The organism is Micromonospora sp. NPDC049139 (assembly GCF_055586845.1).
In genome coordinates this window covers 56448-113214 of the sequence record NZ_JBVJHK010000019.1, presented here as the reverse complement: position 1 = coordinate 113214, position 56767 = coordinate 56448, and the positions used below count along the sequence as shown (strand labels likewise).

At 73.9% G+C, this 56767-nt stretch carries 49 protein-coding genes, 1 tRNA gene and 1 pseudogene (2 of these 51 only partly in view); 26 read left to right on the top strand and 25 right to left on the bottom strand.

Annotated features, from left to right (window positions below):
- From ACZ6Q9_RS27075 to ACZ6Q9_RS27055, 5 genes are all read left to right on the top strand, one after another.
- Window positions 1–1522: the 3' portion of an ABC transporter substrate-binding protein gene (locus ACZ6Q9_RS27075; RefSeq protein WP_393268514.1), read on the top strand. It extends 143 nt beyond the left edge of the window; 1522 of the gene's 1665 nt are visible here — the last part of the coding sequence; its start codon lies beyond the left edge, outside the window; the stop codon is at window positions 1520–1522.
- A 77-nt stretch (window positions 1523–1599) separates the two neighbouring features.
- Window positions 1600–2604, top strand: a complete 1005-nt coding sequence (locus ACZ6Q9_RS27070) for an ABC transporter permease (RefSeq protein WP_396830088.1) — start codon at window positions 1600–1602, stop codon at window positions 2602–2604.
- Entirely contained in the window at window positions 2601–3569 is a 969-nt protein-coding gene (locus ACZ6Q9_RS27065; protein ID WP_396830089.1) for an ABC transporter permease, read from the top strand. Before ACZ6Q9_RS27070 ends, ACZ6Q9_RS27065 begins: the two co-directional genes overlap by 4 nt.
- 167 nt (window positions 3570–3736) lie before the next feature.
- Window positions 3737–4831, top strand: a complete 1095-nt coding sequence (locus ACZ6Q9_RS27060) for an ABC transporter ATP-binding protein (protein ID WP_396830090.1) — start codon at window positions 3737–3739, stop codon at window positions 4829–4831.
- Entirely contained in the window at window positions 4828–5931 is a 1104-nt protein-coding gene (locus ACZ6Q9_RS27055) for an ABC transporter ATP-binding protein (RefSeq protein WP_393457878.1), read from the top strand. Before ACZ6Q9_RS27060 ends, ACZ6Q9_RS27055 begins: the two co-directional genes overlap by 4 nt.
- A gap of 46 nt (window positions 5932–5977) precedes the next feature.
- On the opposite strand, the gene ACZ6Q9_RS27050 is transcribed toward ACZ6Q9_RS27055, so the two are convergent.
- Complete coding sequence (locus tag ACZ6Q9_RS27050; protein WP_396830091.1) at window positions 5978–6433, bottom strand: hypothetical protein; 456 nt, start codon at window positions 6431–6433, stop codon at window positions 5978–5980.
- Window positions 6415–7077: an HNH endonuclease family protein gene (locus ACZ6Q9_RS27045; protein ID WP_396830092.1), complete on the bottom strand. Its 663-nt coding sequence runs from the start codon at window positions 7075–7077 to the stop codon at window positions 6415–6417. Before ACZ6Q9_RS27045 ends, ACZ6Q9_RS27050 begins: the two co-directional genes overlap by 19 nt.
- Window positions 7078–7185: 108 nt before the next feature.
- On the opposite strand from ACZ6Q9_RS27045, the gene ACZ6Q9_RS27040 reads away from it, so the two are divergent.
- On the top strand, window positions 7186–8616 hold the full coding sequence (locus ACZ6Q9_RS27040) for an MFS transporter (RefSeq protein WP_393268498.1): 1431 nt from the start codon (window positions 7186–7188) through the stop codon (window positions 8614–8616).
- A 52-nt stretch (window positions 8617–8668) separates the two neighbouring features.
- On the opposite strand, the gene leuA is transcribed toward ACZ6Q9_RS27040, so the two are convergent.
- From leuA to ACZ6Q9_RS27025, 3 genes are all read right to left on the bottom strand, one after another.
- Entirely contained in the window at window positions 8669–10420 is a 1752-nt protein-coding gene (gene leuA, locus ACZ6Q9_RS27035) for a 2-isopropylmalate synthase (RefSeq protein WP_393268496.1), read from the bottom strand.
- 238 nt (window positions 10421–10658) lie between these two features.
- On the bottom strand, window positions 10659–11210 hold the full coding sequence (locus ACZ6Q9_RS27030) for a nitroreductase family protein (RefSeq protein ID WP_393268493.1): 552 nt from the start codon (window positions 11208–11210) through the stop codon (window positions 10659–10661).
- 85 nt (window positions 11211–11295) lie between these two features.
- Window positions 11296–12180 (bottom strand): hypothetical protein, encoded by an 885-nt coding sequence (locus ACZ6Q9_RS27025; protein ID WP_396830093.1) that lies wholly within the window; start codon window positions 12178–12180, stop codon window positions 11296–11298.
- A 222-nt stretch (window positions 12181–12402) separates the two neighbouring features.
- On the opposite strand from ACZ6Q9_RS27025, the gene ACZ6Q9_RS27020 reads away from it, so the two are divergent.
- Entirely contained in the window at window positions 12403–13668 is a 1266-nt protein-coding gene (locus ACZ6Q9_RS27020; RefSeq protein ID WP_357696047.1) for an aspartate kinase, read from the top strand.
- A gap of 5 nt (window positions 13669–13673) precedes the next feature.
- The gene (locus ACZ6Q9_RS27015; protein ID WP_393268490.1) at window positions 13674–14735 is read left to right on the top strand and encodes an aspartate-semialdehyde dehydrogenase; all 1062 of its coding nucleotides are present in this window, start codon (window positions 13674–13676) and stop codon (window positions 14733–14735) included.
- A 160-nt stretch (window positions 14736–14895) separates the two neighbouring features.
- Here the strand turns inward: ACZ6Q9_RS27015 and ACZ6Q9_RS27010 are convergent, their stop codons facing one another.
- Window positions 14896–16317, bottom strand: a complete 1422-nt coding sequence (locus ACZ6Q9_RS27010; protein ID WP_393457896.1) for a GGDEF domain-containing protein — start codon at window positions 16315–16317, stop codon at window positions 14896–14898.
- A 217-nt stretch (window positions 16318–16534) separates the two neighbouring features.
- Here ACZ6Q9_RS27010 and ACZ6Q9_RS27005 point away from each other — a divergent pair, with 217 nt between their 5' ends.
- Entirely contained in the window at window positions 16535–17317 is a 783-nt protein-coding gene (locus ACZ6Q9_RS27005) for a phosphodiesterase (RefSeq protein ID WP_393457899.1), read from the top strand.
- A gap of 102 nt (window positions 17318–17419) precedes the next feature.
- On the opposite strand, the gene ACZ6Q9_RS27000 is transcribed toward ACZ6Q9_RS27005, so the two are convergent.
- Both ACZ6Q9_RS27000 and ACZ6Q9_RS26995 read right to left on the bottom strand, forming a co-directional pair.
- On the bottom strand, window positions 17420–18049 hold the full coding sequence (locus ACZ6Q9_RS27000; protein WP_393457902.1) for a hypothetical protein: 630 nt from the start codon (window positions 18047–18049) through the stop codon (window positions 17420–17422).
- A 90-nt stretch (window positions 18050–18139) separates the two neighbouring features.
- Complete coding sequence (locus ACZ6Q9_RS26995; protein ID WP_396830094.1) at window positions 18140–18934, bottom strand: alpha/beta fold hydrolase; 795 nt, start codon at window positions 18932–18934, stop codon at window positions 18140–18142.
- Window positions 18935–19244: 310 nt separating this feature from the next.
- On the opposite strand from ACZ6Q9_RS26995, the gene ACZ6Q9_RS26990 reads away from it, so the two are divergent.
- A complete protein-coding gene (locus ACZ6Q9_RS26990) occupies window positions 19245–20957 on the top strand; it encodes a bifunctional metallophosphatase/5'-nucleotidase (protein WP_396830095.1) in 1713 nt (570 codons plus the stop codon).
- 70 nt (window positions 20958–21027) lie between these two features.
- Here ACZ6Q9_RS26990 and ACZ6Q9_RS26985 read toward each other — a convergent pair whose 3' ends face one another.
- Window positions 21028–22299 carry an MFS transporter gene (locus tag ACZ6Q9_RS26985; RefSeq protein WP_396830096.1) on the bottom strand — a complete coding sequence of 424 codons (1272 nt, stop codon included), beginning with the start codon at window positions 22297–22299 and terminating at the stop codon, window positions 21028–21030.
- 162 nt (window positions 22300–22461) lie between these two features.
- Between ACZ6Q9_RS26985 and ACZ6Q9_RS26980 the strand changes: the two genes are divergently transcribed.
- Window positions 22462–22938, top strand: a complete 477-nt coding sequence (locus ACZ6Q9_RS26980; RefSeq protein WP_396830097.1) for a hypothetical protein — start codon at window positions 22462–22464, stop codon at window positions 22936–22938.
- A 106-nt stretch (window positions 22939–23044) separates the two neighbouring features.
- Here the strand turns inward: ACZ6Q9_RS26980 and ACZ6Q9_RS26975 are convergent.
- A tRNA-Pro gene (locus ACZ6Q9_RS26975) sits at window positions 23045–23121 on the bottom strand.
- A 164-nt stretch (window positions 23122–23285) separates the two neighbouring features.
- Window positions 23286–24179 (bottom strand): metallophosphoesterase, encoded by an 894-nt coding sequence (locus tag ACZ6Q9_RS26970; RefSeq protein ID WP_396830098.1) that lies wholly within the window; start codon window positions 24177–24179, stop codon window positions 23286–23288.
- A gap of 25 nt (window positions 24180–24204) precedes the next feature.
- Between ACZ6Q9_RS26970 and ACZ6Q9_RS26965 the strand changes: the two genes are divergently transcribed.
- Window positions 24205–24660, top strand: a complete 456-nt coding sequence (locus ACZ6Q9_RS26965) for a GatB/YqeY domain-containing protein (RefSeq protein WP_393457938.1) — start codon at window positions 24205–24207, stop codon at window positions 24658–24660.
- 85 nt (window positions 24661–24745) lie between these two features.
- Here the strand turns inward: ACZ6Q9_RS26965 and ACZ6Q9_RS26960 are convergent, their stop codons facing one another.
- Entirely contained in the window at window positions 24746–27172 is a 2427-nt protein-coding gene (locus ACZ6Q9_RS26960; RefSeq protein ID WP_396830099.1) for a penicillin-binding protein, read from the bottom strand.
- 404 nt (window positions 27173–27576) lie between these two features.
- Between ACZ6Q9_RS26960 and ACZ6Q9_RS26955 the strand changes: the two genes are divergently transcribed.
- Window positions 27577–27897 carry a WhiB family transcriptional regulator gene (locus tag ACZ6Q9_RS26955; protein ID WP_319460489.1) on the top strand — a complete coding sequence of 107 codons (321 nt, stop codon included), beginning with the start codon at window positions 27577–27579 and terminating at the stop codon, window positions 27895–27897.
- Window positions 27898–27903: 6 nt separating this feature from the next.
- Here the strand turns inward: ACZ6Q9_RS26955 and ACZ6Q9_RS26950 are convergent, their stop codons facing one another.
- The 3 genes from ACZ6Q9_RS26950 to ACZ6Q9_RS26940 are packed head-to-tail and all read right to left on the bottom strand — an operon-like array spanning window position 27904 to window position 30823.
- A complete protein-coding gene (locus tag ACZ6Q9_RS26950) occupies window positions 27904–29055 on the bottom strand; it encodes an ArsA family ATPase (protein ID WP_396830100.1) in 1152 nt (383 codons plus the stop codon).
- Between the two features lie 53 nt (window positions 29056–29108).
- Window positions 29109–30086, bottom strand: coding sequence for an ATPase BagA (gene bagA, locus ACZ6Q9_RS26945; protein ID WP_396830101.1), 978 nt, complete (start codon window positions 30084–30086; stop codon window positions 29109–29111).
- A gap of 26 nt (window positions 30087–30112) precedes the next feature.
- The gene (locus ACZ6Q9_RS26940; protein WP_396830102.1) at window positions 30113–30823 is read right to left on the bottom strand and encodes an Rv0361 family membrane protein; all 711 of its coding nucleotides are present in this window, start codon (window positions 30821–30823) and stop codon (window positions 30113–30115) included.
- 311 nt (window positions 30824–31134) lie between these two features.
- Between ACZ6Q9_RS26940 and ACZ6Q9_RS26935 the strand changes: the two genes are divergently transcribed.
- The 7 genes from ACZ6Q9_RS26935 to ACZ6Q9_RS26905 all read left to right on the top strand — a co-directional run bounded on the left by ACZ6Q9_RS26935 (window position 31135) and on the right by ACZ6Q9_RS26905 (window position 39045).
- Window positions 31135–31623, top strand: a complete 489-nt coding sequence (locus ACZ6Q9_RS26935) for a hypothetical protein (RefSeq protein WP_393268584.1) — start codon at window positions 31135–31137, stop codon at window positions 31621–31623.
- A gap of 46 nt (window positions 31624–31669) precedes the next feature.
- Entirely contained in the window at window positions 31670–31825 is a 156-nt protein-coding gene (locus tag ACZ6Q9_RS26930; RefSeq protein WP_013736319.1) for a DUF4177 domain-containing protein, read from the top strand.
- Between the two features lie 76 nt (window positions 31826–31901).
- Complete coding sequence (locus ACZ6Q9_RS26925) at window positions 31902–32363, top strand: RidA family protein (protein ID WP_393268440.1); 462 nt, start codon at window positions 31902–31904, stop codon at window positions 32361–32363.
- 120 nt (window positions 32364–32483) lie between these two features.
- Window positions 32484–33311, top strand: coding sequence for an MBL fold metallo-hydrolase (locus tag ACZ6Q9_RS26920; RefSeq protein WP_396830103.1), 828 nt, complete (start codon window positions 32484–32486; stop codon window positions 33309–33311).
- Window positions 33308–36898, top strand: a complete 3591-nt coding sequence (locus ACZ6Q9_RS26915; RefSeq protein WP_393268436.1) for an adenylate/guanylate cyclase domain-containing protein — start codon at window positions 33308–33310, stop codon at window positions 36896–36898. The genes ACZ6Q9_RS26920 and ACZ6Q9_RS26915 overlap by 4 nt, the downstream gene beginning before the upstream one ends.
- A 138-nt stretch (window positions 36899–37036) precedes the next feature.
- Window positions 37037–37507 carry a hypothetical protein gene (locus ACZ6Q9_RS26910; protein WP_357456439.1) on the top strand — a complete coding sequence of 157 codons (471 nt, stop codon included), beginning with the start codon at window positions 37037–37039 and terminating at the stop codon, window positions 37505–37507.
- Window positions 37508–37539: 32 nt separating this feature from the next.
- Window positions 37540–39045 (top strand): protein kinase domain-containing protein, encoded by a 1506-nt coding sequence (locus ACZ6Q9_RS26905; protein WP_393268433.1) that lies wholly within the window; start codon window positions 37540–37542, stop codon window positions 39043–39045.
- Here the strand turns inward: ACZ6Q9_RS26905 and ACZ6Q9_RS26900 are convergent.
- The gene (locus ACZ6Q9_RS26900) at window positions 39022–39366 is read right to left on the bottom strand and encodes a hypothetical protein (RefSeq protein ID WP_393268431.1); all 345 of its coding nucleotides are present in this window, start codon (window positions 39364–39366) and stop codon (window positions 39022–39024) included. The genes ACZ6Q9_RS26905 and ACZ6Q9_RS26900 overlap by 24 nt on opposite strands.
- Before the next feature lie 99 nt (window positions 39367–39465).
- Between ACZ6Q9_RS26900 and ACZ6Q9_RS26895 the strand changes: the two genes are divergently transcribed.
- On the top strand, window positions 39466–39900 hold the full coding sequence (locus ACZ6Q9_RS26895; RefSeq protein WP_393268430.1) for a hypothetical protein: 435 nt from the start codon (window positions 39466–39468) through the stop codon (window positions 39898–39900).
- A gap of 268 nt (window positions 39901–40168) precedes the next feature.
- Window positions 40169–41974: an alpha/beta hydrolase gene (locus tag ACZ6Q9_RS26890; RefSeq protein ID WP_396830104.1), complete on the top strand. Its 1806-nt coding sequence runs from the start codon at window positions 40169–40171 to the stop codon at window positions 41972–41974.
- Between the two features lie 52 nt (window positions 41975–42026).
- Here ACZ6Q9_RS26890 and ACZ6Q9_RS26885 read toward each other — a convergent pair whose 3' ends face one another.
- The 9 genes and pseudogenes from ACZ6Q9_RS26885 to ACZ6Q9_RS26845 form a co-directional block, all read right to left on the bottom strand.
- Window positions 42027–43217, bottom strand: a complete 1191-nt coding sequence (locus ACZ6Q9_RS26885) for an acyl-CoA dehydrogenase family protein (protein WP_393268427.1) — start codon at window positions 43215–43217, stop codon at window positions 42027–42029.
- A 17-nt stretch (window positions 43218–43234) separates the two neighbouring features.
- Complete coding sequence (locus tag ACZ6Q9_RS26880; RefSeq protein WP_396830105.1) at window positions 43235–45292, bottom strand: ATP-binding protein; 2058 nt, start codon at window positions 45290–45292, stop codon at window positions 43235–43237.
- An 11-nt stretch (window positions 45293–45303) separates the two neighbouring features.
- Window positions 45304–46905 (bottom strand): acyl-CoA carboxylase subunit beta, encoded by a 1602-nt coding sequence (locus ACZ6Q9_RS26875; RefSeq protein ID WP_396830106.1) that lies wholly within the window; start codon window positions 46903–46905, stop codon window positions 45304–45306.
- Window positions 46906–46915: 10 nt separating this feature from the next.
- Window positions 46916–48055, bottom strand: coding sequence for an acyl-CoA dehydrogenase family protein (locus ACZ6Q9_RS26870; RefSeq protein WP_393457977.1), 1140 nt, complete (start codon window positions 48053–48055; stop codon window positions 46916–46918).
- Window positions 48052–49881, bottom strand: coding sequence for an acyclic terpene utilization AtuA family protein (locus ACZ6Q9_RS26865; protein WP_396830107.1), 1830 nt, complete (start codon window positions 49879–49881; stop codon window positions 48052–48054). The genes ACZ6Q9_RS26870 and ACZ6Q9_RS26865 overlap by 4 nt, the downstream gene beginning before the upstream one ends.
- Window positions 49882–49994: 113 nt before the next feature.
- Window positions 49995–50774 (bottom strand): annotated as a pseudogene (locus tag ACZ6Q9_RS26860) (TIGR03084 family metal-binding protein); the annotation flags it as partial.
- A 26-nt stretch (window positions 50775–50800) separates the two neighbouring features.
- A complete protein-coding gene (locus ACZ6Q9_RS26855) occupies window positions 50801–51406 on the bottom strand; it encodes a TetR/AcrR family transcriptional regulator (protein WP_393268417.1) in 606 nt (201 codons plus the stop codon).
- Between the two features lie 590 nt (window positions 51407–51996).
- Window positions 51997–52740, bottom strand: a complete 744-nt coding sequence (locus ACZ6Q9_RS26850) for a metallophosphoesterase family protein (RefSeq protein ID WP_393457988.1) — start codon at window positions 52738–52740, stop codon at window positions 51997–51999.
- Window positions 52741–52926: 186 nt separating this feature from the next.
- Window positions 52927–53604 carry a Crp/Fnr family transcriptional regulator gene (locus ACZ6Q9_RS26845; protein WP_089003062.1) on the bottom strand — a complete coding sequence of 226 codons (678 nt, stop codon included), beginning with the start codon at window positions 53602–53604 and terminating at the stop codon, window positions 52927–52929.
- 215 nt (window positions 53605–53819) lie between these two features.
- Between ACZ6Q9_RS26845 and ACZ6Q9_RS26840 the strand changes: the two genes are divergently transcribed.
- From ACZ6Q9_RS26840 to ACZ6Q9_RS26825, 4 genes are all read left to right on the top strand, one after another.
- A complete protein-coding gene (locus tag ACZ6Q9_RS26840) occupies window positions 53820–54482 on the top strand; it encodes an adenosylcobinamide amidohydrolase (protein ID WP_393268415.1) in 663 nt (220 codons plus the stop codon).
- A 56-nt stretch (window positions 54483–54538) separates the two neighbouring features.
- The gene (locus tag ACZ6Q9_RS26835; protein WP_396830108.1) at window positions 54539–55693 is read left to right on the top strand and encodes a CapA family protein; all 1155 of its coding nucleotides are present in this window, start codon (window positions 54539–54541) and stop codon (window positions 55691–55693) included.
- A gap of 60 nt (window positions 55694–55753) precedes the next feature.
- The gene (gene nth, locus ACZ6Q9_RS26830) at window positions 55754–56542 is read left to right on the top strand and encodes an endonuclease III (protein WP_393268410.1); all 789 of its coding nucleotides are present in this window, start codon (window positions 55754–55756) and stop codon (window positions 56540–56542) included.
- A 114-nt stretch (window positions 56543–56656) separates the two neighbouring features.
- Window positions 56657–56767, top strand: the 5' end (the start) of a protein-coding gene (locus tag ACZ6Q9_RS26825) for a TlpA family protein disulfide reductase (RefSeq protein WP_393457997.1). 516 nt of this gene lie beyond the right edge of the window; only the first 111 of its 627 coding nucleotides appear in the window; its start codon is at window positions 56657–56659; the stop codon falls past the right edge of the window.

Here is a 56767-nt window from a genome sequence, read left to right as displayed (position 1 = left end):
GAAGGTGCTCGACCCGAGCTTCGCCAGCGACGGTGAGTCGCTGCGCGTCGCACGCAGCATCTTCGAGACGCTGGTCACGCCGGAGGAGGGGGGCACGAAGATCACCCCCGGTCTGGCCGAGTCCTGGACTCCGGACGCCGCCGGCACGACGTGGACCTTCAAGCTGCGTTCCGGCGTGAAGTTCCACGACGGCACCGACTTCAACGCCGAGGCGGTCTGCAAGAACTTCGACCGCTGGTACAACGCCAAGGGCCTCATGCAGAGCCCGGACGTGACGGCGTACTGGCAGGACGTCATGGGCGGCTTCGCCAAGAACGAGGACGCGGAGCTGCCGCCGAGCCTCTTCAAGTCCTGCACCGTCAAGGACGCCACCACTGTGGACCTGGCCTTCACCCGGGTCTCCAGCAAGATCCCGGCCGCGCTGATGCTGCCGTCGTTCTCCATCCACAGCCCGACGGCGCTGGAGAAGTACGACGCGAGCAACGTGGGCGGCACCGCCGATGACATCAAGTACCCGTCCTACGCGATGGAGCACCCGACCGGCACCGGCCCGTTCAAGTTCAAGTCCTGGGACGTCGCCAACAAGACGCTGACCATCGAGCGCAACGACGACTACGCCGGCGCCAAGGCCAAGCTGAAGACCATCATCTTCAAGACCATCTCGGACGAGAACGCGCGCAAGCAGGCGCTGCGCTCCGGCGACATCCAGGGCTACGACCTGGTCGGCCCGGCCGACGTCGAGCCGCTCAAGGGCGAGGGCTTCAACGTCCTGACCCGCCCGGCGTTCAACATCCTCTACCTGGCCATCAACCAGAAGGGGAACCCGAAGCTCGCCGACATCAAGGTCCGGCAGGCCATCGCGCACGCCCTGAACCGGCAGGCGCTGGTCGACTCGAAGCTGCCCCCGGGCGCCAAGGTCGCCGAGAACTTCATGCCGGACACCGTCGAGGGCTGGAACGGCGACGTCGCCAAGTACGACTACAACCCGGAGAAGGCCAAGCAGTTGCTGGCCGAGGCGGGCGCGACGAACCTGACCCTGCGGTTCCATTACCCGACCGAGGTCACCCGCCCGTACATGCCGAACCCGAAGGACATCTTCGAGCTGCTCTCGGCGGACCTCAAGGCGGTCGGCATCAACGTCCAGGGCATCCCGCTCAAGTGGAGCCCGGACTACCTCAACGCCACCACCTCCGGCAGCAAGCACGACATCCACTTCCTCGGCTGGACCGGTGACTACGGCGACGGCTACAACTTCATCGGCACCATGTTCGACCGGCCGAAGGACGAGTGGGGCTTCACCAACAAGGCCCTGTTCGACCAGTTCCAGGACGCCGACACCACCGCCGACCAGGCGGCTCGGGTGGAGAAGTACAAGGCCCTCAACAAGGCCATCATGGAGTTCCTGCCCGGCGTCCCGGTGTCGCACTCGCCGCCGGCGATCGTCTTCGGCAAGGACGTGACCGGGGTCAAGGCCAGCCCGCTCACCGACGAGCGGCTTGAAACGGCCGAGTTCAAGTCCTGACCTGACGCTCCGACCGCGGGCGGGCGCTGCTTCGACAGCGTCCGCCCGCGGCCCTCCGTACCCCCTTCGAGGCCGCCGTGTTCCGGTTCATCGTCAGACGCCTGCTACAGCTGATACCCACGCTGTTCGGGCTCTCCCTCCTGCTCTTCATCTGGCTCCGTCGACTGCCCGGCGGCCCCGAGACCGCCATCCTCGGCGAGCGCGGAACGCCCGAGATGCGTGCCGCGATCCGGCGCAACATGGGCCTCGACGAGCCGATCCTGGTGCAGTACGGCCGTTTCGTGCGGCGGCTGCTCCGCCTCGACCTCGGCACCTCGACCTCCACCAAGCGCGCGGTCACCACGGAGTTCCTGGAGCGTTTCCCGGGCACCGTCGAGCTGACCGTCATGGCGCTGGTGATCGCGATCGGGCTCGGCATTCCGCTCGGCTACCTGGCTGCCCGCCGTCGCGGCCGGATGCTCGACCACCTCTCGGTCGGCGGCTCGCTGATCGGCATCTGCATCCCCGTCTTCTTCCTGGCCTACGTGCTGAAGGCGATCTTCTCGGAGAACCTCGGCTGGTTCCCGTCCAGCGGCCGGCAGGACCCGACGCTCGGCGCCACCCGGATCACCAACTTCTTCGTCCTCGACGGCCTGATGACGCGGGAGTGGGACGCCGCCGCCGACGCGATCTGGCACCTCGTGCTGCCGGGCGTCGCGCTGGCCAGCATCCCGCTCGCGATCATCGTCCGGATCACCCGGGCCAGCGTGCTGGAGGTGCTCAACGAGGACTTCGTCCGCACCGCCGAGGCGAAGGGCCTCACCGAGTCGACCGTCCGCCGCCGGCACGTGCTGCGCAACGCGATGCTGCCGGTGGTCACCTCGATCGGCCTGCTCACCGGCGGCCTGCTCTCCGGCGCGGTGCTGACCGAGACCGTCTTCGCCTTCAGCGGCATCGGGGCGTTCATCTACGAGGCCATCGGCCAGCGGGACTACCCGGTGCTGATGGGCTTCATCATGATCATCGCGGTGGTGTACGTGCTGGTGAACCTCCTGGTCGACCTCTCCTACAGCCTGATCGACCCGAGGGTGAGGGTCCGATGACGATCACCACCGGCAAGAAGAAGGAAAAGATCGACCGGCTCTCCGAGCTGGCCGCCCGGGACGACGAGCGCGGCGTCAGCCTCTGGCAGGAGGCGTTCCGTCGGCTGCGGCGCAACCCCGCGGCGATCATCGGCGCGGTCATCCTGGTGCTCTTCGTCCTGGTTGCGGTCGTCGGGCCGTTCTTCGTCCCGTACGGGCCGACCGACGCGATCGGCATCCGCGAGGGCGTGGTCAAGTCGGGCCAGGGCCTCATCCCCGGCTCCTCCGGCGACCACTGGCTCGGCTACGACCACCAGGGCCGCGACGTGTTCAGCCGGATGATCGTCGGCGCCCGGCAGACCCTGCTCGTCGGCGTGGTCTCCACGCTGATCGGTCTGGCGGTCGGTGCCCTGATCGGTGGGGTCGCCGGCGCGGCGGCCGGGCTGGGCGGCCGGTGGGGCCGGGCCGTCGACACCGCGCTCATGCGGGTCATCGACATGATGCTGGCGCTGCCCAGCCTCCTGCTGGCGGTGAGCATCGCCGCCCTGCTCGGGGCGAGCCTGATCACCGTGATGATCGCGGTCGGCGTGGTCTCCGTGCCGGTCTTCGCCCGGCTGCTGCGCGGCTCGATGATCTCCCAGGCCAACAGCGACTACGTGCTGGCGGCCACCTCGCTGGGCGTGAAGAAGTCGAAGATCGCGATCACCCACGTGGTGCCGAACTCGCTCGCCCCGGTGATCGTGCAGGCCACGCTGACCCTGGCCACCGCGATCATCGAGGCCGCCGCGCTCTCCTTCCTCGGCCTCGGCAACCCCGACACGGCCGTGCCGGAGTGGGGCGTGATGCTCGCCGACGCGCAGCCGTACCTGGGCATCCGGCCGGGGCTGGCGATCTACCCGGCGGTCGCGATCATCATCACCGCGCTCGGCTTCACCCTGCTCGGTGAGGCGATGCGCGAGGCCCTCGACCCGAAGCTGCGGAAGTAGGTGCTCATGTGTGAAGCGCGAGGAGTGAGCTTGCGAGCCCCGCAGTCGCGAACGGAAGGTCGGCTGTGTGAAGCGCGAGGAGTGAGCTTGCGAGCCCCGCAGTCGCGAACGGTACGTCGGCTGTGTGAAGAGTTGCGAGCCCCGCAGTCGCGGACGGAGGGTCGGTAATGTCCCTGCTCGAAGTGGACGACCTCGCCGTCACCTTCGCCCGGCGCGGTCAGCGCACCGTGCACGCCGTGGACGGTGTCTCGTTCTCCGTCGACGCCGGCGAGGTGGTCGGCCTGGTCGGTGAGTCCGGCTGTGGCAAGAGCGTGACCTCGCTGGCGATCATGGGCCTGCTGCCCAAGCAGCCGGGCCTGCGCGTCGGCGGCAAGGCGGTCTTCGACGGCACCGACCTGCTCCAGCTCGACGACCGGTCCCGGCGGGACATCCGCGGCCGGGACGTCGCGATGATCTTCCAGGACCCGCTGTCCTCCCTGAACCCGGTCATCCCGATCGGGTTGCAGGTGACCGAGGTGCTCGCGCGGCACCGGGGAATGAAGGGCGCGGCGGCCGAGAAGGAGGCGGCGACGCTGCTGGACCGGGTCGGCATCCCCGACCCGAAGCGGCGGTTGAAGGAATACCCGCACCAGCTCTCCGGCGGCATGCGGCAGCGCGCCCTCATCGCGATGGCGGTGGCCTGCAAGCCCCGGCTGCTGATCGCCGACGAGCCGACCACGGCGCTGGACGTCACCATCCAGGCGCAGATCCTGGAGCTGCTCAAGGAGTTGGTCCGCGACTCCGGCACCGCGCTCGTCATGATCACGCACGACCTGGGCGTGGTGGCCGGCATGTGCGACACCATCAACGTGCTCTACGCCGGCAGGGTGGTGGAGACGGCCCGCCGTCGTCCGCTGTTCCGCGAGCCCCGGCACCCGTACACCGTGGGGTTGCTCGGCTCGGTGCCCCGCCTGGACGCCGGGCGCGGGGAGCGACTGAACCCGATCCCCGGCTCGGTCCGCGACGTGCTGCCCTGGCCGGACGGCTGCGCCTTCGCGCCGCGTTGCGCCCGGCGGGTCGACGAGTGCGTGGGGGAGCCGCCCGCGCTGGTGCACGCCCACGACGGGCGCAGCTACCGTTGCGTCAACCCGGCGCCGCTGCCCGGCACCGTGCCCCCGCGGGCCGCCACCACCCGGGCGGCGGAAGCACCGGCGGTGGACGCTCCGGCGGCGGAGGCGACCGCGGGCCCGGTGCCCGCCCCGCGCGAGGAGGAGAAGCCGTGACCGAGAGCGACATCCTCGTCGAGGTCCGCGACCTGAAGGTGCACTTCCCGATCCGGCGGGGAGTGATCCTCGACCGGACGGTCGGGCACGTGAAGGCGGTCGACGGGGTCGACCTGCGCATCGCGCGCGGCCGGACGTACGGCCTGGTGGGCGAGTCCGGGTGCGGCAAGTCGACGCTCGGCCGGGCGCTGCTCCAGCTCACCCCGCCCACCGGCGGCGAGGTCGCCTTCGACGGCGTCGAACTGACGAAGCTGCCGGCGGGCAAGCTGCGGGCGATGCGCCGCCGGATGCAGATGATCTTCCAGGATCCGATGTCGAGCCTGGACCCCCGGCAGAACGTCGAGTCGATCCTCACCGAGGGGTTGCAGACCCACGGCATCGGCGGCAACCGCGACGAGCGGCGGCGGATCATCAGCGAGACGCTGGACAAGGTCGGCCTGCCCCGCTGGGCGCTCTCCCGCTACCCGCACGAGTTCTCGGGCGGCCAGCGGCAGCGCATCGGCATCGCCCGGGCGCTGGTGCTCGGGCCCGACCTGATCGTCGCCGACGAGCCGGTCTCCGCGCTCGACGTGTCGATCCAGGCCCAGGTGGTGAACCTGCTCGACGAGCTCCAGGACAGCCTCGGCCTGACCTACCTGGTGATCGCGCACGACCTCGCCGTGGTGCGGCACATCTCCGACACGGTCGGCGTGATGTACCTCGGCGCGCTGGTCGAGGAGGCGCCGAGCGACCGGCTCTACACGGAGCCGCTGCACCCCTACACGCGGGCGCTGATGTCGGCGGTGCCGGTGCCGGACCCGGACGTGGAGGACCGGCGGGAGCGCATCCTGCTCGCCGGCGACCTGCCCTCGCCGGCCAACCCGCCGGCGGGCTGCCGGTTCCACACCCGCTGCCCGTGGGCGCAGCCGACCCGCTGCGCCGACGAGCGGCCGGTGCTGCGGGAGATCGGCGGGAGCCGGGTCGCCTGCCACTTCGCGGAGCGGATCGCCAGCGGCGAGCTGCGCCCGCACAAGGTCAGCGTGCAGATCACCCGCCCGATGGGCGAGGGCGAGGAGCCGCACGCCGTCTCCGCCCCCAGCGAGCCCGGCTCGTACGTCTGACCTGCGGCGGACGCGGTCCCGCCGAGGGGCCGCGTCCGGCCGGTGGTCAGCCCTCGGGGCGGTGCAGCAGGGCGACGGCGATGCCGTGCACCGCGTCCAACCCGGCCGGATCAGCCAGCGCGACCCTGCCACCGGTGACCGTGTACCACTCGTCGGCGTCCTTGTACTGCACCGACAGCGTGACCTGGCCGTCGGCGTAGCCGGTGCGCAGGGTCAGCTCGCCGGTGACCACGCCGACCTCGTCGGTCATCACCCCGCCCGGGCCGGGCACGAGGTCGGCGGTGCGTTCCTGGGCGGCGGCCGACGCGCCGCCGGCGTCGGCGGCCATGCCCGCCCCCGGCACCGCGGTCTGCGTGGCGGCCGTCCCGTCCGCCGTCATGCCGGCCGTGGTCGGCCCCGCGGGCGCGCTGCCGGCGGCCGCGGCCGCGTCCTCCCCGCCGGAGTCCGGCATCCGCTCGGGAGCGGGGGTCGCCCCGGCCCCGGTCACGGCTTGTTCGCCCATGTGCAGCCCTCCAGCATGTCGGTCAGGGCGGCCTTCTCGGCGGTGGTCACCGTGAGCCGCCAGTGGTGCTTGACCGTCACCCAGTTCTCGGCGTACTGGCACCAGAACGACCGGTTCGCCGGTTTCCACTGGGACGGGTCCTGATCACCCTTTGCCCGGTTGGAGTTCTTGGAAACCGCGATGAGCTGCGGTCGGTCCATGTCGTTGGCGAAGTCGCCGCGCTTGGCGTCGTCCCACTCGTCGGCGCCGGAGCGCCACGCGTTCGCCAGCGGCACCATGTGGTCGATGTCCACGTCGGACGGATTGGTCAGGGCGCGGTCGTCGTACACGCTCTCCCACCGGCCGCCGACCACGTTGCAGCCGGAGAGCTCGATGTCCTCCCCGTCGCGCTTCAGCACGCTGTCCCGCACGTCGCAGTTCTTGCCGGTGTCCCGCCAGTGCGGGAAACGCTCCCGGCTGTAGCCCTTCATCGACCCCGCGCCGGCGACGCTGAGCTGGGCCAGCTTCTGCGCGGCGTTGCCGCCGCTGCTGCTGCTCGGCGGGGTGTCCGGCTCGTCGACGGGGACGCAGCCGGCCGCGCCGAGCGCCAGCGCCGCGGCCAGCGCGGCCGTCACCGCGACGCGCGGTCCTGATCTGGTACGCACAGACGACACCTCTCCAGCTTGCGGGCTCCCGGCGATCCCGCACAGTACCCGGGCATGGTTTCGGCGTTTCGTGGCGTCTCTCATATGGTGCGGGGAAGATTGGAGGCGATGACCGACTCTCCGCCCGCGCTCCGGCTGGGCACCGCCCACGGTCGGGGCACCCTGCTCGCCGCCGTCCTCGCCTCCGGCATGGTCTTTCTGGACGCCACGGTGGTCAATGTGGCGCTGCCCCGGCTCGGCGCGGAACTCGAGGCCACCGTCGCCGGTCTCCAGTGGACGGTCAATGGATACCTGTTGATGCTCGCCGCCTTCGTCCTGCTCGGCGGCGCGCTCGGCGACCGCTTCGGCCGGCGGCGGGTATTCCTGCTCGGGGTGGTCTGGTTCACCGCCGCCTCGCTGCTCTGCGGCCTGGCCCAGGGCACGGAGTGGCTGATCGCGGCCCGCTTCCTCCAGGGCGCCGGCGGCGCGCTGCTGACCCCGGGTTCGCTGTCGGTGCTCCAGGCCAGCTTCCACCCCGACGACCGGGGGCGGGCGATCGGCGCCTGGTCGGGGCTGTCCGGCGTCTCCACCGCGCTCGGCCCGTTCATCGGCGGCTGGCTGATCGACGCGCTCTCCTGGCGGTGGATCTTCTTCCTCAACCTGCCGTTGGCCGTGCTGGTGGTGCTCGCCGCGCTGCGCTGGGTGCCGGAGAGCCGGGACGAGGCCACCTCCCGTACCCGGGCGGCCGGCCGGCGCCGCCGCTTCGACGTGGCCGGCGCGCTGCTCGGCGCGCTCGCCCTGGCCGGCATCACGTACGCGCTGATCGACGCCCCGGCGCGCGGCTTCGACTCGGCGCCGGTGCTGGTCGCGGCGCTGCTCGGGGTGGCCGGCGCGGTGGCCTTCGTGCTCGTCGAGCGGCGCCGGGGCGACACCGCGATGCTGCCCACCGGGCTGTTCAGCAGCCAACTCTTCTCCGTGCTGAACGTCTTCACCGTGCTGGTCTACGCGGCGCTCGGCGGCTTCACCTTCTTCCTCGCCGTCTACCTGCAGAACGTGGTCGGCTGGTCGGCGCTGCTCACCGGGGTCGCGTTGCTGCCGATGACGGTGCTGCTGCTGGTCGGCTCGGCGCGGGCAGGCGCGCTGTCGGCGCGGATCGGTCCCCGGCTGCCGCTGACCGTCGGGCCGGTGGTCGCCGCCGCCGGGCTGGTGCTGCTGCGGGGCGTCGGCCCGGACGCGTCGTACTGGCGGGACGTGCTGCCCGGGGTGGGGCTCTTCGGGGTCGGGCTGACGCTGGTGGTGGCGCCGCTGACCGCGTCGGTGCTGGCGGCGGTCGACGACCGGTTCGCCGGCGTGGCGAGCGGCTTCAACAACGCCGCGTCCCGGGCCGGCGGCCTGCTGGCGGTGGCCGCGCTCCCGCTGCTGGTCGGGCTCTCCGGCACCGGCTACGAGCAGGCGGGCGAGCTGACCGGCGCCTACCGGGACGCGATGCTCTGGTGCGCCGGCCTGCTGCTGGCCGGCGCGGCGTTGGCCGCCCTGCTCATCCACCGCCCGCGGCGTTAGGAAGGGCCCCCTGCTATGCACCAGGCGTTAACAGGGTGCCCTTCCTTACACCTCAGGCGCGGGCGCGGTTGACGGCGCTCGTCACGGCCTTGATCGAGGCGGTGACGATGTTGGCGTCGGTGCCTACGCCCCAGACCGTACGACCGTCGACCTCGCACTCCACGTACGCGGCGGCCTGCGCGTCCCCGCCGGAGGAGAGCGCGTGCTCGTGGTAGTCGAGCACTCGCACCGCCACGCCCACCGACTGGAGCGCGTTGACGTACGCGTCGATCGGGCCGTTGCCGACCGCGGTCAGCGAGTGGGCCTCGCCGCCCAGGCCGACGCGGGCCTCGATCTCGACCTTGCCCTCGGGGGTGCCGATGGCGTAGCCGTCCAGGGTGAGCGCCGGGTCGGCCTGGTGGTCGAGCAGGTAGTGCCCCGCGAAGATCTCCCACATCGTGCCCGGGTCGACCTCGCCGCCGTCGTGGTCGGTGACCTGCTGGACCACGCCGGAGAACTCGATCTGGAGCCGGCGCGGCAGGTCGAGCTGGTGCTCGCTCTTCATGATGTACGCGACGCCGCCCTTGCCGGACTGCGAGTTGACCCGGATGACCGCCTCGTAGGTGCGGCCCAGGTCCTTCGGGTCGACCGGCAGGTAGGGCACCGCCCAGGTGAAGTTGTCGACGGGCACCCCGGCCGCCGCCGCGTCCGCGGTCAGGGCGTCGAAGCCCTTCTTGATCGCGTCCTGGTGGGAGCCGGAGAAGGCGGTGTAGACCAGGTCGCCCGCGTACGGGTGGCGCTCGTGCACCGGGAGCTGGTTGCAGTACTCGACGGCCCGCTTCACCTCGTCGATGTGCGAGAAGTCGATCATCGGGTCGATGCCCTGGGAGAACAGGTTCAGGCCCAGCGTCACCAGGTCGACGTTGCCGGTGCGCTCGCCGTTGCCGAACAGGCAGCCCTCGACCCGGTCCGCGCCGGCCAGCAGGCCCAGCTCGGCGGCGGCCACGCCGGTGCCCCGGTCGTTGTGCGGGTGCAGGCTCAGCACCAGGCTGTCCCGCCGGGGCAGGTGCCGGTGCATCCACTCGATCGAGTCGGCGTAGACGTTCGGCATCGCCATCTCGACGGTGGCGGGCAGGTTGACGATCAGCTTCCGGTCCGGCGTCGGGTCGACCACCTCGATGACCTTGGCGCAGACCTCCAGCGCGTACTCCAGCTCCGTGCCGGTGTACGACTCCGGCGAGTACTCGTAGTGGATGTCGGTGTCCGGGGTGTGGATCTCCGCGTACTTCTGGCAGAGCCGCGCGCCCTGGGTGGCGATGTCCGCGATGCCGTCGCGGTCCAGCCCGAAGACCACCCGGCGCTGGAGCGTGGAGGTCGAGTTGTAGAAGTGCACGATCGCGCGCCGCGCGCCGCGCAGCGACTCGAAGGTGCGGTCGATCAGGTGCTCCCGGCACTGGGTGAGCACCTGGATGGTGACGTCGGACGGGATCAGGTCCTGCTCGATCAACTGCCGGACGAAGTCGTAGTCGGTCTGGCTGGCCGAGGGGAAGCCGACCTCGATCTCCTTGTAGCCCATCTGCACCAGGAGCTGGAACATCCGCCGCTTGCGCTCCGGCGACATCGGGTCGATGAGCGCCTGGTTGCCGTCGCGCAGGTCCACCGCGCACCAGCGCGGCGCGGTCTCGACGTGTCGGGTCGGCCAGGTGCGGTCCGGCAGGTCGATGCGGAACTGCTGCTGGTAGGGCTGGTAGCGGTGGTACGGCATCCCGCTGGGGCGCTGCCGGGCGAACGGATCGGTCTCCGCGTCGGTGACGGGTTGAGCCATGACGAAGTGCTCCCCTTGAACATGTGGCGTCAGCAATCGGAAGGTGTCGGCCAGGTGCCGGGGCGACGGTGCCCGGGCGGTGCCGATGGGAAGTTCGGATGTGCTGGACGGCGCGGTTCGACTCCGCGACGAGGTGCCGGCCTTCAGGCCTCGTCGCGGCGACCAAGGAGGAGGTACGCCCGCCACATGACCAGGTAACCCTACGTGGTGGGACGAGTCGCGGGAAGGACGGTCCGGACTATGAGACGTACTTCGCATTCCCGCTGGTCAGCACGATCTCGGCCAGGGGGAGGCGGCGACGCAGGCCGGTCTCCGATCCGAGCAGGTCGGCGGGCAGGCTGAGCGGGTCGCCGAGCTGCCCGACGGCCACCACCACGTGCGGCCGTACGCCGTCCGGCAGGTCGAGGTCGGCGGCCAGGCCGGCGCGGTCCAGGCCGCGCAGCTGGCGCACGTGCAGGCCGAGCGCCGTGGCCTGCACGGTGAGGTGGGCGATGGCCTGACCCAGGTCGTAGAGGTGCCCGGCGGCCCCGGTCAGGTGGGTGCCCAGCAGCAGGGCGGAGGCGCGCTGGGCCCACCGCTGGTCCGGCTCCGGCAGGTTCACCAGGATCCGCTTGAACGTCTCGTCGTCGCGGTGCCCGAGGACGAACCGCCACGGCTGGACGTTGCCGGCCGAGGGCGCCCAGCGGGCCGCCTCGATCAGCGCCGACGCGTGGTCGGCGGCCAGCTCCGCCGTCGGGTCGAAGGACCGGGGGCTCCAGCGGAACGCGAGCAGCGGGGTGAGGTCGACCATGCGACGAGTGTCCCGTACGGGCGGTTCGGAAGCTAAGGGTGGTATGTCCGAATGTGGCGAAAAGCACCCGTAACGTGCGGCTGGGTCAGAGCGTTCCCGCGCTCGGGCTGTTGGTCGGCTCCGGCGCCGCCGTGCCGAGCGGCTCGCCGTCCACCACGGGACCGGCGAGCTGCACGGTCGCCGGGGCCGGCCCGGGCGGCCCGGCCAGGGTGAGCGTGCCGAACGCCGTGCGCACCGCGGTGGGCGTGCCGTCGGGGCCGTAGCAGTAGATGCCCACGTCCAGCGGGGCGTTGATCGAGGCCGAGGTGGTCTCCACCGAGTAGCACGTACCCGACGCCCCGGGCAGGGGCTGGGCGGGTGACACGGCGAGCGGGGCCCGCCGGTCGGTCAGCACGTCCAGCCAGTCGGTGAACGGGTGCTGCACCCGGGGGTCCAGCCGGCGGGGCACCGCGTCGTCCCGGTCGCCGAGGCGTACGCAGTTCGCCGGCTCGGGCCGCGCGGCGGACGGCAGGGCGCACTGGAACAGCCCGTCGGCGGTGGCGGCGAGCGAGACGTCCGCGGTGCCGCCGAGCGCCCCGCCCGGGACGTCGACCCGCCAGGTGCCGTCGTTCGCGCTGGTCACCATGATCGTGCGGTCCGGGGCGTCCGGGCTGCGCAGCGTGTAGCCGGCGACCAGGTGCCGGTCCTGCGCCGCCGCGGCCAGCGCGGCCAGCGCGTCGCGCGCCGCGTCCATTCCCGCCGGGACGGGCGCCGATGTGGCGGGCGGTGGCGTGACCGGCTCGTCGGCGGTGCAGGCGACGAGGAGCGCCGGCAGGGCGAGCGCGAGCGGGCCGGCGAGGCGTCGGGCCGGCCGCGCCGGCGTGCGGAGGCCGGCGACGGGGGCCCGGGCCTCCTCGGCGGCGGCCTTCCCGGCCCGGGCGGACTGGCGATCGCGCCCGTGGGGGCCGGCCGGACTCAGGTGGGCGTGCACCGGGTCATTCTGCGGCCCGGGAACGCCGCGCGGGGACCCCTGCCGCCCCGTCCGCCCGGCGTGTCGCGCGCCACGCCCCCGCGTCGGCCGGGCCGGATCGTGGGATCACCTGACCCGACCGAGCCGGTCGACCGATACCCTGAAGGCGTCTGACACGCGCCGCCGGCCCCGACCGGCGGCGTCGGCACGCTCAGGGTCGTCGCTGGGAGGGAGTGCACCGTCGTGGCACTCGTGGTGCAGAAGTACGGCGGGTCCTCCGTCGCCAACGCCGAGCGGATCAAGCGCGTGGCCGAGCGCATCGTCGCCGCGCGCAAGGCCGGCGACGACGTGGTGGTGGTGGTCTCCGCCATGGGGGACACCACCGACGAGCTGCTCGACCTGGCCAACCAGGTCAGCCCGCTGCCGCCGGGCCGCGAGCTGGACATGCTGCTCACGGCCGGGGAGCGGATCTCCATGGCGCTGCTCGCCATGGCCATCCACAACCTGGGGTACGAGGCCCGCTCGTTCACCGGTTCGCAGGCCGGCGTGATCACCACGTCGGTGCACGGGCGGGCGCGGATCATCGACGTCACGCCGGGCCGGCTCAAGGGCGCGCTCGACGAGGGCGCGGTGGTGATCGTGGCCGGCTTCCAGGGCGTCTCCCAGGACACCAAGGACGTCACGACGCTGGGCCGGGGCGGTTCCGACACCACCGCCGTGGCGCTGGCCGCCGCCCTGCACGCGGACGTCTGCGAGATCTACACCGACGTCGACGGCATCTTCAGCGCCGACCCGCGGATCGTCCCCGACGCGCGGCACATCAAGCAGATCACCTACGAGGAGATGCTGGAGCTGGCCGCCTGCGGCGCCAAGGTCCTGCACCTGCGCAGCGTGGAGTACGCCCGCCGGGCGGGCTTGCCGATCCACGTCCGTTCGTCATACTCGACCAACACCGGCACGATGGTCACCGGATCGATGGAGGACCTTCCTGTGGAGCAAGCACTGATCACCGGGGTCGCCCACGACCGCAGCGAAGCCAAGATCACGATCGTGGGGGTGCCCGACGAGCCGGGCGCCGCCGCGCGGATCTTCGACACCGTGGCCGGTGCCGAGATCAACATCGACATGATCGTGCAGAACGTCTCCACCGAGGGCACCGGGCGCACGGACATCTCCTTCACCCTGCCCAAGACCGACGGCCCGACGGCCATGGCCGCGCTCAGCAAGATCCAGGAGTCGGTCAAGTTCAAGGGCCTGCTCTACGACGACCACGTCGGCAAGGTGTCGCTGATCGGGGCGGGCATGCGCTCGCACCCCGGCGTCGCGGCCGGCTTCTTCGCCGCCCTCGGCGCGGCCGGCGTGAACATCGAGATGATCTCCACCTCGGAGATCCGGGTCTCCGTGGTCTGCCGCGACACCGACCTGGACGCCGCCGTACGCGCCATCCACGAGGCGTTCGACCTCGGCGGCGACACCGAGGCCGTCGTCTACGCGGGGACGGGACGGTAGCCCCCGTGCCGTCGCTGCCCACCCTGGCCGTGGTCGGAGCGACCGGTGCCGTCGGCACCGTGATGTGCGAGCTGCTCACCGGGCGGAAGAACGTCTGGGGAGAGATCCGGCTGCTCGCCTCCGAGCGCTCGGCCGGGCGGCGGGTGCGCTGCCGGGGCGAGGAGCTGACCGTCCGGGCACTGACCCCGGAGGCGTTCGACGGCGTCGACGTGGCGATGTTCGACGTGCCGGACGACGTCTCCGCGCGGTGGGCCCCGGTCGCGGTGAGCCGGGGCGCCGTCGCGGTGGACAACTCCGGCGCCTTCCGGATGGACCGCGACGTCCCGCTGGTGGTGCCGGAGATCAACCCCGAGCAGGTACGCAACCGGCCGAAGGGGATCATCGCCAACGCCAACTGCACCACCCTCGCGATGATCGTCGCGGTCGCCCCGCTGCACCGCGAGTACGGGCTGCGCGAGCTGGTGCTCGCCTCCTACCAGGCGGTCTCCGGCGCCGGTCAGGCCGGCGTGGACACCCTGCACACCCAGCTCACCAAGATCGCCGGTGACCGGGCCCTCGGCTCGCGCCCCGGCGACGTACGCCAGGCGGTCGGCGACGAGTTGGGCCCGTTCCCGGCGCCGCTGGCGCTCAACGTGGTGCCCTGGGCGGGCTCGCTGGCCGAGGCGGGCTGGTCGTCCGAGGAGATGAAGCTGCGCAACGAGTCGCGCAAGATCCTCGGGCTGCCCGACCTCAAGGTCTCGGCCACCTGCGTACGGGTGCCGGTGGTGACCGGCCACTCCGTCGCGGTGCACGCGGTCTTCGCCACCGAGGTGGACGCCGAGGGCGCCCGCGAGGTGCTGCGCAACGCCCCCGGGGTGATCCTGGTCGACGACCCGGGCGACGGCGAGTTCCCGATGCCGATCGACGCGGTCGGCACCGACCCGTCCTGGGTGGGCCGGATCCGCCGCGCCGTCGACGACCCGCGCGCCCTCGACTTCTTCGTCACCGGCGACAACCTGCGCAAGGGCGCGGCCCTCAACACCGCCCAGATCGCCGAACTCCTCGCCAAGGAACTAACCCCCCGCTAACCCCCTGCCCCCCTGACCCTCACCGCCCCCTCCCACCGCCGCTGACCCTCCGCGATCTTGCACTTTTGGCCCCGACAAAAGGGGTTAGAGGTGCATAACGACGGCACAAAGTGCAAGATCGCGGGTGCGGGTGCGGGTGCGGGTGCGGGTGCGGGGTGGGTTAGGCGGCGGCCAGGCGGACGCCGTCGCGGCCGTGTCGCTTCACCGCGTAGAGCGCCTGGTCGGCGCGGCGCAGGGTAAGTTCGGGGGGCTCGCCGGGGCGGGGCAGGGCCACCCCCACGCTGATCGTGCGGCCGATCTGCCGCGCCGCCTCGGTGAGACGCTCGGCGATCCGGACGGCCTCGTCGGGGCGGTTCACCTCGATCACCGCCACGAACTCGTCGCCGCCGATCCGGTACAGCTCGTCGCCGTGCCGCAGCGCCCCCTCCAGGGCCCGGGCCAGCCGGACCAGCACCCGGTCACCGGCCTGGTGGCCGTACGTGTCGTTGACGCTCTTGAAGCCGTCCACGTCGATCGCCAGCAGGGCCGTACGACCGGGGGTGGCCACGGCGATGCGTCGGCCGAACGGGCCGGTGTGGCGCAGCCCGGTCAGCGGGTCGGAGTTGGCCTGCTCGCGCAGCCGGGCGACGGTACGCAGCCGGTCCAGGCAGCTCCATGCCTGGCCGGCGAGCAGCTCCAGCAGGTTGACGGTGGTCGGGTCGGGGCGCACCAGCCGCTCGTCGGCGACCAGCAGCACCCCGCCGTCGCCGGGTGGGCCGACCGGCACCGCGACCAGGGTGCGCACCCCGGCCCGGGACAGCGGCCGGTGGTCGGGGACCGGCGGGTGCCCCGCCTCGCCGAGCGTGTACCCCACTCCGTGGTGGTGGGCGCGGCTGATCATCCGGCCCAGCGCGGCGGGGCCCGCCTCGGTCAGCTCCGCCCGGATCCGGGACTCGAACTCGCCGGGGGTGGCCGTGGGCGCGCCCAGCCGGGGCCCCTCCGGCCCGGCGAGCACCAGCACGGCGGCGGAGAGGGTGGAGACGTCCCGGGCCGCGGCGATCGCGGCGGCGAACAGGTCCCACTCCGTCGACGCGGAAGTCAGCGCGGTGGCGTGCCGGAGCAGCTTCTCGCTGCGGCTCTCGGCGGGCGGCCCGCCGAGAGCCACGATCCGGGCGCCGAGCCGGGCGGCCAGCCGCTCGGCGGTCTCCCCCCACCGGGCCAGGTCGGCCGGCCCGCGCCACTGGAGGTCCAGCACGCCGATCGGCCGCCCCGCCGGGTCCAGCACCGGTACGCAGACCTCGGCGGTGACGTCGGGGTGTACCGGGATGTAGTCGGGGTCGTCGGCGACGTCGGGCACCACGGCGGTCTCGCCGGAGGCGTACACCCGTCCGACGATCCCGGTCTTCGGCGGCACGGTCGAGAAGACCTGCCAGGAGCCGGTCGCCGCGACGCAGCGGAGCCGGTCGTGCACCTGGAGCAGGACGGAGATGGTGGCCGGCGCGTACCGGGCGAGCGCGGTGACGGTCCACTGGCACGCCTCCAGGGCGGTCGACGCCATGGGGAGGCGGACCGTCACGTCACGGATGACTCGCTCGTGATCCACTGGGCACGTCGTTCCAGGTTGGGAGGGGTGCCAGCCGGCGGGCGGGCCCGCACCAAGGGTACTCAGCGAGGCGTCGTACCGCCCGGGAGCAAGATCGTCAACGGCCTTCGTACACATGTGCTATCCACAGCCTGTGGACACGGCCTGTGGGTTCGGGCGGGCCGCGCGGCGGGGCTCGCGGCGATAGCGTGAGGGTCCCGGTCGAGTGGAGGCACGGATGCTCATCGCCCAGCTCAGTGATCCGCACGTGACCACCGGAGTGCTCGCCGCCGAACCGGCCGTCGGCCTGCACCGTGCCCTCGGCCGGGTGTTGGCGCTGAACCCCCGGCCGGAGTGCGTGGTCATCACCGGCGACCTCGTCGACCACGGCCGCCCCGACGAGTACGCCGCGCTGCGCGAGATCATCGGCCGGTTCCCGCTGCCGGTGCACCTGGTCGCCGGCAACCACGACGACCGGGAGTCGCTCCTCGACACCTTCGGTGGCACGCCGTGGCTCGGCGGCGGTTTCTCGGCCTACTACCACGTCGACCACCCCGAGGCGACGATCGTGGTGCTGGATTCGCTGATGCCGGCCGGCGACGGCGCCGGCTGCCTCGGCGAGGACCAGCTCGGCTGGCTGGACGGGGTGCTGGCCGGCCGGCCGGAGGTGCCGGCCGTGGTCTGCCTGCACCACCCGCCGGCGCCGGTCGGCATCCCCGCCGCCGACGACACCCGGCTGACCGACGGGGACGCGCTGGCCGAGGTGATCGCCCGGCACCCGCACGTCGCCCGGGTGGTCGCCGGGCACGTCCACCGCCCGGTCACGGTGACCTTCGCCGGCACGGTGCTCACCACCGCGCCCAGCACCTGGCGGCAGAGCACGCTCACCATGAGCGCCGACGAGCAGATCGGCTGGGTCACCGAGCCGACCGGCTTCCTGCTGCACCGGGTCGCCCGGGGCGGCTGCGTCACCCACCTGGTGCAGGTCAGCCACGCCGCCGGCAAGACCTGCGGATTCTGACCCCGGGCGCTGACCGCCGGGCCGGACCGGGTGCCGGGCTGGCCGGCGCACCGTCTCTCCCTCGGGCCGGACAACTCGGCGGACCAGGGCCCTCGGGGCTGGTCAGGCCGCCGTCGGCGTGCGGGTGCCGTCGTCGCCGGACAGGGCCGCTTCGTCGGACGCCCGGCGGGGAGAGGCGCGGCGGAACCGGGCCCAACGGGCGCGGACCATCTCGTGGAGCCGGTTGGACCACGCGCCGAGCAGCAGCAGGAGCATGGCCGCTCCGACGGCCCAGGCCAGCTTGTCGGCGGTCGTGCGGATGCCGGGGAGCATGACCGCCAGGGCGAGGGCGGACACCCCCGGGAAGATCACCCCCATGGCGAGCGCCTGCGCCACGTGCCCGTCGTGCTTGCGTCGCCAGTAGAAGGCCTCCCAGCCGAAGAGGCTGGGCTCGCCGGTGTAGCGCGCGATGGCGGGGCGCAACACCTGCTCAAGGTAGTGACCGGCGATGCGGATGTCCCGGTACTGGGAGACGACGCTCAGCCCCAGGGCGGTGCTGAGCACCGGCAGGAGCAGGAACATCCGGAGGTCTGCCTTCTCCGAGAGGACGAAGCCGGCGACCGCCGCGACCGCGGTCAGGTTCGCCCCGACGAGCGCCTGGTTGTGGTTGGCCTTGCGCTCGATCGTCGTCCGGATTGCCGCCGCGTCCGCCAGGGCCGCCTCGAGGGCCCGGTTCTTCTGCTCCTCCGACACCCTGCCTCCTCCGGCGCTCACGCACTCCGGTGTATCAGCGGCCGTCAATAGCGGCCGGCATCCCGCTGCCGTCGGTGAGGCGGACGGGCGTCAGCGGAGAAGGACGTCGCGCAGCACCGGGGCGAGCGCCTCGGCCGGCACCTCGTGGTAGCCGCCGTCGAGGCTGACGTGGCGGGCACCCGGAATCGCCTCGGCCGCCGCGCGGGCACCGTCGCGCAACCACTGCGGGCTGCCCGTGCTGTCCACCACCACGGTGGGGACGGTGATCGTGGCCAGGCGGTCGACCGGCGGCACGCCGCCGGCGCTGATCAGCGTGTCGTACGGGAGGGTGTGCGCCAGCGACTCCAGGTGGGGCCACACCGGCTCGCCGCGCATCCCGGCCACCGCCTCGGCGGGCAGCCCCACCGCGTGGAGCATGAACGCCTCGACCGCACCGGCCCGGTCGCCGGCGGCGATCAGCTCGGCCGTCCGGGCCGAGACGTCCGGCCGGGGGCCGGTCTGCGGGCCGACCTGGAACGGCGGCTCGAACAGGGCGAGCCCGCCGACCGGCAGCCCGTGCGCCGCGGCGAGCGCGGCGAGGATCGCGCCGGACGAGACGCCGTAGAGGTGCGCCGTGCCGCCGACCGCGGCGACCAGCGCCGCGATGTCCTCGATCTCCCGGTCGACCGCGTAGGGCGCGGTGTCGCCGCTGTCGCCCCGGCCGCGCCGGTCGTAGCCGACGACGGTGAAGTCCGGCGCGAGCGCCCCGGCCAGCGCCCGGGTGGTCGACCGGTCGTTGAAGGCGCCGCCGACCAGGATGATCGCTGGCCCGTCGCCCGCGCGCTCGTACGCGATCCGGGTGCCGTCGGCCGACCGCACCGTCTCCACCGCCGGGCTCCCGCTCATCCGATCATCCTTCCCGTCGTACGCCGTCCGTCCGGTCCTTTCTAGACCAGCCCACCGACAACCGCGACGACCGGCCATCACCGGCCGGTCATGTCGGAAACGCCCGTCCAGACGTCCCCCGGTCGGAGACGTATCCCCAGGTCTGCGGGGCCCGCCCCGGTCGACCGGCGGCGACCGGCGATGAGAGGCTGTCCCCGACGCGGCGGCGGTCCCCCACCGCCGCCACCGCGACCGAACGCCGCCGACGGCGCGGGCCCGACCGGCGTCACCATCGCCCGGGCGCCCGCGCCGGCTTCTCACGAGGAGTTCCATGTCCATCCCCGGGATGCGTCGGGCCGCCATCGGCCTGACCGCGCTCGCCGTGACCGCGTTCGGCGCGGTCACGACCACCCCCGACCAGGCGGACGCCGGCCCGAAGCCGGTCGCCGTCAAGCTGCTCGCCCTCAACGACTTCCACGGCAACCTCGAACCGCCGACCGGCACCACCAACGGCACCATCGCCGGGCAGCCCGCCGGCGGGGCCGAATACCTCGCCACCCAGCTCGCCGAGCTGCGCAAGCGCGCCGTCGAGGAGGAGAACACCATCACCGTGGCGGCCGGCGACCTGATCGGCGCCTCCCCGCTGCTCTCCGCCGCGTTCCACGACGAGCCGACCATCGAGGCGCTGTCGCTGGCCGGGCTCGACTACGCCAGCGTCGGCAACCACGAGTTCGACGAGGGCGCCGACGAGCTGCTGCGCATCCAGAACGGCGGCTGCCACCCCGTCGACGGCTGCGCCGACGGCACCCCGTACGAGGGCGCCGGGTTCCAGTACCTGTCGGCCAACGCGTTCAGGACCGCCACCGGCCAGCCGCTGCTCGCCCCGTACGCCATCCACAAGGTGCAGGGCGTCAAGGTCGGCTTCATCGGCATGACGCTGGAGGGCACCCCGCAGATCGTCAGCCCGCAGGGCGTCGCCGGCCTGACCTTCGCCGACGAGGCGCAGACCGCCAACCGGTACGCCCGCGAGTTGCGTGCCAAGGGCGTCGAGACCATCGTCGTGCTGCTGCACGAGGGCGGCACCCAGGACGCCACCGGCGGCATCAACGACTGCAAGGGCATCTCCGGCCCCATCGTGGACATCGCCAACCGGATGGACCCGTCGATCGACGTCGTCGTCAGCGGCCACACCCACCAGGCGTACAACTGCGACATCAACGGCAAGCTGGTCACCAGCGCCAGCTCGTTCGGCCGCCTGGTCACCGACATCGACCTCGCCATCGACCGGCGCACCGGTGACGTCATCACCGCCAAGGCCGAGAACGTGGTGGTCAACCGGGACGTCGACAGGGACCCGGCGCAGACCGACCTGATCAACCGCTACAAGACCGTGCTCGGCCCGGTGGCCGGCCGCGAGGTCGGCCAGACCACCACGGCGATCAAGAAGACCCAGGAGACCCTCTTCGGTACGACCCTGGGCGAGTCCCCGATGGGCAACCTGATCGCCGACGCGCAACTCGCCGCCACCGACGACGAGCAGGGCGCGGTCGCCGCCTTCATGAACCCCGGTGGTGTACGCGCCGACCTCGACGCCGGCCCGGTCACCTACGAGGAGGCCTTCACGGTGCAGCCGTTCGGCAACAACCTCGTGACGCTCGACCTCACCGGCGCGCAGCTCTACTGCATGCTGGAGCAGCAGTTCGTCACCGGCCGGACGCTCTACCCGTCGTCGACCGTCCGGTACGTCGTCGACCCGGCCGGCACCACCGGCACCGTGGCGGACCCGTGCGCGGGCACCCGGGTGGTCCGGGGCAGCCTCAGCTTCGGCGGCGTGGCGGTCGACGCCGGTGCCACCTACCGGGTCACGGTGAACAACTTCCTCTCCGGCGGCGGCGACGGCTTCAGCGTCCTCACCGGCGGCAAGAACGCGGCCACCGGGATGATCGACCTGGACGCGTTCGTGGCGTACCTGACCGCCGAGTCCCCGGTCTCGGCGCCGGCGCTGGACCGCATCCGCACCACCGCGGAGGTCCCCGCCGCCTGAGGCGACGTGCGCACCCGACGGGCCCCGGAGCACCTGCTCCGGGGCCCGTCTCCGCTGCGCCCCGGGTCGGTCAGACGTGGGCGGGGGCCGGCTCGGCGGCCGGCACGCGGCCGTCCTGGACCGCCGTGAGCAGCGGGCGCAGGGAGAGCGCGAGCAGCGAGGCCACCAGGCAGCCGCCGACCACCACCGCGACCCAGATCCGGCCGTCGGCCGCCCCGATCAGGGGACCCGCCGTCACCGGGCCGATCACCCCGCTGATGCCGAAGATCATCGAACTCATGGCGTTGTAACGCCCGCGCAGCTCGTCCGTGGCGAGCGCGTTGGTCAGCGCGGGCATCACCGGCGACAACAGCGTCTCGCCGAAGCCGAAGATGGCCGAACAGGCCACCACGCCGAGGGCGGCGAGCAGCGCGTTGCCCGGGCCGACCTGGCCGGCGGCGCCGAGGACCAGCCAGGCGGTCGCGAAGACGGCGCCCACCACGGCCAGCCCGCCCGTCCGGCTGCGCCCCTCCATCCGGCGGATGACCAACAGCTGGGCGAGCACGATCATCACCGTGTTGCCGGCCAACGCCCAGGCCACCACGCGCGGCGTCACCTCCACCACCCGCACGGCGTACGCGGCGAAGCCCACCTCGATCTGCGCGTACCCGCAGGTGGTCAGGACCAGGCCGAAGACGACCAGCCGGCGGAACGGCCGGTCCCGCAGCACGGTGAGGTAGCCGCCGGCCGACGGACGGTCCCCGGTCGGCCCGGCGGCGAGCCGGTGGCCCACCCGGGGCAGGCTCAGCAGGATCAGCGCGGGCATCAGGTAGCTGATCGCGTCGAGCACGTAGATCGCCTGGAAGGTGACCGGGCGGGCGGTGTCGACGATCGCGCCGGAGATCAGGCCGCCGATGCCGATGCCGAGGTTGAGCAGGGCGAAGTTCAGCCCGTAGACCCGCTGCCGCTCGTCGTCGTCCGTGAGCGAGGCGAGGATGGTGTTCTGCCCGGACCAGATGGCCGAGCTGCCGATCGCGATCAGCGTGATCACCACGAAGGCCGAGGCGGTCGAGTCGACCAGCGCCAGCGAGCCGGTGCCGACCGCCTCGACGAGCAGGCACGGTATGACGACCCGACGCGCGCCGAAGCGGTCGATGAGCGTGCCGCCGAGCGGTGACAGGGCCAGGGTGACGGCGCCGTACCAGCCGATCACCAGGCCGGCGCGGGCGTCGGTGAGGCCGCGGACGTCGGTCAGGTAGATGAACAGGAACGGCAGGGTGAGGCCGCGCCCGACCGCCGACAGCAGGGTGCCGACGAGGATCCGCCGGGCTTCCGGACGGCGGGGCAGGGCGCGACTGAGCATGCCGCGATTCTGTGCGCCGGGTACGACGACGGGCGAGCCGTTTACGACCCGCCCCGCGCGGCCCGCCGCCGTCCGGTGACCAAGGACACGTCCGCGCCGACCGGCCCGCGCCGTGGTGCCGGGGCCGGTTCGCTGTCGGGCCCGTCTGCGATGCTGGCCGGGATGACCACGACCACCTGGCGACACCTGCCCGCACCGGCCCGCGAGATCGCCACCGCCGCCGCCGACGCGGTCGCCGCCGCGCGCGAACGCGACCCCGAGGCGTACGACGTCTCGGTGGCCCGGCTCGCCGCGGCCGAACGGTCCGGCCTGGTCCTCGGCGCGGTGGTTCGGCTGCTGCTGGAGGAGGGCCACCCGGACGGCCTGGACGGCGACGACGTGCGGCAGGTGCTCGAACGCTGCGTCCGGGACGCGGCGCGGTGGCGGCCCGACGTCGACCCGCACGTGGTGCTCGTCCTGCTGGCAGGTGCCCTGGGCGTCTACGACCCGGACGGCGACGAGTCCCCGCCCGACCCGCCGGCCGTGGCGCGGCACGCCCCGCTGCTCGTGGCCGACCTGCTCGCCGCGACCGGCCGGCCGCTCGACGGCTACCTGACCGCCGCGTTCGCCGAGATCGCGCGCACCGAACGCCACGACTGAGCGCGTCCGAGTGCCGCCGAGGCGCGGATCGCCCGAGCCGGATCGGGGTGCTGTCGCCGAATGCACCAGAGGGCATGTCCGCTGAGCGGACATGCCCTCTGACCTCTGGTCGGGGTGGCCGGATTCGAACCGACGACCTCTTCGTCCCGAACGAAGCGCGCTACCAAGCTGCGCCACACCCCGAGGCGTGCCGACAAATAGTAGCCCACCCGCTCCGGTGGTCAAACTCGGTACCCCCGGTGGTCCGGGCGGCCCGCCCGGTCCCATGGACGGGGCAGCTCGACAGGGCGATCGGCAGCACTGTCCCGGCAGGCCGGGGGAACCGGCCCGGCCTGCCGGCGTACGGGTCAGCGGGGGATCAGGGTGAGCACGCTCACCTCCGGCGGGCAGGCGAACCGGACCGGCGCGGTCGGGTGGGTGCCGAGGCCGGCGGAGACGTGCAGCCAGGAGTCGGACCCGGGCCAGCGGTGCAGGCCGCGCGCCATGGAGCGGGGCAGGCCGCAGTTGGTGACCAGCGCCCCGACGCCCGGCACGCAGACCTGGCCGCCGTGGGTGTGCCCGGCGAGCAGCAGCCCGAAGCCGTCGGCGGCCATCCGGTCGAGCACGGCCGGCTCGGGGGAGTGGGTCAGCGCGATCGACAGGTCGGCCGCGGGCGACACCGGCCCGGCGACGGAGTCGTAGTCGTCCCGCTCGATGTGCGGGTCGTCGACCCCGAGCAGCTCGACCGCCCGGCCGCCGGCCTTGACGACGGTGCGGGCGTTGTTCAGGTCCGCCCAGCCGGCCCCGGTGAGGACGTCGCGCAGCTCCTCGTGCGGCAGCTCCGCGCCCTCGGTGTACTCGCGGTCGGGCAGGAAGTAGGTGAACGGGTTCTTCCAGACCGGCCCGGTGTAGTCGTTGGAGCCGAAGACGAAGGCCCCCGGGTAGTCGAGGAGCGGCTGGAGGGCGCGCAGCACGCCGGGCACGGCGCCGGGGTGCGCCATGTTGTCCCCGGTCACCAGGACCAGGTCGGGGTCGAGCGCGGCCAGCGACGCCACCCAGCGCTGCTTGCGCCCCTGATTGGGCATCATGTGCAGGTCGGACAGGTGCAGGACGCGCAGCGGCTCGGCGTCGGCCGGCAGCACCGGCACGTCGTACCGCCGCAGGGTGAACATGTTGCGCTCGACGAGCGACGCGTACGCCAGGGTCGCCGCGCCCAACGCGGCGGTCCCGGTCGCAAGCCGGAATAGTGTGCGCTTTCGCATGGCATTCAGGGTAGTTTCACCGTCCATGAGCACGCTGAAGGACCGTCTTACCGCCGACATGCGCGCCGCTCTCAAGGCGCGCGACGAGCTGACCACCTCCACCCTGCGGATGGCGCTCGCCGCCGTCGGCACCGCCGAGGTCGCCGGCAAGGCCAAGCGCGAGCTCACCGACGACGAGGTGCTCGCGGTGCTGACCAAGGAGGCGAAGAAGCGCCGGGAGGCCGCGACCGCCTTCGCCGACGCCGGCCGCACCGAGCAGGCCACGAAGGAGACCGCCGAGGGCGAGGTGCTGGAGCGCTACCTGCCGAAGCAGCTCTCCGAGGCCGAGCTGACCGAGCTGGTCGCGGGGGCGCTCGCCGAGGGTGGCTTCACCGGCAAGGCGCAGATGGGCCCGGCCATGAAGGCGGCCCAGGCCGCGGTGGCCGGCCGGGCCGAGGGCGGTCGGGTGGCCGCGGAGGTACGCCGGCAGCTCGGCCTCTGAGCCGCCGCGCGACCCGATCCGCGTACGCGAAACGGGCGGGCACCCCCGCGAGGGGTGCCCGCCCGTTTCCGTCGGTCCGGGCGGCTCAGCCGCCGTTGCGGCCCGGCGGACGGCCCGGGTTGGTCGGCTTGGTGCCGCTGCCCGGGGCGGTGCCCCCGCCGGCGCTGATCTGGATGGTCACCACGCCGCCCTTGATGGTCCGGCCGTCGGGGCTGGTGCCGGCCGCCTTGCCCGGGGCGCAGCTCGACGGGACCTTGATGTCGGAGACGACCGCGTCGAAGCCCTCCGCCTCGATCCGGGACTTCGCCTGCTCCACGTCCAGGCACTTCACGTCCGGGATGCGGCGCTGGTCGCCCTCGGAGATCTTCTGGCCCGGGGGCTCGAAGTTCATCCGCTTCTTGCCCTTCATGGCGTCGCGCAGCGTCTCGTAGACCGGCGGGTTGATGCCGTCGCGCTGGTTGTGCTTCATCTTGACGTTGGTCTGCGGCCAGTCCGGGTCGGCCATGATGCCGGCCACCGCGTACTGCCTGGTCATCGCGACCAGCGAGGCGGTCTTCTCCGAGTCGGTGGTGCCGGACTTGCCGGCCACCGGCGCGTCGACGATGCCCCTGACGTTCGCGGCCGTACGGCTGCCGCCGCACCTGCTGGTGGAGGAGTTGTCGCCGACCGGGCAGCGGGCCGCGTCCACGGCGGCGCGGGCCACCTCGGTGCTGACCCGCTTCTCGCAGCGCGGGTTGGCGATGTCGAGCTTCTTGCCGTCCGGGTCCTTGATCTCCTGCACCGGGATCGGCTCGCAGTACTTGCCGTCCGCGGCGAGGGTGGCGTAGGCGTTGGCCAGCTCCAACGGGGTGGTCTGCGAGACGCCGAGGGTGAAGGCGCCCCACTGGTGCGCGTAGTCCTTCGTGCCGGCGAACTTCGCGTCCTCGCTCTGCCGGAACTGGATGCCGAGCCGCTTGGCCACGTCGACCACGTTCTCCGCGCCGACCTGCTGCTGCAAGGGCACGAAGTACGTGTTGATCGACTGCGCGAAGGCGCTCCACATGTTCTGCACGCCGCCGGCCTTCTTGCCCGAGTTGGTCGGGCAGTAGAAGTGGGTGCCGGGGCACGCCGCCGGGCTGCCGCTGTCGATGATGTATTCCGACTTGAACTGCTGCGGGGCGTTGATCGTGTAGCCGAGCGGGATGCCCTTCTCCAGCGCGGCCACGATGGTGAAGATCTTGAAGGTCGAGCCGGCCTGGTAGCCCGTGATGCCGTCACCGCCGGTGAGCAGCGGGTTCACCGTGTTCGGGTAGTTGCCGAGCTTGCCCTTCTTGCGCTGCTTCGGGTCGCTGTGCGGCTTGTTCGCCGGCTTCTTCGGGTCGTCGAGCTTGAAGGTGCGGTTGACCGCCAGCGCCCGGACCCGGCCGGTGCCGGGCTCGACCACCGCGACCATGGCGGCTTCCTTGCTCTTCTCCGACTTGGCCTTGCGGACGGCCCTGTCGGCGCCGCGCTGGGCCTGCGGGTCGAGCGTGGTGACCACGGTGTAGCCGCCGCTCTTGAGCCGCCGCTCCCGGTCGTACGAGGTCGAGCCGAACGTCTCCTGCTGCATCCACCAGCGGTAGAAGTAGTCGCAGAAGAAGCCCCAGCCCTTCTCGTTGGTCGAGACGCAGCCGTTGGGCGCCCGCTTGCCGGTGACCTTGAGCTGGACGGCCTTCGCCGCGTCCGCCTCCTGCTGGGTGATGGCGCCGATCTCGACCATGTTGTCGATGACGTAGTTGCGCCGCTCGACCGCCGCCTTGTAGCCGCTCTTGGTGGTCGGGTCGTTGGTGCTCGGAGCCTTCACCATGCCGGCGAGCATGGCGGCTTCCTCGATCTTCAGCTTGCTCGGCGGCTTGTTGAAGTAGACCTGGCTGGCGGCGTAGACGCCGTACGCGCCGTTGCCGAAGGCGGCGATGTTCAGGTAGCGCTCCAGGATCTCGTCCTTGGAGAGCTCCTTGTCGATCTGGATGGCGTAGCGCATCTCGCGCAGCTTGCGGGCGCTGGTGTCCTCGGTGGCCGCGACCACGTCGGCCGGGTGGGTCGCCGAGTAGGCGATGGCCAGGCGGACGTACTGCATGGTCAGCGTCGAGGCGCCCTGCTGGCTGGACGCGCCGGACTGGTTGTTGACGAACGCCCGGGCGATGCCGTTGAGGTCCACGCCGTTGTGCTTGTAGAAGTCGTGGTCCTCGGCGGCGATGATCGCCTTCTGCATGATGGGCGCGATGTCGGCCAGCTTCACGTCGCGACGGTTCTCGTCGTACATGGTCGCCAGCGGGGTCTTGCCGTCGGCGGCGTACAGGTAGCTGATCTGCGGCGCGCGGGCCACGGTCAGCTCCTTGGGCAACGCGCCGAAGGTCTCGGCGCCGGCCTTGGCGGCCAGGCCGGACATCGCCACCGCGGGGAAGGCCGCCGCCGCGACCACCACGCCGGCCAGTAGGCCACATATGAGTAGCGATGCGGCGTTGGTCAGCACATTGTGGTCACGTTTCCGCATCCAGGTCACCTCGACAGGGTACGCGAGTAGGGAACGAGGGGCGCCGGGGCTTCTTTCCCCATTTCCTGCGCGCGCCGACCTCGTTGTGCTAAACGCACGACCCCCGGTGCGTGGTTGCGTGAATCCGGCGTCGAGTCTCCCTCCTTCCCGAGGGGGCCCGCAGCGTTTTCACGGACTCCGGCGGGGTAACCGGCGGTCGCGAAGCCCGGGAAGCCGGGAGTGTCCGGAATGATGGATTTAGCCGACAACGTTGCGTAATCAGGCGACTACAGAGCATGATGGGGGCGGCGACCGAGCCACATGTCGTCCGTGCGGCCTTGGGGAAGGCGCGCCGGGCGATCGGGGGGAATTGCCGGCTGGTCCGCGACGGGGTCGGTAGGTACTGCAAGGGGGGACGAGTACACATGGGCATGATCACTGACTGGCCGTCGCTGGCGGCGTGTCAGAACGGGGACCCGGACGCGTTGTTCGTACAGGGCGCCGAACAGAACGTGGCCAAGCGGATCTGCCGGAGCTGCCCAGTCCGGTACGAGTGCCTGGCCGACGCGCTGGACAACCGGATCGAGTTCGGCGTGTGGGGTGGCATGACCGAGCGCGAACGCCGCGCGCTGCTGCGCCGTCACCCCCAGGTGACGAGCTGGCGCAAGATGTTCGAGGCCGCGATGAAGAAGAACGCCAAGGACAAGGCCGGCAAGGACAAGATCCTCGTCACCGCCGCCGGCTGATCGCCGTCACGGCCGGCTGATCGCCGCGCCGATCGTCCGCAGCCCGTCGACGTCGTGCACGTCGGCGGGCTGCGCCGTCACGGACACCGCCGGCACCGCCGGGAACGCCTCCGTGAACCGGGCCGCCACCTGCCGCTCGCGTACCGCCTGCTGGGACAGGGCCGCGTGGGCCCGCAGCACGTCGACGGTGCCCTCGTGCCCACCCAGGTCGGCCAGGCGCTCCGCGGCGGCCAGGCTCTCCGCCGCGCCGAGGCCGGGCACCGCCGGCCGGTGCACCCGGTTGAGCACCAGGCCCGCCAGCGGCATCCGCTCCTCGCGCAGCCGGCCCGCGAAGTAGGCGGCCTCCCGGACCGCGTCCGGCTCCGGCGCCGCGACCAGCAGGAACGCCGTCTCCCGGGCCTGGAGGATGCGGTACGTCTGCTCGGCGCGCTGCCGGAACCCGCCGAACATCGAGTCGAGCGCGGCGACGAAGCCGGAGAGGTCGGTCAGCAACTGGGCGCCGAGCACCTTCTGCACGACCTTGGAGAACATCCCGAACGAGGCGGTCACCAGGCTGAACATGCTCCGCCCGCCGGTGCGCGCCGGGGCGAGCAGCAGCCGCAGCATCCGCCCGTCGAGGAAGCGGGACAGCCGGGCCGGGGCGTCCAGGAAGTCCAGCGCCGAGCGGGACGGCGGGGTGTCCACCACGATCAGGTCCCACTCGCCCCGGGCGTGCAACTGGCCCAGCTTCTCCATCGCCATGTATTCCTGGGTGCCGGCGAAGGTCGAGCTCATCGCCTGGTAGAAGGGGTTGGCGAAGATCTCCGCCGCCTTCGCCTGATCGGTGTGCTGGAGCACCACGTCGTCGAAGGTGCGCTTCATGTCCAGCATCATGGCGTGCAGCTCGCCGCCGCTGGCCTCGACGTCGATCCCCTTGACCTGGCGGGGCGTGTTGTCCAGCTCGGTCAGCCCGAGCGACTGGGCCAGCCGGCGGGCCGGGTCGATGGTGAGCACCACCGTCCGCCGGCCGTGCTGCTCCGCGGCCCGCAGCGCGAGCGCGGCGGCCGTGGTCGTCTTCCCCACCCCGCCCGCCCCGCAGCAGACCACGATCCGCACGCCGGGATCGGCGAGGATCTGGTCGACGTCCAGCTGCGGCGCCGCGTCTTCGGAAGGCACCAATCGAGCGTATCGGGCCGGGTCGGTCGCCGCGCCCGTGCCGGTGGCAGTGTGAGTCAATCCGCCCGGAGGAGGGCGTCGGCCAGCCGGTCCAGCCCGGCGCGGTCCACCCCGTCGGGCAGCAGCGGCAGCTCGGTCAGCGGCAGCCCCAGCTCCACCAGGTCGGCCCGCAGCGAATCCTCCAGCTCGCGGCGGATCGCCTGGTCGCGTGCCTCCACGGCGAGCCCGGCGACGGTGTCCCGGTCCGCCGGCAGCCCGGCGGCGCGCAGCCCCCGCTCCAACTCGGCCGGGCCCACCGCGCGACCCGCGGGCAGCGGCGGCCGGACGCCGTTGACGATCACCCGGCCCACCGGGAAGCCGAACGAGGTCAGCTCGGCGATCGCGTCGACCGTCTCCTGGACCGGCATCTCCTCCAGCAGGGTCACCACGTGCACGGCGGTGATCGGGGACCGCAGCAGCGCCGCGACCCCCTCGCTCTGGGTCTTGATCGGGCCGACCTTGGCCAGCCGGGCCGTCTCGGCGGTGACGTTCAGGAAGCGGCCGATCCGCCCGGTCGGCGGGGCGTCCAGCACCACCGCGTCGTACGCGCGCCGCTGGTCGACGGTGCGGGTGGTCGCCTCCTTCACCTTGCCGGTGAGCAGGACGTCCCGCAGGCCCGGGGCGATGGTGGTGGCGAAGTCGATCGCCCCGAGCTTGCGCAGCGCCCGGCCCGCCGCGCCGAGCTTGTAGAACATGTCCAGGTACTCGAGGAGGGCCTCCTCGGCGTCCACCGCCAGGGCCCGCACCTCGCCGCCGCCCGGCGCGTCGGTCAGGTGCCGCTCCTCGTAGGGCAGCGGGTCGGTGCCGAAGAGCTGGGCGATGCCCTGCCGCCCCTCGACCTCCACCAGCAGCGTGCGCCGGCCACCGGCGGCCAGGGCCAGGGCCAGGGCGGCCGCGACGCTGGTCTTGCCGGTGCCGCCCTTGCCGGTCACGACGTGGAGTCGGGCCGGCCACTGGGTGCCGGCCGGATCGGCCGGCCGCTCTGCTGCTCGCACCCGTCGAGCCTATCCAGCGGCCGGGCTCAGGCGACCTCGCAGACCCACCAACCCGTCTTCTTCACCACGGTGAACCGCAGGTCCTGGTCGGCCACCTTCTCGTCGGCGGTGGTCATGGTGACCTTGGTGGTGACCGTGGCGCGGTCGCCGGTCTGGTCGTCCACCTTCGGGCTGCTCCACCGGAACCGCGGGTTCTGGTGGGCCGAGACGTACTTCTCGACCTCGGCGACCTTGGCGGCGATCTTCTCCTCGTCCCGGGACGAGGAGCAGACCAGGGCGGCCGCCCTGCCCGCGTCGCGGTCCTTGTAGACGGCGGTGAGGAACTGCTCCACGGCGACCGCCGGCTCCTTGGCGCCCTCGCCGCTCTCGGCGTTGCGCAGCGTCAGGAAGGTGACGACGCCGCCGCCGGCGCAGAGCAGCAGGATCACGGCCAGGGCGATGGCGGCGATCAGCACGCCGCGCTTCTTCTTCGTCGGTGCGGCGGGCGGCTGGTACGGCGGGTACCCGGCCGGGGGCGGCGGGACCGACGGGTCCGGGGCTGCTGCCGGCGAGGGCGGCTGGTTCGGCGGGTACCCGGCCGGGGGCGGCGGGACCGACGGGTACCCGGCCGGGGGCGGCGGGACCGACGGGTTCGGGGCTGCTGCCGGCGTGGGCGGCACGGCGGCGCCGGGAGCGGCCGGGACGTCCGGCTGGCCGGACGGCGATCCGGTGGGGCCGCCGCTGAGTGGTTGGGTCATCTCTTCCCCCGGGGTGCGACGTCGTCGCCTGCCCCGGCGACGAGTGTGATCGAGCTGGCGGCGAGCCGGCGAGCGCCCGTCCGACGGGAAGGGTAGCGGTCGGTCGGCCGGTTTCGTGGGGCGGCAGGTGGGGGCTCGTTCCTGACCAGGGATGTGTCGCATATGTGACTCGGCGTGACCGGGCGTGCGCGTCCTGTTGGCGGGACTCTTCCTCCGGTCCTACGTTCTCACCGGCGCGGGGGGAAGGTCGGGCACCGGGGCCCGGCCCGCAAGGCGATGACGTGACCAGGTACGACGTCCGGAGGCAAGGCATGCGCGACGTGGACAAGATCCCCCGAGCACAGTTCCCGGCGGGTGACCGGGCCTGGCGGACCGGGGCCGGTTCCTCCGGCGAGACCGAGGGCGTGGCCGGCGGCCTGCCGATCAACGAGCGGTCGTACCGGCGGTTCGCCCCGCCCGTCGAGGCGGTGCGCACGGCCGGCCGGCCCGGCGGGCGCGGCCGGGACGAGGAGGAGCCCGGGTACGTCATCCACCTGCCGATCCGGGTCGCCGACCTGGCGGCGGCCACCGCGCTGGCCGGCACCGTCGCCACGTCACTGAGCTTCCTGCCCGAACTGGACGCGGGCGAGACGACCGTGTCCACCGCGGACGACCAGAACAACCGGCACCGGGTCTTCTGCGACCTGCTGCTGCCGGACCGGTCCCGCTGCCCGCAGCCGTACGAGCACAGTGGCCCCTGCGGGGAAGTGCCCACCGCCCCGGAGCAGCGTCCCGCGCCCCGACCGTCCGCCGGACCGTAGGCTGTGCGTCGAAGAGTCGTACTCCATCAGAGGGAGCCCTCCACCGATGCAGAAGTGGGAATACGCCACGGTCCCGCTGCTGGTCCACGCGACCAAGCAGATCCTCGACAACTGGGGTGAGGACGGGTGGGAACTCGTCTCCGTGGTTCCCGGCCCGAACCCGGAGCAGCTCGTCGCCTACCTGAAGCGGCCGAAGGCATGAGCGAGCGGAGCGAGCGAATCATCGGGATCAGCGTGTCGGTGCCTCGGGGCGCCGCCGAGCGGAGCGAGGTGGCGGCATGAGCAACGGTCCGCACGGGAAGCTCGCCGAGCTCGGGCACACGCTGCCCGAGGTGGTCCCGCCCGTGGCCAGCTACGTGCCGGCCGTGCAGTCCGGGCAGCACGTCTACGTCTCCGGGCAGCTGCCGATGGCGGAGGGGAAGCTGCTCGCCACCGGCAAGGTCGGCGCCGGCGTCTCCGCCGAGCAGGCGAAGGACCTGGCCGAGCGGTGCGCGCTCAACGCGCTGGCCGCGATCGACTCGCTGGTCGGCCTGGAGAACGTCGTCAAGGTCGTCAAGGTGACCGGCTTCGTCGCCGCCGCCCCCGGCTTCACCGCCGTTCCCGGCGTGATCAATGGCGCCTCCGACCTGTTCGGCGCGGTATTCGGTGAGGCCGGCCGCCACGCCCGCGCCGCCGTCGGCGTCGCCGAACTCCCCCTCGACGCCCCGGTCGAGGTCGAGGTCATCGTCGAGGTCGCCTGACCCGCGCCCACCCCGCGATCTTGCACTGACCGCCCCGGCAAAAGCCGTGAAGTGGGACGTATCCCGGGCGGAAACTGCAAGATCGCGGGGAGTGGCGGCGGGGGCCGTACGATCGCAGCCATGACCGGGCACTTCACCGCGCCGGCAGCGGCGCTCGCCGACCAGCTGCCGGGTTGGGTGACGCTGCTGCGTGCCCCGAACCCGGGGCCGATGACGCTCGACGGCACCAACACCTGGCTGCTGCGCGCCCCCGGCCAGGAGCACGCCGTCGTCGTCGACCCGGGCCCGGCCGACGAGGAGCACCTGGCCGCGATCGCCGCGCGGGGGCCGATCGGGTTGGTGCTGATCACCCACGGCCACCCGGACCACACCGAGGGCTCGCCCCGCCTGCGCGACCTGCTCGACGGGGTGCCCGTGCGCGCGGCCGACCCGGCGCACACCCTCGGCGGGGAGCCGCTGGCCACGCCCGGCGACGGCCTCGGCGGCCCCGGCCTGGACATCCGGCTCGTGCCGACCCCCGGCCACACCGGCGACTCGGTCTGCTTCGTCGTCGCGCACGGCGACGAGCGGGTCGTGCTCACCGGTGACACCATCCTGGGCCGGGGCACCACCGTGGTCGCCCACCCCGACGGGCACCTCGGGGACTACCTGGCCAGCCTGGAGCTGCTCTCGACGTACCGGGGGATCCCGGCGCTGCCGGGGCACGGCCCGGCGCTGGCCGACTGCGCCGCCGCCGCGGAGTTCTACCTCGCCCACCGCCGGGCCCGGCTCGACCAGGTCCGGGCGGCGGTCGCCGAGGGGGCCACCACCGCCGCGGAGGTGGTCGCGAAGGTCTACGCGGACGTCGACCGGTCGCTGTGGTGGGCGGCCGAGTGGTCGGTGCGGGCCCAACTGGAACACCTCGGGCGGGAATCCGGCGCGGGCGCCGCGGGGTTGGAGCAAGCGTGACCTGCCCGGTGTGCGGAACCGTAGCCGTCCCCGGCGCCCGGTTCTGCCACAACTGCGGGGCCGCCCTGCCGGCCGCCGCGACGCTGCCGGCCGCCGAGCGCCGCGTCGTCACCGTGCTCTTCGGCGACCTGTCGGACTTCACCTCCTGGTCCGAGGACCTCGACCCGGAACGGGTCGGCGCGGTCACCGACCGGGTGCTCGCCGCCCTGGCCGGCGCGGTCAAGACCTTCGGCGGGCACGTCGACAAGCTCACCGGCGACGGGATCATGGCGGTCTTCGGCGCGCCGGTGGCGCACGAGGACGACGCCGAGCGGGCGGTCCGCGCCGCGCTGTCCATGCAGCGGGCGGTCCGCCGGGTGCTCGACGACGAGCGGGGCGGCGGCGCGCCGCTCGGCCTGCGGGTCGGGCTGAACACCGGCGACGTGATCGCCGGCATCCAGGCCGCGATCGAGTACACGGTCATCGGCGACACCGTGAACACCGCCGCCCGGCTGGCCGACGCCGCCGCCGTCGGCGCGGTCTACGCCGGGGCCCGCACCTCCGCCGCCACCCGGCACGTCGCCTCCTGGCGCGCGCTGCGACCGCTGCGGCTCAAGGGCAAGCGCGAGCCGGTCGAGGCGTACGAGCTGCTGGGCCTCCTGGACGCGCCGGGCACCCGGTCCGGCCTCGGTGACGAGGCCCCGTTCGTCGGCCGGGAGACCGAGATCGGCCGGGTCGCCGGCCGGCTGGCCGAGGTGATCGACCGCGGCGAGCCCCGGGTGCTCCTGATGACCGCCGAGGCGGGGCTCGGCAAGTCCCGGTTCGCCGCCGAGGTGGAACGCCTCGCCGCCGGCTACGACGTGGGCGCCGGCCGGTACGCCGCGCACACCGGCGCCCGGGTGCTGTCGGTGCGCTGCGCCGCGTTCGGCGAGCGGCGCCGGCTCGCGCCCCTGGCCGACCTGGTCCGGGCGGCGGTCGGCCTGCCCAACGACGCCGCCACCGCGCTGACCCGCCCGGCCGTCGAGGAGCGGCTGCGCCGGCTCAACCAGCGGCTCGGCCGTGCGGGTGGCGACCCGGCCCCGGTCGCCACCGACCAGTTGATGGCCCTGCTCGGCTACGCCGAACTGCCCGGCGGCGGCCCGGCCGACCAGGGCGAGTGGACCAACCCCCAGCAGCCCGCCGACGCCGACGCCGTGCCGAACGCCGTCGCGGACCTGCTCAGCGCCCTCGCCGCGGAGGCGCCCCTGGTGGTCGTCGTCGACGACCTGCACGACGCGACCGCGGAGACCATCCGGGCGCTCGGGCTCGCCCTCTCCCGGCTCGCCGGCCCGGCGCTGGTGCTGCTGCTCGGCCGGCCCGAGCTGGTACGCACCGCCGGCGCGCTGACCCGGGTGTCGGAGGCCGAGGTGCACGCGCTGCCGCCGCTGCGCGGCGCCGACGCGGCCCGGCTGCTCACCAGCTATCTCGGCGGGGGCAGGCTGCCGCAGGCCGACACCGACCGGCTGCTCGCCACCGCCCAGGGCAACCCGTTCTACCTGGCCGAGCTGGTCACCCTGCTGATGGAGCGGGGCGCCCTGACCGCCGTCGCCGACCGGAACGCCCCGAGCCCGGGGGCCTGGCGGCTGGTGCCCGGCTCGCTCGGCAGCCGCCTGCTCTCCCGCGACCTGGCCGCGGTGCTCGCCGCGCGTATCGACGCGCTGCCCGTCGACGCCCGCTCGGTGCTGCGGGACGCGGCCGTGGTCGGCGACACCGTGCCGGCCGGGGCGCTGGAGGCGCTGCGCGAGCAGCGGGCCGGCCGGGACGGCCGCCCGGCGGCGGTGGTCGCCGTCGAGCTGGAGCGGGCCGTCGAGGAGCTGCTGCAACGCCGGATGCTGCACCGCACCCGCACCGGGTACGCCTTCGCCACCCCGCTGATGCGGGAGGCCGCGTACGCCGGGGTGAGCAAGGCCGAGCTGGCCGAGCGGCACGCGGCGCTGGCCCGCTGGGCCGCGACCGACCCGCCCGCAGGGGCGGGCGCGCCGGGCGGCTTCACCGGGGCGGCCCGGGACGTCTTCGTGGCCCAGCACGTGGAGCGGGCCGCCGCGCTGGCCGACGCGGTCGGGCTGCGGCCGGACGCCCCGGCGCGGACCGTCGTCCCGCTGGGCGTCGCCGCGCTCGGCGGGGCCGCCCGCCGGTCGCTGCAGGCGGGCGAGCCCGCGCTCGCCGTGGAGTACGCCGAACGCGCCGCCGAGCTGGCCCGCGACGGGGTGCCGGCGGCCGACCGGGTGGTGCACGCCCGGGCGCTGCTCCAGATCGGCCGGCCCGCCGACGCGCTCGCCTCCGCCGAGAAGATCGCGGCCAACGCCGGCGACGAGTCGGCCGTCCGGGCCAGCGCGCTGCTGCTCGCCGGGCAGGCCCACCAGACCATGGGCGACCAGGCGCGGTCGGCGGCCTGCTGGCAGGAGGCGTTGCAGGTGGCCACCGACGGCGGCCTGCCGACCCTGCGTGCCTCGGCGATGCGCCGCCTCGGCATGGCCGACTTCATCGCCGGGCGGCTGGGGCAGGCGAGCAGCCGGCTCGCCGCCTCGTACCAGGTGAGCCGCCAGGCGCAGGACCGCCGGGGGCAGGCGTGGTCGTTGCAGAACCTGGCCTGGGTCACCACCACCCGGGGCGACTTCGCCGGGACCGACGCGGTGCTCGGCCGGGCCGCCCGCCTCTTCGCCGAGCTGAAGGACCCGTACGGGCGGGCGTGGCTGCGGGGCACCACCGCGTTCGCCCGGCTGCTGGCGGGCCGGCTGCGGGAGGCGTGCCGGATGGCGCGGGTCTTCCTGCCGTTCGGCGAGCGGGTCGGCGAGGCGTGGGCGGTGGGCACGCTGCGGGCGGTGGAGGCGTACGCGACCGCCGAGCTGGGCGAGCTGGGCGAGGCGGACCGGGGGGCCCGCCGCGCGTACCGGGAGTTCGCCGCCGCCTCCGACGACTGGGGGCAGGGCTTCGCGCTGGTCGTCCGGGGGGTGGTGGCGCGCGGGCTGGGCGAGCCGGAACACGCCGCCGACCTGCTCACCGACGCGCTGCGGTACGCCCACCGGACGTCGCACCCGCTGCTCACCGGCATGGCCGGCACGCTGCGGGGGTTCGTGGCGCTGGACATGGGCGACTACGACACGGCTGAACGCGCCGCCCGCTCGGTGCTGACCGCCGTCGAGCCGCACAACCCGCAGGCGCCCGCCCAGGTGGCGCCCCGGGTGCTGCTGGCCACCGCCCGGCTGGCCGCGGGCGACTCCGCCACCGCGGTCGGGCTGCTCGCCCCGGTCGCCACCGTCGCCGCGACCGTGCCCTCGCTGCTCTTCTCCCGCCGCCAGACGATGGCCCGGTACGCCGCCGCGCTGCTCGCCCACGGCCAGCGCGAGCAGGCGCTGGACTGGGCCCGGCGGGCGGTCGCCGCCCCGGCGGAGGACGTGCGCAGCCAGGTGGTCGGCGCGATGGTGCTCGCCGAGGCGCTGGCCGCGTGCGGCCGGCCGGCGGAGGCGCTGGCCGCCGCCGAGGAGGCGGTGCGCCTGGCGTACGGGACCGAGCAGCGCAGCGAGCGCGCCGCCGCCGACGCCCTCCGCGCCCGCCTCGCCACCGGCTGACCCCTGGCCGGCTCGGCGGGGCCCCGGCCCGGGCAGGTCTGGCGGTTCCGGTGATGTGGCATGTCGGGGGTGGCCGCTAGCGTGTCAGGCCGGAGGGGCGGTCCGATGTCGACCGCGCCGGGTCTGGGAGGGGCCGGGATGAGGTTGCCGCGTTCGGCCGCGGGATGGACGATCGCGGTCTTCGGCGTGCTGGCCCTGCTCATGGGCGTGGTCGGGCTGCTCTGGCCCGAGGCGCTGCTGCGCCTGCTCGGCTTCGAGGTGCCGGCGACCCGCGCGGCCGGCGACCACACCGGCACCTTTCTCCTGGCCTCCTCGATGGCCTCGTTCAACATGGGGGTCTACTACCTGCTCGCCACCGCGACCGAGTGGCGGCCGTTCTACCGCTTCACGGTGGTGTTCCGGCTGGTCACGTTCACCGTGTTCACCATCGCGGTGCTGGCGGACATCGCGCCCGGCCGGTTCTTCGGGGTGGCCGCCTGGGAGGGCCTGGGCGCGGTGGCGACCGCCGCCGGGCTCTGGTGGGACGCACGGCGCGCGGGCCCGGTGGCCGGCGGGGGCGGGAGCGGTCTTTCCGCTGGTGCCGCCCCGGCCCCCGACGCGGTGCACTGAGCAGCCCGTCCGGTTGGGTATTTTCTAGAACTGTGACCGCGACCCCGCCCGGTGCCCTGCCGTTGCCCATTGTGCCCGGTCTGACCGATTTGAGGGTCTTCGCCCGGGGAGGCTACGCGACCATCTACAAGGCGACCCAGATCTCGGTGGGGCGCGAGGTCGCGGTCAAGGTGGAGAATCGCACCCTGGACAGCGAACGGGACCAGGCCCGGTTCCTGCGCGAGGCGCGGGCCGCCGGGCGGATGTCGTCCCACCCGCACGTGGTGGACCTCTTCGACGTCGGGGTCACGGTCGACCAGCACCCCTACCTGATCATGGAGCTCTGCGACGGCTCGTACGCGGAGCGGATGCGGACGTCGCCGCTCGGGCCGGCCGAGGCCCGCGACCTCGGCGTCAAGATCGCCGACGCGGTCGCCCACTCGCACGCGGCCGGCGTGCTGCACCGCGACGTCAAGCCGGCGAACATCCTCTACTCGCACTTCAACTCGGCCGTGCTGGCCGACTTCGGGCTGGCCGTGGTGGCCGAGATGCGTGACGCCTCGGTCGCCCTGGAGGTGCTCACCCCGGCGTACGCGCCGCCGGAGATGTTCAACCACGCGCCGCCATCTCCCGCCGTCGACGTCTACGCCCTCTGCGCGACCCTCTACGCGGTCATGCACGGGCGCCCACCGCGCTGGCAGTCCGAGCGCAATCCCAGCCTGGTGACGGTGCTGGAGATGTTCCACCAGCCGGTCCCCGGCCTGCCCGGCGTGCCCGACGAGCTGATCGACGTGCTCCGGGTCGGCATGTCCAACGACCCGGGGGAGCGCCCGTCGGCCGTCGAGCTGCGCGACCTGCTGGTCGGCCTGCCGCTCGACCCGGCCGGCCCGCCGGTCGGCGGCGCACCGGCGCCGGGCTCCCCGGTCAGCGGCGGTCCCGCCGCCTCCGGCCCGTACACCGCCGGCCGCACGACCCGGCCCGCGCCCCGGCCACCGGTGGAGGACATGCACCCGACGGTGCCCACCTCCGACCGGCGGCGTCGGCGGCGCTGGTTCCTCGGCGGCGCCGGGATGGTCGCGCTGGCCGCCTCGGCCAGCGCCGGCGCCTGGCTCGCCGGCCCGGCGGCCACCCCGGCCCCGTCCCCGACGGCCGACGTGGCCGCGACGAGCGGGGTGCTGCCCGCCTGCGCCGCGGCCACCGGGTTGCCCGACGGGGCGGGCTGCGCCGACGAGCTGGAGTGCTTCGGGCCGATGGAGGTGCGCGGCGCGCGGGCCAGGGCGGCCCGGGTGTCCTGCGACGGCGACCACACCTGGGAGAGCTACGCCGAGGGCAGGCTCCCCGACACCCTGGTCGGCGCGGACCACACCCGGGTCAGCGAGGCCCCGGCGGTGCGCCGGGTCTGCAACGAGACCACCTTCCGGCTCACCAGCGGGATGGGCCACGCCGACGGCTGGAACCTGGAGGTGCTGCCCCCGACGGTCGACGCCGACCGGACGTACCGCTGCCTGGCCGGGCGCGGGCTGGACGCGCTCGCGTCACCCACCCTCACCGGTCGCTGAGCCGCGCCCCCGGTGGCGCTCCCGCATCGCGCGGACCGCCTCCCGGCCGTCCAGCGTCTCCAGCGTGTCGGCGTCGATGCCGTACAGGCCGCCCGCCGGCTGCCCAGGGACGGTCGGCGTGACCGCCGGTCGCCGCCCGCCCTCCTGGCGGGCCGCCGCCACCGACACCGCCGCGATCATCACCATCAGGACGCAGAGCAGCGCCAGGGCCACTCCGAGGAGATCCTGACGACCACGCACGACCAGCGCCGCCAGCAGCGAGACCGCAGCCAGCGCCGCGACGACCGCCTTCGTCCGCGCGTCGGGTCTGGGAAACCTCACCCGTCCAGCATGTCCACCCGGGGGCCGCTGTCAACCGGAGACGCCACCGCCGGTGCGATGATCTCCGGTGCAGGTCGTTTCCCGGAGAGAGGAGCGCCGGTGTCCCGGTTCTGCCGAATCGTCGCCGCCGTGCTGGTGTCGGGCGCGCTGGCCGCCTGCGGGCCCGACCGTCCACCCGAGACGGTGACCGGGCCGACGCCGACCGCCGGGGGCACCACCACGCCCGAGGCGTCGTCCCCGGGCGGCGGTGGGTTCGCCAGCGTGGACCAGGCGGTGGCCCGCCACCTCTCGGCCGCCTCCGGGGCCCGCTACGTGGGGCAGTGCGCGCAGGCGAAACCCGACCCGGACGCGGTCTGTGCGATCAAGGTGGCCACTGTGGACGGTGGCGACGTCTACGGCGTGGGAGCCCCGTCCAGCGAGGTCGTCGGCTTCCTGCTGCTCCGTGAGGGGCCCGACGGCTGGCGGGTGGTGGACGACCACGTGCCGGGCGAGCCGGACGCGTCCACGCCCGCCTGGATGGCCGGCATCGACTAGCCGGACCTGCCGGGCGGCTGGGCCAGGTGCGGTCGGGCCGGCCGCTGCGGTTGGGCCCGCCGGTGCGGTCGGGCCCGGTCCGTGGGAGTTGTGGCCGTCCGCCGGGTCGGGCGAGAACAGCGTCGGTCGCCGGGAACTCGTTACACCGGTTCGACGGATTGTCGGATATGCGGCCCCTCTTCGGGCGGTATTCATCGCCCGCGATCCCTAGAGTGCGAAGGGTCGGGCCTCGCCCCGACCCGTCCTGTCGTCCACCGGAAGGGTCCACATGCCACGACGAACCCGGTCCCTCGCCGCCGCCGGTATCGCCGGCGTCATCCTCGCCGGATCGGCGGTCGCGCCCGCCGCCGCCGCACCGTCCCCGACCGGCTGGGGTCGCCCGGCCACGTCCGACCGGACCAGCCCCGAGGAGGCACGCCGGGTCGACCGGGTGCCCACGCCCGACCTGGACTGGTACGCCTGCTACGACTACGCCGAGTGCGCCACCGTCCGGCTCCCGTTGGACTACGACCGGCCGAACGGCCCGACGACCGAGATCGCCGTGCTGCGGGTGAAGGCCCGCGACCAGCAGCGCAGGATCGGCAGCCTCTTCCTGAACCCGGGCGGCCCCGGCGGCTCCGGCACCGACGTCGCGCTCGCCGCGCCGTACTTCCTCGGTGACGAGGTGCTCGACCGGTTCGACATCGTCGGCGTGGATCCGCGCGGCGTCGGCGCGAGCGAGCAGGTCAGGTGCTTCCCGTCGGTCAAGGAGCAGACCCGGGCCTACGCCGGGCTCAACGTGGCGTTCCCGTGGACGCGGGCCGAGGAGAAGGCGTACGTCGCGTCGTCGAAGGCCGTCGGGAAGGGCTGCTCCAGCACGGGCCGGCCGCTCACCGGCGCGATGTCGACCGCCGAGGTCGCCCGGGACATGGACGTGCTGCGCCGCGCCGTCGGCGACCCGAAGCTGACCTACCTCGGCTTCAGCTACGGCAGCGCGCTCGGCCAGTACTACGCCAACATGTTCCCGGACCGGGTCCGTGCCCTGGCCATCGACGGGGTGCTCGACGCGGACGCCTGGGTCGGCCGGGGCAGGGCGCGCACGCTGTCGCAGGAGGACCGGCTGCGCAGCGCGCAGGGCGCGTACAAGGCGCTGCGGGAGATCCTGGTGCGCTGCGACAGGGCCGGCGCGGAGGTCTGCCCGCTGGCCCAGGGCGACCCCCTCGCGTCGTTCGAGCTGGTGGCGCAGCGGCTGCGGGCCAAGCCGCTGGTGATCGAGGATCCCGACCTGGGCCTCGTCCGCGTCAGCTACGCCGACTTCGTCTCCGCCACCCTGGGCGCGCTCTACAGCCCCGCCGGCTACGACCAGGTCGTCGGCCTCACCGCCGAGCTGCTGGTGCTCACCGACCCGGCGTCGGGCGCGACCGCCCGCCAGCAGGCGCGCGCCGACGTGGTCCGGCGCGCCGCCACGGCCCGCGAGCAGGCCCGCCGGTACGACTTCCCGTACGACAACGGGCTGGAGACGTTCCTCGGGGTGGACTGCACCGACGCCTACCACCCGGCGGACGCCGCCTCGTTCCCGGCGCTGGCGGCGAAGGCCGACAGGCGGGACCCGTACTTCGGGCGGCTGTGGACCTGGGGCAGCTCGCCCTGCGCCCGGCAGACGTGGACGGTGCGGGACGAGGACGCCTACCTGGGCCCGTTCAACCGGCGCACCGCCGCGCCGGTGCTGGTGGTCGGCAACTACTGGGACCCGTCGACCAACTACCGGGGCGCGGTCGGCGCGGCCAGGCTGTTGCCGAACAGCCGCCTGCTGAGCAGCGACAGCTGGGGGCACACCGCGTACGGGACCTCGGCCTGCGTGACCGGCGCGGTGGACGCCTACCTGGTCCGGGGCACGCTGCCGGCGAAGGGCACGGTCTGCACGGGCGACGTCCAGCCGTTCGCCGAGCCGCCCCAGAACCCGGGGGCGACGCGGCGGGCGGAGTCGTCGAAGAGTGCCCTCGCGGCCGAGGGCGCGCCGGGCCGGGGCGAGCCGAAGCGGCTCCCGCCGGTGGTCGCGCCGCTGCCGGCGGTCGGTTCGCTGACCATCCGCTGAGGACCCGGGGTACGGCGGGCGATCGGGCGCCCGCCGTACCCCGGCCCCACCGTCAGTACGACTTGTCCTGGCCGAGGACGTGCTGGGCGACGAAGTTGAGGATCATCTCCCGGCTGACCGGGGCGATTCGGCCGGCCCGCACCGCGCCGAGCAGCGTCGCCACCCCGTACTCGGTGGTCATGCCGGCCCCGCCGTGCACCTGGACGGCGGTGTCGACGGCCAGCGCCGCCGCCTCCCCGGCCGCGTACTTGGCCATGTTGCCGGCCACCCCGGCCTCCAGGTCCCGGCCGGCGTCGTAGAGGGTGGCCGCCTTGTAGATCATCAGCCGGGCCAGCTCGACCTGCACGGCCGCGTGCGCCAACGGGTGCGCGACGCCCTGGTGCGAGCCGATGCTCCGGCCGCCCCAGACCTTGCGGGCGGCGGTGTACTCCGAGGCCCGCTCGATGGCGTACCGGCCGGTGCCGGCGCCCATCGCGGCGACCGTGATCCGCTCCGGGTTGAGCCCGGCGAACAACGCCGGCAGGCCGGCGTCCAGGGACTCGCCGACCAGCGCGTCGGCGGGCACCCGCACGTCGTCGAGGTAGAGCAGGAACTGGTTCTCCGGGGACACGATCTCCATGTCCAGCTTGGACCGGGTCAGCCCCGGCGCGTCGGTCGGCACCATGAACAGCGCCGGTTTCAGTTTCTGCGGAGCCGCGTCCCCTGCGCCGGCTTGGCCGTCTTCGACAGCGACCCGCGCCACCACCAGCACGTACGACGCCTCGTCGACGCCGGAGACGTAGCACTTGCGGCCGGAGACCAACCAGTCGTCGCCGTCGCGGCGGGCCACCGTGCCCAGCCGGTGGAAGTTCGACCCGGCCTCCGGCTCGGTGATCGCGAAGACCACCTTCAGCGAGCCGTCGGCGAAGCCGGGCAGGTAGCGCCTGCGCTGCTCCTCGGTGCCGTGCCTGGCGATCACCGTGGCGGCGATGGCGGGGGAGACCACGAGCAGCAGCAGCGGGCAGCCGGCCGCCGCCAGCTCCTCGCAGACGATGGCCAGCTCGGTGATCCCGCCCCCGCCGCCGCCGTACCCGGTGGGCACGTTGACCCCCAGGTAGCCCAGCCGGCCGGCCTCGTCCCACAGCTCGGTGGTGTGCTGGCCGGCCTTGGCCCGGGTGACGAAGTAGTCGTGGCCGTACCGCCGGCCCAGCGCGCGGACCGCGTCGCGGAGTTGCTCCTGCTCGGGGGTGAGGTCGAAGTTCATCGCGGGGCCCTCCAGGATCACTCGGGGTCGACCACGGCCAGCACGGTGCCCGTGTCGACCTGCCCGCCGGCGGGCACCGGCAGCTCGGCGACCACACCGTCGGTCGGGGCGAGCACGGGATGTTCGAGCTTCATCGCTTCCAGGGTCAGCAGCAGGTCGCCGGCCGCCACCCGCTGGCCGACCTCGGCGTGCACCCGGGTCACCGCGCCGGGCAGCGGCGCGACCAGCGACCCGGCCGCCAGCTCCGTGGTGGGCTCCGGGAAGCGCGGCAGCTCGGCCAGGCCCGCCGCCCCGTCCGGGCCGTCCACGAAGACCGCCGACCCGGCCCGGCGTACGCGGTAGGCCCGCCGCACGCCGTCGACGTCGAGCACCACCCGGTCGGGGGCGGCCTCGACCAGGCTCACCACCGGCGTCGGCCCGTCTGCCGGGGCCGACCCGTTCGACGCCGGCCCGCCTGACGGGGCCGCTCCGTCCGGGGTCGGCCCACCGGCGCGGGCGGTGGAGCCGGTGCCCGGCGACACCGACCACTCGGCGAGGCCGCCCGAGCGGTCCAGGCGGTAGCGGACCTCGATCTCGCCGTCCGGGCCGGTGAAGCGGGTGAACTGCGGGAACGCCGGCACGTTGCGCCAGCCCGAGGGGAGCCCGGCCAGCACCGGAGCCGAGGCGCAGCGGGCGGCGGCCGAGGCGAGGGCCGCCGCCAGCGCGACCAGGGGGAGCTGATCGGCGGGCAACAGCGGCGCGAAGACCTCGGGGTGCCGGTCCAGGAAACCGGTGTCGACGTCGACGGCGGCGAACTCCCGGCTGCGCAGGACACGGACCAGCAGGTCCCGGTTGGTGACCACCCCGTGCAACTCGGCGCGGGCCAGCGCGCCGGCCAGCGCCCGGGCCGCCTCGGCGCGGGTGGGCGCCCAGGCGATCACCTTGGCGAGCATCGAGTCGTAGTGGACGCCCACCACGGAGCCGTCGACCACGCCCGAGTCCAGCCGCAGGCCCGGCCCGGCCAGCGGCCCGAACTCGGCCGCCACGCCGGGCAGGGCGAGCCGGTGCAGGGTGCCGGTCGCCGGCCGGTACCCCTGTGCGGGGTCCTCGGCGCAGAGGCGTACCTCGATCGCGTGGCCCTGTGCCGGCGGGGTCGCCGCCACCGGCAGCGGCTCGCCCTCGGCGACGAGCAGTTGCAGCCGGACCAGGTCCAGGCCGGTGGTCAGCTCGGTGACCGGGTGCTCGACCTGGAGGCGGGTGTTCATCTCCAGGAAGTAGATCTCCCCGTCGGGCGCGAGCAGGAACTCGACCGTGCCGGCGCCGACGTAGTCGACCGCCCGGCCGGCGGCCGTCGCCGCCTCGTGCAGCCGCTGCCGCACCTCGGCGGGAACGACTCCGGGGGCCTCCTCGACGATCTTCTGGTGGCGGCGCTGGATCGAGCAGTCCCGCACGCCGAGGGCGACCACCGTTCCGTGCGTGTCGCCGAAGATCTGCACCTCGACGTGCCGGCCCCGCTCGACGTACCGCTCGATGAAGACCGTGCCGTCGCCGAACGCCGCCGCCGCCTCGCGGCGCGCGGAGGCGACGGCCTCGGCCAGCGCGGCGGGGTCGCGGACGACGCGCATGCCGCGCCCGCCGCCGCCGGCCGACGCCTTGACCAGCACCGGGAAGTCCGCGATCTCGTCGGCGTCGGTCCAGGTCGGCAGCATCGGCACGCCCGCCTCGGCGAGCAGGGCCTTGGCCGCCACCTTGTCGCCCATGGCGGCGATCGCCTTGGCCGGCGGACCGACCCAGGTCAGCCCCGCGTCGGTCACCGCCGTGGCGAACCCGGCACTCTCGGCGAGGAAGCCGTAGCCGGGGTGGACCGCGTCCGCACCGGCCTTCCGGGCCGCGTCGAGGATCAGGTCCGTCCGCAGGTACGTCTCGGCGGGCGTGTTCCCGGGCAGCCGGACGGCGTGGTCGGCCTCGGCGACGAACGGCGCGTCGGCGTCGGCGTCGGAGTGCACGGCCACCGTCCCGATGCCGAGCGCCCGGCAGGTGGCGAAGACCCGGCGGGCGATCTCGCCCCGGTTGGCCACGAGGAGTCGGGTGATCATGAGCGCGCTCCCTACATCCGGAAGACGCCGAAGCCGTCGGCGCCCCGCACCGGTGCGTTGTGGATCGCCGACAGGCAGAGCCCGAGGACGGTACGGGTGTCCCGGGGGTCGATCACCCCGTCGTCGTAGAGCCGGCCGGAGAGGAAGAGCGCGCCGGACTGGGACTCGATCTGCTGCTCGACCATCATCCGCATCGCGGCGTCGGACTCCTCGTCGTAGTCCCGGCCCCGGGCGGCGGCGGCCTGCCGGGCCACGATGGACAGCACGCCGGCGAGCTGCGCCGGACCCATCACGGCCGACCTGGCGTTCGGCCAGGTGAACAGGAACCGTGGCTCGTACGCCCGGCCGCACATGCCGTAGTTGCCGGCGCCGTAGGAGGCGCCGAGGTTCACCGTCAGGTGCGGCACGGTCGAGTTCGACACCGCGTTGATCATCAGGGCGCCATGCTTGATGATGCCGCGCTGCTCGTACTCGGTGCCCACCATGTAGCCGGTGGTGTTCTGGAGGAAGACCAGCGGGGTGTCGGCGGCGTTGGCGAGCTGGATGAACTGCGCCGCCTTCTGCGCCTCCTCGCTGAACAGCACGCCCCGCGCGTTGGCCAGCACCCCGACCGGCCACCCGTGCAGCTCGCCCCAGCCTGTGACCAGGGCGGTGCCGTAGTTGGGTTTGAACTCGTCGAAGGCGCTGTCGTCGAGCACCCGGGCCAGCACCTCGCGCGGGTCGAACGGCACCTTCAGGTCGGCGCTGGCGATGCCGAGCAGCTCCTCCGGGTCGTACCTCGGGGGCGGCGGGAACGGGTTGCGCGGCGGTGGCCCCTGCTTGCGCCAGTTGAGCCGGCGTACGCACTGCCGGGCCAGCCGGATGCCGTCCCGCTCGTCGGCGGCGAGGAAGTCGGCCAGGCCGGACGTGCTGGCGTGCATGGCCGCCCCGCCGAGGGACTCGTCGTCGGTGACCTCGCCGGTGGCCATCTTCACCAGCGGCGGCCCGGCCAGGTAGACCTGCGACCGGTCCCGGATCATGATCACGTGGTCGGACATCCCCGGGACGTACGCGCCCCCGGCGGTGGCGTTGCCGAAGACCACGCTGACCGTGGGGATCTTCGCCGCCGAGAGCCGGGTCAGGTCGCGGAACACCCGGCCGCCCGGGATGAAGATCTCCGCCTGGGTGGGCAGGTCGGCGCCGGCCGACTCGACCAGGTTCACCATCGGCAGCCGGTTGGCCAGGGCGATCTCGCCGGCCCGGCGGGTCTTGGCCAGCGACCACGGGTTCACCGCGCCGCCGCGTACCGTCGGGTCGTTCGCGACGACGAGGCACTCGACGCCCTCGACCACCCCGATGCCGGTCACCACGCTCGCCCCGACGGGGAAGTCGGTGCCGTACGCCGCCACCGGGGACAGCTCCAGGAACGGGCTGTCCCGGTCGAGCAGCAGCTCGATCCGCTCCCGGGGCAGCAGCTTGCCCCGCCGGTGGTGGCGGGTCACGTACTTCTCCCCGCCGCCGGCCCGGGCCTGGTCGAGAGCGGCCTCCAGCTCGGCGAGGCGCTCCAGCAGGGCCGCCCGGTTGGCCCGGTAGTCGGGCGAGGACGGGTCGACCGCGCTCCGCAGCGTCGTCACAGAGCCTCCCTCACAGGCCCATGCCCTTCGCGATGATCTCGTTCATGATCTCGGTGGTGCCGCCGCCGATGCCGAGGATCCGCGAGTCCCGGTAGTGCCGCTCCACCTCGGCGTCGCGCAGGTAGCCGTAGCCGCCGTGCAGCTGGAGCGCCTGGTCGACCACCTCGGCGCAGGCCGCCACGGCGACGTTCTTCGCCATCGCCACCTCGGTCACCACCGGCTCGCCGGCCGCCACCCGCGCCGCCACCTGGTGCACGTACGCCCGCGCCGCCTCGCTGCGGGTGTGCATCTCGGCCAGCCGGTGCCGGACGAGCTGCCGGCTCGCCAGGGGACGGCCGAACGTGGACCGGTCCCGGCACCAGCGGGCGGCCAGCTCGACGCAGCGCTGCGCGGTCGCGTACGCCTGGGTCGCCAGCGACAGCCGCTCGCTGGCGAAGTTCTGCATGATCGCCAGGAAGGCGGTGTCCTCGGGGCCGATCCGGTTGGCGACCGGCACCCGCACGTCCACGAAGGACAACTCGGCCGTGTCCGAGCAGTGCCAGCCCAGCTTCTCCAGCCGCCGGCCCACGGTGAAGCCCGGGGTGCCCTTCTCGATCACCAGCAGGCTGAGCGACCCGGATCCGGGGAAGTCGGTGCAGACGGCGGTGGTCACGAAGTCGGAGCGGACCCCGCTGGTGATGTAGGTCTTCGACCCGCTGACCACGTAGTGGTCGCCGTCCCGCCGTGCGCAGGTGCGGACGGCCGCCACGTCCGAGCCGCCGTCCGGCTCGGTGATCGCCAGCGCGCCGATCATCGTCCCGGCCAGCGTCGGCCGGACGTACCGGTCGATCAGCTCGCCGTCACCGGAGGCCACCATGTGCGGCAGCGCGATGCCGTGGGTGAACAGCGCGGCGATCAGCCCGGACGAGCCGCCGGAGCGGATCACCTCCTCGGTGACGATGATCGAGTCGAGCAGGTCGCCGCCGCTGCCGCCGACCGCCTCCGGGAAACCGACGCCGAGCAGGCCGATCTTCGCGGCCGTCTCGTGCAGCGAGCGGGGCACCTCGCCGGCCCGCTCCCAGTCGTCGAGGTGCGGCAGCACCTCCCGCGTGACGAAGGCCCTGGTCAGCTCCCGGAGCTGCCGCCGTTCCGGGGTGTCGACGATGGTCACGGCTCCTCCTGGGTGGTGGTCGTGCCGGCCGCCCCGGGCGCGAGGTCCGCCGGCAGGTCGACGACCCGGGAGCGGATCAGCTCGCCGAGCGCCTTGGCCTGCGGGTCGAACCGGGTGGAGGCGGCCACCCCCTGCCCGAGCAGCCCCCGGACGACGAAGTTGACCGCCCGCAGGTTCGGCAGCTCGTACCGCTCCACGGCCAGCGGGGCGGTCTCCGGCAGCAGCTCGCGCAGGCGGGCCTCGGTGAGCCAGCCGCGCAGCCACGACCACGTCGCGTCGGTGCGGGCCCAGACGCCGAGGTTGGCGTCGCCGCCCTTGTCGCCGGAGCGGGCCCCGACCAACTCGCCGAGCGGCGCGCGCCGGGCCGGTCGGTCGGCGGGCGCGACGGGCCGCCCCGGGCCGGCCCCGCGTCGGTCACCGGCCGCTGCCGGGTCGGCCGACAGGGGCGGGGGTGAGGTGCGGCTGGGTCGTTCCGGGTCGACGGCGGGCGGGCCGGCGTTCATGTGGTCGGCGACGGGCGCCGGCCCGTCGGGCGCGCCGACGGTGCGGGGCGGCGGCGGGACGGGCAGCCGCTCCCCGGAGGGCAGCACCGCGACGTGCGGCACCGCGTCCTGCGGCACGGTGTCGGCGGTGAACACCCCGTAGGGCGTCGCTTCGCCGGGCAGCGTCGTCAGCGTGCAGCCCGGGTAGGAGGCCAGGGCCAGTTCCACCGCGGCCGCCGAGAAGGCCCGCCCGGCCCGCGCCCTGTCGCCGTCCCGCAGGTGTACGTGCAGCAGCGCGCTGGCCGCCTCGGTGTCGGTGGCGTCGGGGTGGTCGGTGCGGGCCAGGGTGAACTCCAGCCCCTCCGTGCCGACCGCCTCCTTGATCTGGCCCCGGACCAGGGCCGCCTTGGCGGGGATGTCGAGCCCGCAGAGGACGAAGGTCATCGAGTTGCGGAAGCCGCCGAGGTTGTTGACGCCCACCTTCAGGGTGTCCGGCGGTGGGGCGCCCCGGACGCCGCTCACCCGCACCCGGTCCGGCCCGGCGGCGCTCAGCTCGACCGTGTCGAGCCGGGCCACGACGTCCGGCCCGAGGTAGGCCGGCCCGCCGACCTCGTACAGCAGTTGGGCGGTGACGGTCTCCACGGTGACGGCGCCGCCGGTGCCGGGGTGCTTGGTGATCACGCAGGAGCCGTCCGGGTGCAGCTCCGCGATCGGGAAGCCGGGGCGGTGCCCGCCGTCGGGCAGCTCGGTGAAGAAGCTGTAGTTCCCCCCGGTCACCTGCGCCCCGCACTCGACGAGGTGGCCGGCGACGGTCGCCCCGGCCAGCGCGTCCAGGTCGTCGCGCCCCCAGCCGAACCGGGCGATGGCCGGCCCGACCACCAGGGACGCGTCGGTGACCCGGCCCGTGACCACCACGTCGGCCCCGCCGTCCAGGCAGGTGGCGATGCCGTACGCCCCGAGGTAGGCGTTGGCCGTCAGCGCTTCCGGGCGCGGGAGGGCGTCGCCCTCGACGTGGCCGACGCGCACGGTCAGGCCGAGCCGGTCGGCGAGCGACCCGATCGCGGCGGCCAGGCCGGCCGGGTTCAGCCCGCCGGCGTTGGTGACGATCCGCACGCCCCGGTCCAGGGCGGTGCCGAGGCACCCCTCGAGTTGGCGGAGGAAGGTCTTCGCGTAGCCGAGGGACGGGTCACGCAGCCGGTCGCGGCCGAGGATCAGCATGGTCAGTTCGGCCAGGTAGTCGCCGGTCAGCACGTCGAGTTCGCCGCCGTCGAGCATCTCCCGCCACGCGCTGAACCGGTCCCCGTAGAAGCCGGAGGCGTTGCCGACGCGTAGCACTCCGCTCATGCCGGCACCACCGCCGTGCCCGTGCCCGTGCCGGCCGGCGCGCCGGTGCCGGTGCCGGCCGGCGCGCCCGTGCCGGCCGCCGCGCCCGCGTCGGTGCCCGTCGCGCCGGCTCCCTCGGCCCTTGACGGGCGGCCGGGGCCGGGCGGGCCGGCGAAGGCCTGCGCGACGTCCAGCCACTCGTCGGCGACCGGGCCGGTCGCCGCCAGGGCCAGGTCGGCGCGGTGCCGGCGCTGGGTGACCAGCAGGCAGAAGTCGAGCGCCGGGCCGGTCACCCGGTCGGCGGCCCCGGCCGGCCCGTACGTCCAGGTGCCGCCGTCGGGCGCGGTCAGCTCGATCCGCACCGGCGCTGCCGGCACCGGCCGGCCGTGGGCGGCGAAGCTGTGGCCGAGGGTGCGGAAGCCGAGGTGCGCGACGTGCCGCAGCCGGGCCGTGGCGGGACGGACGACGCCGAGCGCGTCCGCCACGTCAGCACCGTGCGCCCACGTCTCCATGATCCGGGCGGTGGCCATCGAGGCGGGCGACATCCGGGTGCCGAACCAGGGCAGCCTCCCGCCCGCCGGCACCCCGGCCAGTGCGGCGGCGAGCGCGGCCCGGCCGGCACGCCAGCGGGGCAGCAGCTCGGTCGGTGGGGCGAGGAACTCCTCCGCGCCGGCATCGACGAGCCGCGCCGGGTCGGGAGCGGCGGCCACGGACGCGAAGAACGCCTCGGGGTCGGTGGCGGCGAGCAGCGCCACCTGGTCGGTCCAGGCGAGGTGGGCGATCTGATGGCCGATGCTCCAGCCGGGTGCCGGGGTGGGCCGCGCCCAGTCGCCTGGTGACAGGCCGTCCACCAGGCCGTCCAGCTGCTCGGCCTCGTCGGCCAGCTCCGCGAGCAGGTCCTTCAGGTCGACCATGGTGCCTCCGGTGCGGGACGGGCCGGTCAGGGCGTGAGCAGGGCGGCGAGCTGGCGCTTCCAGGTGTGCAACAGGGCGGTGCGGCGGGACGAGTCGTCGCTGAGCAGGTTGGCCACGCCCAGCCCGCGGAGCAGGTCCAGGGTCGCCTGCACCGCCTCCCGTACGCCCGGGCGGCGCTCGTCCACGTCGAGCAGCGCGACGGTGAGTCGGTGCATCTCGCGGCCGACCCGGGCCTCCAGCGGCAGCAGGGCCTCGCGCAGCTCCCGGTCGGTGCGCGCGGCGACCCACAGTTCGAGGGCGGCGACGAAGAGCGGGCCGGTGAAGGCCGCCCCGAGCAGGTCGATCACCCGGTCGAGGCGCTGCGGGCCGGGCGGCAGCGCCTCGGCTTCGCTGCGCAGCTCCTCGGCCCGGCGTTCGGTGAGGTGCGCGACGGCGGCGGTGACCAGCGCGGCCTTGGTGGGGTAGTGGTGGAGCTGGGCGCCGCGCGAGACGCCGGCGCGGGCCGCCACGACGGTGGTGGTGGTGCCGGCCCAGCCGTGCTCAACCAGGCACTCGACGGTCGCCTCCAGCAGCCGGGCCTGGGTGGCGCGGCTGCGCTCCTGTTGAGGGACGCGGGTCGATGCGGCGGGCACGGGGACAGCGTGCCGCCACCGAAACAAACAGTCAAGACTGACTTTTTCTGTGCGGCTGGCGGCTGGCGGCTGGCGGCTGGCGGCTGGCGGCCGGTGGCTGGCGGCCGGTGGCGGGCCGGTACTCGCCGGCCGGCCGGCTGGGACCGCCGCCAGGGTCTGGCCTGTCCGGCAGCTCTCGGAGCCGGGCCGACCCTGACGAGGACCAGTCCTCCGGACGCTGTCGAGCTGCCCCCACGGATGGGGCACGGCCCGCTGCCGCTGCTGTCAGCCCGCTGGCCCGCTGGCCCGCTGGCCCGCTGGCCCGCTGGCCCGCTGGCCCGCTGGCCCGCTGGCCGCTGCCCTGCTGCCCTGCTGGCCTGCTGGCCTGCTGGCCTGCTGGCCCGCTGGCCGCTGCCCTGCTGGCCTGCTGGCCGCTGGCCCGCTGTGCCGTTGGTCGCATGGATGGGGCAACTCGACAGGGAGCGACGAGGAATCCCGCAGGTCTGCGCCCGAACGTCGCGGCGCCGGGTAACTGGTACAAGGGCAAACCTGACCGACGGCGTGCCCCTGCCGGCCCGTCGGCCATGCGGCGGGTCGACGGGCCGGACTGCTCAGCGGCCGTCGCGGGGGGCGAACACCGCGAGCGCGTCGGCGTCGCTGTGGCGGGAGCGCAGGTACTCGTCCGCCCACTCGGCGGCGTCGGGGAAGGCCGACTCGGCGGCCACCCGGGCGCAGGCGGCGTCCACGTCGAAACGGGTGCGGCGCAGGTGCACCCCGGGCCCGAGCAGCGCCCAGAAGGCGCCGGGGCCGCCGTAGGGCATCCCGATGCTGCCCGGGTTGACGATCAGCCGCCGGTCGGCCAGCCGGGTGAACGGCATGTGGGTGTGTCCGCAGACCACCGTCCCCACCTCGGTCGGCACCCCGGCGAGCACCTCCGCCCAGCGCTCCATCCGGGAGTCGACGAGCACGACCTCCTCGTCGTCGCGGGGCGTGGCGTGGCAGAAGAGCACCGGACCCAGGCCGGCGACCTCCAGGGTCACCGTCAGCGGCAACGCCGCCAGCCGGGCGAGGTGGTCGGCACGGAGCTGCTCGGCGGCCCAGTTCGAGACGTCGACCGGCGACTTGCGGCCCGCGCGCGCCTCGACCAGCTCGCGGTCGGCGTTGCCGCGCACCCAGCAGACCCGGTCGCCGAGGCCGGCGAGCAGGTCGAGCACCTCGACCGGCTGTGGTCCGGCGGCGATGTCGCCGGTGAGCACGATCAGGTCGGCGGCGGCGACGTCCGGCTCGGCCAGCACGGCCTCCAGCGCGGGCAGCACCCCGTGGATGTCGGAGAGGACGGCGACCCGGTCCAGCATCGCTCCACCATGCCCACCGACCCGGCCGGAGTCCAGCGATTCTGCCACCGGCAGACCGGCAGTTGGGCAGACCGGCAGTCGGGAGCTCCGGTGGCTGCGGGCCCGAACGCGAACCGGCCCGGCCGCGGGCGTGCGGTCCGGACCGGTGTTGCCGAGGCGGCCGGGGTGGACCCGGCCCCGGCGGCGTCAGACGCGGGCGCGGCGGGCCAGGCGCTCCGGGTCGAGGATGATGATGCTCTTGCCGTCCAGGCGCAGCCACCCGCGCGAGGCGAAGTCGGCCAGCGCCTTGTTGACGGTCTCCCGGGAGGCGCCGACGAGCTGGGCGATCTCCTCCTGGGTGAGGTCGTGGGTCACCCGGAGCACGCCGCCGTCGCGGGTGCCGAAGCGGCCGGCCATCTGGAGCAGGTTCTTGGCGACGCGACCGGGCACGTCGGTGAAGATCAGGTCGGCCAGCGAGTCGTTCGTCCGCCGCAGCCGGCGGGCGAGCACCCGGAGCAGCTGCTCGGCGATCTCCGGCCGGTTGTTCAGCCACGGGCGCAGGGCCTGCTTGCGCAGCCGCACCAGCCGGGTGTCGGTGACCGCGGTGGCCGTCGCCGTACGCGGGCCGGGGTCGAAGAGCGACAGCTCGCCCACCATGTCCGACGGGCCCATCACGGCGATCAGGTTCTGCCGGCCGTCGGCCGCCCGGCGACCCACCTTGATCTTGCCGGACAGCAGGATGTAGAGACTGTCGCCGGGCTCGCCCTCGTTGAAGACGATCTCGCCCTTGCGGACCTCGAGCGTCTCCATCTCCTTGGCGAGCGCCTCGGCAGCCTCCGGGTCGACGCCCTGGAAGATCCCGCTGCGGGCCAGTACCTCGTCCATCGCGCACCTCCACCTGCGCGTGCCGTCCGTCGGCCGGGTCCGCCGTCCGCTGATCCCTCGCGCGTGGCCAGTCTAGGCGCACGTGAGCTGGAATCAGAGGTGCACCCCTGGAATCTTGATCGTTGGGCGTAACCCGCCCGACGTGATCAAGCAGTAAGATCGCGCGCCGTCCGGGCGCCGGCGGGCCGGCGGGTGCCGGGTCGTAGGGTCACCGCGTGCTGAGCGAACCCGTGCTGACCGCCCGTCGGGAGGACGGTCGGGACGTCCCGCTGCTGGTCTGGCGCGCCGACCGCCCGCTGCGCGCGGTGAGTTCCGCGCCGCTGGGCGGCGGGATCGGCGTCCGGCGCTGGGTCGTCAACGCGACCGTACCCATGTCGTACGACCGGGACGACCCGGCCGACCACCTGGCCGGACTGGCCGGCGGGCTCGACCTCGACGGGCCCGGGGTGGGCCTGCTGACCGGGGTGGACGTCGCCGAGGTGGTCGCCCGGACGGACACCGGGGTGCGGGTCTGGGCCACCGTCGGCCTGGGCACCCCGGTCTGGGCGGCCGAGCCCGCCCCGGCGGCGCCCGGCCAGCGGGTCGGCACGGTCAACATCGTGGTGTACGTCCCGGCCCGGCTCGGCGATGCCGCCCTGGTCAACGCGGTGGCGACCGCCACCGAGGCGAAGGCGCAGGCGATCGCGGAGCTGGGCGTGCCCGGCACCGGCACCCCCACCGACGCCGTCACCGTGCTCTGCCCGCTCGACGGCCCGGAGTCGGCGTACGGCGGACCGCGCTCCACCTGGGGCGCCCCGCTGGCCCGGGCCGTGCACGCCGCCGTGACGGCCGGCGGGGCGGGCACCGTGGTCCCGTGGTCCGATCGGCCGACTGGCTGAACATCCGTCCGATCGGGTCTCGTCCCGGCGTTGCATACCCGATAGGGTCGCGCTCGATGTACTCTGCCGCCTCCCCTCCGCCCCGCCGGGTCGCGCTCGCCCTGGGCGCGCTGCTCACCGTCCTGCTCGCCGCCGGCTGCGGCCAGCCCGGGTCCGGGGGCGACCCCGTCTGGCAGCCCGGCGCGGGTGCCGGCGGCACCGGCGCCCCGGTCCGCTCCAGCCAGCCCGCACAGCCCGCAGAGCAGGCGATCTCGCTCTCCGCGACCGGCGACATCATCATGGGCAACGCGCCGAACCGGCTGCCCGCCAACGGTGGCAAGGGCTTCTTCGACTCCGTCGAGAAGGCGCTCGCCGCCGACCTGGTGATGGGCAACCTGGAGGAGCCGCTCACCGTCGACACCGGCACCGGCAAGTGCGGCCCGAATTCGACCCGCTGCTTCCAGTTCCGGGCCCCGCCGGACTACGCGGCCCACCTGCGCGACGCCGGCTTCGACCTGCTCAACCAGGCCAACAACCACGGCTACGACTTCGGCCCGAAGGGCTACGAGAACACCCAGAAGGCGCTGGAGAAGCACGACCTCGCGCACACCGGGGCGCCCGACCAGATCACCGTGGTCGACGTCAAGGGGGTCAAGGTCGCGGTCGCCGGCTTCTCGTCGTACGTCTGGTCCAACAGCCTCACCGACATCGCCGAGGCGAAGCAGGTGATCACCAAGGCGGCCGGTCAGGCCGACGTGGTCGTGGTGCAGGTGCACATGGGCGGCGAGGGGGCCGACAAGACCCGGGTGCGGCCGGGCACCGAGATGTTCCTCGGCGAGAACCGGGGCGACCCCGTCAAGTTCTCCAAGGCGATGATCGACGCCGGGGCGGACCTGATCGTCGGGCACGGCCCGCACGTGCTGCGCGGCATGGAGTTCTACAAGGGCCGGCTGATCGCGTACAGCCTGGGCAACTTCGCCGGCGGGGGCAACTCGCTGAGCAACGCCGGCCGGCTCGGCTGGGGCGGGGTGCTCAAGGTGTCGCTGAAGCCGGACGGCAGCTGGGCCGGGGGCTCGTTCGTCTCGACGTACATGAACTCCGCCGGCAAGCCGACGATGGACGGCGACGACCGCGGCCTGGGCCTCGTGAAGCAGCTCACCCGCAGCGACTTCCCGGAGACCGGCGCCCGGTTCGACGACTCCGGGGCGATCAGCCCGCCGCAGGGCGGCTGACCGGGCGGCGCGGCGCGTGGCCCCGGCGTCCGGTCACACCGGCGACGTAGGCTGGCCGGCGTGACCACCAGCTCCTCCGGCTCCACCGAGACCGACCTCGGGCGTACGCGCCGCGCCCGGCGGATCGGCCGGGCGCTGACCGAGACCCACCCCGACGCGCACTGTGAACTCGACCACTCCAGCCCCCTGGAGTTGGCCGTCGCGACGATCCTCTCCGCGCAGTGCACGGACAAGAAGGTCAACGAGGTCACCCCGAAGCTCTTCGCCCGTTACCCGACCGCCGCCGACTACGCCGGGGCGGACCGGACGGAGATGGAGGAGCTGATCCGGCCCACCGGCTTCTACCGCAACAAGACGGACTCCCTGATCAAGCTCGGTCAGGCCCTCGTCGAGCGGTACGACGGCCGGGTCCCCGGCAAGCTCGTCGACCTGGTGACGCTGCCCGGCATCGGCCGCAAGACCGCCAACGTCATCCTCGGCAACGCCTTCGGTGTGCCCGGGATCACCGTCGACACCCACTTCGGGCGGCTGGTGCAGCGCTGGCGGCTGACCGCCGAGACCGACCCGGTGAAGATCGAGCACGCGATCGGGGCGCTCTTCCCCCGGCGGGACTGGACGATGCTGTCGCACCGGGTGATCTTCCACGGCCGGCGGGTCTGCCACGCCCGCAAGCCGGCCTGCGGCGCGTGCACGCTGGCGAAGCTCTGCCCGTCGTACGGCACCGGGCCGACCGAGCCGGCGGCGGCCGCGCGGCTGCTCAAGGGCCCCCGCGCCCGGGACCTGGCGGTGGCCGCCGGGGTCGACCCGGAGCTGGTGCCCGTCCAGGCCGTCGTGGCGGAGGCACCGTGAGTGCGAGGAGTGAGCCGGTGTTGCGAGCCCCGCAGTCGCGAACCAGGGTGAACCGATGAGTGCGAGGAGTGAGCCGGTGTTGCGAGCCCCGCAGTCGCGAACCAGGGTGAACCGATGAACCGCCGACTCGCCGCCCTGCTCGTACCCGTGCTGCTGGCCGTGGGCGGGTGCACCGCCGGCAACGGCACCGAGGAGGAGAGCGGCCCGACCGGCCGGCAGGAGGCC

Bases quoted from the DNA above. Each gene is read 5' to 3' on its own strand.
- ACZ6Q9_RS27065 (WP_396830089.1), top strand. From the start codon at position 2,601: ATGACGATCACCACCGGCAAGAAGAAGGAAAAGATCGACCGGCTCTCC.
- ACZ6Q9_RS27060 (WP_396830090.1), top strand. From the start codon at position 3,737: ATGTCCCTGCTCGAAGTGGACGACCTCGCCGTCACCTTCGCCCGGCGC.
- ACZ6Q9_RS27050 (WP_396830091.1), bottom strand. From the start codon at position 6,433: ATGGGCGAACAAGCCGTGACCGGGGCCGGGGCGACCCCCGCTCCCGAG.
- ACZ6Q9_RS27040 (WP_393268498.1), top strand. From the start codon at position 7,186: ATGACCGACTCTCCGCCCGCGCTCCGGCTGGGCACCGCCCACGGTCGG.
- leuA (WP_393268496.1), bottom strand. From the start codon at position 10,420: ATGGCTCAACCCGTCACCGACGCGGAGACCGATCCGTTCGCCCGGCAG.
- ACZ6Q9_RS27030 (WP_393268493.1), bottom strand. From the start codon at position 11,210: ATGGTCGACCTCACCCCGCTGCTCGCGTTCCGCTGGAGCCCCCGGTCC.
- ACZ6Q9_RS27005 (WP_393457899.1), top strand. From the start codon at position 16,535: ATGCTCATCGCCCAGCTCAGTGATCCGCACGTGACCACCGGAGTGCTC.
- ACZ6Q9_RS26995 (WP_396830094.1), bottom strand. From the start codon at position 18,934: ATGAGCGGGAGCCCGGCGGTGGAGACGGTGCGGTCGGCCGACGGCACC.
- ACZ6Q9_RS26990 (WP_396830095.1), top strand. From the start codon at position 19,245: ATGTCCATCCCCGGGATGCGTCGGGCCGCCATCGGCCTGACCGCGCTC.
- ACZ6Q9_RS26985 (WP_396830096.1), bottom strand. From the start codon at position 22,299: ATGCTCAGTCGCGCCCTGCCCCGCCGTCCGGAAGCCCGGCGGATCCTC.
- ACZ6Q9_RS26980 (WP_396830097.1), top strand. From the start codon at position 22,462: ATGACCACGACCACCTGGCGACACCTGCCCGCACCGGCCCGCGAGATC.
- ACZ6Q9_RS26970 (WP_396830098.1), bottom strand. From the start codon at position 24,179: ATGCGAAAGCGCACACTATTCCGGCTTGCGACCGGGACCGCCGCGTTG.
- ACZ6Q9_RS26965 (WP_393457938.1), top strand. From the start codon at position 24,205: ATGAGCACGCTGAAGGACCGTCTTACCGCCGACATGCGCGCCGCTCTC.
- ACZ6Q9_RS26960 (WP_396830099.1), bottom strand. From the start codon at position 27,172: ATGCGGAAACGTGACCACAATGTGCTGACCAACGCCGCATCGCTACTC.
- ACZ6Q9_RS26955 (WP_319460489.1), top strand. From the start codon at position 27,577: ATGGGCATGATCACTGACTGGCCGTCGCTGGCGGCGTGTCAGAACGGG.
- ACZ6Q9_RS26940 (WP_396830102.1), bottom strand. From the start codon at position 30,823: ATGACCCAACCACTCAGCGGCGGCCCCACCGGATCGCCGTCCGGCCAG.
- ACZ6Q9_RS26935 (WP_393268584.1), top strand. From the start codon at position 31,135: ATGCGCGACGTGGACAAGATCCCCCGAGCACAGTTCCCGGCGGGTGAC.
- ACZ6Q9_RS26930 (WP_013736319.1), top strand. From the start codon at position 31,670: ATGCAGAAGTGGGAATACGCCACGGTCCCGCTGCTGGTCCACGCGACC.
- ACZ6Q9_RS26925 (WP_393268440.1), top strand. From the start codon at position 31,902: ATGAGCAACGGTCCGCACGGGAAGCTCGCCGAGCTCGGGCACACGCTG.
- ACZ6Q9_RS26920 (WP_396830103.1), top strand. From the start codon at position 32,484: ATGACCGGGCACTTCACCGCGCCGGCAGCGGCGCTCGCCGACCAGCTG.
- ACZ6Q9_RS26910 (WP_357456439.1), top strand. From the start codon at position 37,037: ATGAGGTTGCCGCGTTCGGCCGCGGGATGGACGATCGCGGTCTTCGGC.
- ACZ6Q9_RS26890 (WP_396830104.1), top strand. From the start codon at position 40,169: ATGCCACGACGAACCCGGTCCCTCGCCGCCGCCGGTATCGCCGGCGTC.
- ACZ6Q9_RS26885 (WP_393268427.1), bottom strand. From the start codon at position 43,217: ATGAACTTCGACCTCACCCCCGAGCAGGAGCAACTCCGCGACGCGGTC.
- ACZ6Q9_RS26880 (WP_396830105.1), bottom strand. From the start codon at position 45,292: ATGATCACCCGACTCCTCGTGGCCAACCGGGGCGAGATCGCCCGCCGG.
- ACZ6Q9_RS26865 (WP_396830107.1), bottom strand. From the start codon at position 49,881: ATGAGCGGAGTGCTACGCGTCGGCAACGCCTCCGGCTTCTACGGGGAC.
- ACZ6Q9_RS26850 (WP_393457988.1), bottom strand. From the start codon at position 52,740: ATGCTGGACCGGGTCGCCGTCCTCTCCGACATCCACGGGGTGCTGCCC.
- ACZ6Q9_RS26845 (WP_089003062.1), bottom strand. From the start codon at position 53,604: ATGGACGAGGTACTGGCCCGCAGCGGGATCTTCCAGGGCGTCGACCCG.
- ACZ6Q9_RS26835 (WP_396830108.1), top strand. From the start codon at position 54,539: ATGTACTCTGCCGCCTCCCCTCCGCCCCGCCGGGTCGCGCTCGCCCTG.